The 40,819-nt window shown below is 62.1% G+C and carries 24 protein-coding genes and 2 pseudogenes; 15 read left to right on the top strand and 11 right to left on the bottom strand.

Annotated elements, in window-relative coordinates; all coding sequences use genetic code 11:
- On the top strand, positions 1-2,398 hold a 2,398-nt coding region (locus tag ACM9LZ_RS21685; protein ID WP_416621615.1), incomplete at its 5' end, for a hypothetical protein.
- A gap of 194 nt (positions 2,399-2,592) precedes the next feature.
- Here ACM9LZ_RS21685 and ACM9LZ_RS21680 read toward each other — a convergent pair.
- Positions 2,593-2,712 carry a transposase gene (locus ACM9LZ_RS21680; protein ID WP_416621614.1) on the bottom strand — a complete coding sequence of 40 codons (120 nt, stop codon included), beginning with the start codon at positions 2,710-2,712 and terminating at the stop codon, positions 2,593-2,595.
- Positions 2,713-3,269: 557 nt separating this feature from the next.
- Between ACM9LZ_RS21680 and ACM9LZ_RS21675 the strand changes: the two genes are divergently transcribed.
- The 10 genes from ACM9LZ_RS21675 to ACM9LZ_RS21630 all read left to right on the top strand — a co-directional run bounded on the left by ACM9LZ_RS21675 (position 3,270) and on the right by ACM9LZ_RS21630 (position 16,444).
- The gene (locus tag ACM9LZ_RS21675) at positions 3,270-3,419 is read left to right on the top strand and encodes a hypothetical protein (RefSeq protein ID WP_416621613.1); all 150 of its coding nucleotides are present in this window, start codon (positions 3,270-3,272) and stop codon (positions 3,417-3,419) included.
- 828 nt (positions 3,420-4,247) lie between these two features.
- Positions 4,248-4,820 carry a cupredoxin domain-containing protein gene (locus tag ACM9LZ_RS21670; RefSeq protein WP_416621612.1) on the top strand — a complete coding sequence of 191 codons (573 nt, stop codon included), beginning with the start codon at positions 4,248-4,250 and terminating at the stop codon, positions 4,818-4,820.
- 11 nt (positions 4,821-4,831) lie between these two features.
- Positions 4,832-6,577 carry a copper resistance system multicopper oxidase gene (locus ACM9LZ_RS21665; protein ID WP_416621611.1) on the top strand — a complete coding sequence of 582 codons (1,746 nt, stop codon included), beginning with the start codon at positions 4,832-4,834 and terminating at the stop codon, positions 6,575-6,577.
- An 11-nt stretch (positions 6,578-6,588) separates the two neighbouring features.
- On the top strand, positions 6,589-7,326 hold the full coding sequence (locus tag ACM9LZ_RS21660; RefSeq protein ID WP_416621610.1) for a copper resistance protein B: 738 nt from the start codon (positions 6,589-6,591) through the stop codon (positions 7,324-7,326).
- Between the two features lie 157 nt (positions 7,327-7,483).
- A complete protein-coding gene (locus tag ACM9LZ_RS21655; protein WP_416621609.1) occupies positions 7,484-7,870 on the top strand; it encodes a hypothetical protein in 387 nt (128 codons plus the stop codon).
- A 377-nt stretch (positions 7,871-8,247) separates the two neighbouring features.
- Entirely contained in the window at positions 8,248-10,929 is a 2,682-nt protein-coding gene (locus ACM9LZ_RS21650) for a TonB-dependent receptor (RefSeq protein ID WP_416621608.1), read from the top strand.
- 70 nt (positions 10,930-10,999) lie between these two features.
- Complete coding sequence (locus ACM9LZ_RS21645) at positions 11,000-11,707, top strand: PepSY domain-containing protein (protein ID WP_416621607.1); 708 nt, start codon at positions 11,000-11,002, stop codon at positions 11,705-11,707.
- A gap of 11 nt (positions 11,708-11,718) precedes the next feature.
- On the top strand, positions 11,719-13,566 hold the full coding sequence (gene nqrF, locus ACM9LZ_RS21640; protein WP_416621606.1) for an NADH:ubiquinone reductase (Na(+)-transporting) subunit F: 1,848 nt from the start codon (positions 11,719-11,721) through the stop codon (positions 13,564-13,566).
- A 52-nt stretch (positions 13,567-13,618) separates the two neighbouring features.
- Positions 13,619-14,062: a DUF411 domain-containing protein gene (locus ACM9LZ_RS21635; RefSeq protein WP_416621605.1), complete on the top strand. Its 444-nt coding sequence runs from the start codon at positions 13,619-13,621 to the stop codon at positions 14,060-14,062.
- 21 nt (positions 14,063-14,083) lie between these two features.
- Positions 14,084-16,444 (top strand): heavy metal translocating P-type ATPase, encoded by a 2,361-nt coding sequence (locus ACM9LZ_RS21630; protein ID WP_416621604.1) that lies wholly within the window; start codon positions 14,084-14,086, stop codon positions 16,442-16,444.
- Between the two features lie 188 nt (positions 16,445-16,632).
- Here the strand turns inward: ACM9LZ_RS21630 and ACM9LZ_RS21625 are convergent, their stop codons facing one another.
- Both ACM9LZ_RS21625 and ACM9LZ_RS21620 read right to left on the bottom strand, forming a co-directional pair.
- Positions 16,633-17,100: a chromate resistance protein ChrB domain-containing protein gene (locus ACM9LZ_RS21625; RefSeq protein WP_416621603.1), complete on the bottom strand. Its 468-nt coding sequence runs from the start codon at positions 17,098-17,100 to the stop codon at positions 16,633-16,635.
- Between the two features lie 402 nt (positions 17,101-17,502).
- Positions 17,503-18,111, bottom strand: coding sequence for a recombinase family protein (locus tag ACM9LZ_RS21620; RefSeq protein ID WP_416621602.1), 609 nt, complete (start codon positions 18,109-18,111; stop codon positions 17,503-17,505).
- Positions 18,112-18,206: 95 nt separating this feature from the next.
- On the opposite strand from ACM9LZ_RS21620, the pseudogene ACM9LZ_RS21615 reads away from it, so the two are divergent.
- Positions 18,207-20,327, top strand: a pseudogene (locus tag ACM9LZ_RS21615) (Tn3 family transposase); the annotation flags it as partial.
- Between the two features lie 65 nt (positions 20,328-20,392).
- A protein-coding gene (locus ACM9LZ_RS21610) for an IS3 family transposase (RefSeq protein WP_416621601.1) occupies positions 20,393-21,531 on the top strand; the annotation gives its coding sequence in 2 pieces (ribosomal slippage) (positions 20,393-20,648 and positions 20,648-21,531; 1,140 coding nt in all).
- 295 nt (positions 21,532-21,826) lie between these two features.
- Here the strand turns inward: ACM9LZ_RS21610 and ACM9LZ_RS21600 are convergent.
- The 7 genes and pseudogenes from ACM9LZ_RS21600 to ACM9LZ_RS21570 all read right to left on the bottom strand — a co-directional run.
- Positions 21,827-22,615, bottom strand: a complete 789-nt coding sequence (locus tag ACM9LZ_RS21600) for an HNH endonuclease (RefSeq protein ID WP_416621600.1) — start codon at positions 22,613-22,615, stop codon at positions 21,827-21,829.
- Between the two features lie 21 nt (positions 22,616-22,636).
- Entirely contained in the window at positions 22,637-23,749 is a 1,113-nt protein-coding gene (locus tag ACM9LZ_RS21595) for a CBS domain-containing protein (protein WP_416621599.1), read from the bottom strand.
- Between the two features lie 3 nt (positions 23,750-23,752).
- On the bottom strand, positions 23,753-27,649 hold the full coding sequence (locus ACM9LZ_RS21590; protein ID WP_416621598.1) for an Eco57I restriction-modification methylase domain-containing protein: 3,897 nt from the start codon (positions 27,647-27,649) through the stop codon (positions 23,753-23,755).
- 2 nt (positions 27,650-27,651) lie between these two features.
- A complete protein-coding gene (locus tag ACM9LZ_RS21585) occupies positions 27,652-30,417 on the bottom strand; it encodes a DEAD/DEAH box helicase (RefSeq protein WP_416621597.1) in 2,766 nt (921 codons plus the stop codon).
- 4 nt (positions 30,418-30,421) lie between these two features.
- Positions 30,422-35,596, bottom strand: a complete 5,175-nt coding sequence (locus tag ACM9LZ_RS21580; RefSeq protein WP_416621596.1) for a DEAD/DEAH box helicase — start codon at positions 35,594-35,596, stop codon at positions 30,422-30,424.
- Positions 35,597-35,604: 8 nt separating this feature from the next.
- On the bottom strand, positions 35,605-36,480 hold the full coding sequence (locus ACM9LZ_RS21575) for a WYL domain-containing protein (RefSeq protein ID WP_416621595.1): 876 nt from the start codon (positions 36,478-36,480) through the stop codon (positions 35,605-35,607).
- Positions 36,481-36,670: 190 nt separating this feature from the next.
- Positions 36,671-37,236, bottom strand: a pseudogene (locus ACM9LZ_RS21570) (IS1595 family transposase); the annotation flags it as partial.
- Positions 37,237-37,878: 642 nt separating this feature from the next.
- Here ACM9LZ_RS21570 and ACM9LZ_RS21565 point away from each other — a divergent pair.
- Together ACM9LZ_RS21565 and ACM9LZ_RS21560 are read left to right on the top strand one after the other, a co-directional pair.
- Positions 37,879-39,285 carry an ISNCY family transposase gene (locus tag ACM9LZ_RS21565; RefSeq protein ID WP_416621594.1) on the top strand — a complete coding sequence of 469 codons (1,407 nt, stop codon included), beginning with the start codon at positions 37,879-37,881 and terminating at the stop codon, positions 39,283-39,285.
- Between the two features lie 124 nt (positions 39,286-39,409).
- A complete protein-coding gene (locus ACM9LZ_RS21560) occupies positions 39,410-39,742 on the top strand; it encodes a helix-turn-helix domain-containing protein (protein WP_416621593.1) in 333 nt (110 codons plus the stop codon).
- A gap of 4 nt (positions 39,743-39,746) precedes the next feature.
- Here ACM9LZ_RS21560 and ACM9LZ_RS21555 read toward each other — a convergent pair.
- Positions 39,747-40,819 (bottom strand): Tn3 family transposase (locus ACM9LZ_RS21555; RefSeq protein WP_416621592.1); only part of this gene is annotated, 1,073 nt, incomplete at its 5' end.

Here is a 40,819-nt window from a genome sequence, read left to right as displayed (position 1 = left end):
TAAGGCATTGGCCGAAGCACAGAAGGATCTCGCCGACCTTCAGTTTACGCTCGATCAATTTGTCGAGCAGGCGGTGAATGACTTTAAGAAGAATTTGCCGGAGGCCGTCGCGAATGAGTTGAAGCACATTCAGATTCTGACTTCGACTTCTCTTGGTGCCGACTGGGCGAAGAGTGCCGCCGCCAATATGGCGGCCCAACTCAAGGACACTCCCACTTTGGCGACACTAGTCGTACATGCGGGGGGAGCGCTCGCGGCCCGTGCGGTTGGCCTACCCGATCCAACCTCCTCAGCTTTGCCAAACCTGCATTCCGATCTTGCGGGGTCGCGGGTTGAGAAGGCAGTCCAAATGACGGCCGCTCTTCTGGATGTCGCAATGTGGGCAGCAGACACTGCGGAGCGGCGCTCGGGGGCAGTATCGGTGGCCTACGGCACGGGGTTGGCCGAGGGCGAGGCTGTGCCGGCTGGCAGCCTGCTCGCCGCAATTGATGGCTTGCGCACCCTGTTGCACGATCACGTGCCCGTGGCCGCCGCGCAGGGCCACCTGCGCGAGCTGCGCACACTCCAGACGCGTTGGACGGAAGAGGATACCCGGATCGCCAAGGCCGCGACGGCTGCGGATGCTCTTGAAGGCCTCAAGGCGCTGAAGCAGGTGGTCGATGTTCAGGTGGGCGGCCTGTTGGCCACCCTGAACAAGGAAACCGGTGCGTTTTTGAAGCTGGTCTACCGTGACTCCAACAACGTCGGCCCTGCACTTGTCGCACTCGAACACGATGGTTCCGCTCTCGTTTCGCGGGCCGAGCAGGGCGGTGTGGCGGGCGATGCCGCCCAGATCACCAACAGCTCGCGCCAGAGGGCGCAGCTCTTCTCGTTCGTGCTGGCGCTCACCAAATATGTGTGGGAGCGCGACGGTGGTTTGCAGTTCGTGCTCCTTGACGATCCGCAAAGCCTATTCGATGAGGACAACCAGCGGAATCTGGCAAAGGGCCTTGTGGCGTGCACGCGCCAGGAGTTCAAGCCTTTCGTCCTCACTTTCGACCGTGTCTTTTCCGCCAGGGTGGCGCGCGCCGGAGATCTCCACATCGGCGCGGCGGTGAGCGAGAAGGTTTCCCGATGGGATCTAGTAGCTCGACCGGACGAATACGACATTGTGAGGTTAGACCCCCACCAAGATCAGATTATCCTTCAACGGCAGATGTGGCGAGCCAAGAAATCCACCGATTCCGCCATCCAGAATTTTTGCCGAGAAGCCCGTGTCTTCGTTGAGAGGACATTAGTCGAGTTACTGAACGAAGGGAAAGACCCTGTCCACGACCACCCGACTTTACAGCCCTTGGGCAAGCGGCTGCACGCGTTGACCGGCAACGCAGCGCTGCCGCACTCACGCGAACCGTTCAAGGCAATTCTTTCCCTGCTGCCCGACGGGTCTCCCGACAAGGTCGATCTTGGCGAGGCTCTGAATTGGGCCGTCCATTTCCAGGCCGAGGATCTGCGCCAGAACCATGCGCAGGCGGCGGACGACATGCTCGATGCATTTCTCGAAATTAGAGAGCAATGCCTTTCCATTCTGCATCACTGGCCTGAAGAAGCGCCGGAGAAGAACGCCAACGTCATTCCGTTTCCGAACGCCCGTGCCCCGGCATGTGCCGTCGGGATCATCGGGCACCTTGCCGCCAGCGACGGAGAAGGTGTCGCGGCGGACGAGCCGCCTCCCGACGCCGACCTGCTGAAGATCGATCCTGAGCGGCACACCATGTTTGCGGTGGGTACGGCTGCGGAATGGCTCCCGCCGCCGATCGACCCAGGCACACTGCTGATCGTTGAGCCGCTGATCGGCAAACCGCGTGCCCAAGATCTGGTGTTGGCCTGGGACACGGTGGCGGGCGAAGCCCGGGTCGGCTGGTGCAAGCTGGAAACGGAGGCCGAGCGCATCGTTCTGTCCGGCTACGCCGGTCACTTTCACAAGGTGTATCCGCAGGAAGGTGTGGAACTGCGCCGCGTCGTGTGCGGCCTGTTCGGCGCTTTGCCCCAAGCAAAAAAGCCGTGCGATCCCGTGGATATGGTAGACGTGCTGCCGCTGCTGTCCGGTGCGTTCGAAATCTCCCAGGGCGATAGCGCCGAACCCCTACTGCGTAGAGGTGACAAGGCCCTGGTCGGGCGGAGTGTCCGCCTCGACCAGTTGGACGGCCATCCGGCGACCGCCTTCGCCTTTCGCTTGAGTGATGACACCCAGGTGCTGAAGCGCCTGGATCGCCATTGCTCCATCCCCGACCACCGACAGCTTCTGCCGCTTGGAGACAAGGGCAGCGGCTACGTCGTGGCATCTATGCCAGGAGCGGGAAGTGGTGCTCCGCACATCGTATGCGCCCTTCCGCTGATTGGCTTCTGGCGCAATTGAATATGGTTCATTGTAGTTGCGGGATTCCAGGCCAACGCTTTTTTTTGGGGGGCCGTTGGGGTGCCAAGACGAAAGTGAATATTATGTACCGTTCCGTGGAACATAGAGAGAACTGGTGGGCTGATGCGGCGGAAATCACATCGTTATCCGGCGTGGAAAAGTGACCCGTATAGTAAGCATCCGGCGTATGCCCATTAGGCCTTTGCCCTCCAGTTCCATGGCAGGCTCTCATGGACCCCGAGCCGTCGGGCAACATCTTTGACCACGATACCCGGCCTGAACGGGGTCCCTACATAGAAAGGGCGGAAAACCACGCTAAGCGGACAAATCAGGAACGTTCGTTTGGTCGTGCGGCAGGTGATGACCCGATGGGAGGCATCTCATCGCTTGAACTCCGGAATTGCCTGCGCTCCGGCAATTCATTAGAATTGCGACGATGCTGATCCAACGTCGAGCATATAGGTCCAAGCGCGGACCCCAAGGCAGCGTCCTCCGTTCCCGACGGTTGCTGGCGCTTGTGATGATGTTCGTGCTTGGGCTTTCCGGGTGGAATGCGCCTGTCGCTTCCGCCCAGTTCATGTTGGAAGACAGCATGACCTCCCGGTCGATGATGGCGTCCCATGAGGACGGCTGCGACGATGATTGCTGCGGCCCGATGCCGATGCGGTGTCCGACCCCTTGCGCACTGCTTTGCCTGATACTGCCGGTGCGCACGGTGGCCGTGGTGCTGTCTGAACCTCTCCAGGGGGAATGGGCGAGGACGATGGCGGACCTGCGGACCGGTCGGGAGATTGACGTCGATGATCCCCCTCCCCGTGGGTGAGGCTGCCTGATCATTTGCGACTTCACTGTTTGAAACTGGAGAATGAAGATGAAGCGTTTTGCTCTTCTCGCCGTGGCCACTTTTCTGGTCGGCACGGCCACCGCCTATGCTGCGGCCCCCGACGTCGTTGTGCAGGCAATGGAGACCTGCTGCGATCTGGTCCTGGCCTGCTGCGGTGCCGGTGGCGATTGCTGCTGAACGGTCTTTGATGACCTTTTGAGTAGCCGGGGGGGCGTCCATCTGCAAAGGTGGGCGCCCCTTTCTTCATGGCGTCCCGTGCCACTTCGACATTTCTGAAGTCAGACAGAGGGCTCAGGTGTCCTTGCTATCTCACTCCTGGATATGATAATTTAATCACGTAGTGTCACAGTGTTAGCTGTTGCGAACAGACATGTCCATTCCACGCTACATGGCCGCCGTGCTCATCAGCGCCCTCATGAGTTTGGGGGGCTTGGGTGGCTATGGTGCGCATATGGCAATGGCAGGCCAATCGGATACTTCATCAACGACAGCGATGGCGGTCCATCATGTGGATAGCCAGACGCACGTACAACATGCCCATGAAGACCATACGAGTACGCCAGATGGGCAGGATGCTCAATTCGACGCGTCAGGTTCTGGCGCGTCGAATTGTTGCCTTTTCGCCTGTGGCATGGCGACAGTGCTGCCCGTCCCCGACCTTTGCTTCAGTGGGGTCGGATGGGAAATCCTGCGACTGCGGGCACCTGCTGACAGTATGATGGCTGGACGGTCGGTTTCCCCCTTGCGGCGCCCGCCCCGACTTGGCCTTTGAGCTGTTCCTCGCACCATTGACGGCGCGAAACAGCTTCATCCTGTCCGCATCGGAAAGCGGACATGGCCCAGCCAGACATCCACGATGCTTGCGACCATACGCTGTCCTATCGCGGACGGAGTAACTGTCAGCATCCGTACCGGTATGGCTGGTCTCGCTTATGAAACTCATGGCGACGAATAACGGTGCCGCGTGCGCTTGGCGCGGCGGCACGACCAAAAGGATTGCTGAACATGAACCGCATCTCCGACACGCTGCGCGCGGCGCTGGTCGCCGGCTTCAGCCTGCTGACACTGCCTGGCACGGCTATGGCGCAAATGGACCATGGCGCCCATCAAGGCCATTCTTCGCCCAGCCCCGCTGCCATCGGGCAGCCGGGCAAGGCTACGGTGACGACGCGAACCGTCCCCATCGAACTGGGCGATAACTTCTTCAGCCAAGAGGCGCTCACCGTGAAGGCCGGTGAGACCGTTCGCTTCGTTATCGTCAACAAGGGCGAGTTCCTGCATGAATTCAATATCGGCACGCCCGCCGGTCACGCCGAACATCAGAAGATGATGGCCATGATGGTCGATCACGGCATGCTGACGGCCACCGGCATCAACAAGGACATGGCGCATATGGATCATTCCGCTATGGGAATGAACCATATGGACCATGATGATCCCAATAGCATTCTGGTGGAGCCGGGCAAGACCGGTGAACTGGTCTGGACCTTCGGCGACGCCACCACGTTGGAATTTGCCTGCAACATTCCTGGTCATTACGAAGCCGGCATGGTCGGCAAGATCAGCGTCGCCAAATGACGGAGGCAGGCATGAACAACCAAGCAAGCGGCCTTTCCCGGCGCGATGCGTTGCGTCTGGCCAGTGCCGCAGGATTGGCGGGCGTGGTGAGCATACTCCCAGGTCGCCAGAGCTTCGCAGCCGCTGGTCCGGCATTGGAACTGGCGGTGGAGCGTACCCGGATAACCGTGGATGGGGTTACGACCCGCGCCATCGCCATCGGCGGCTCCATCCCGGCCCCCACTCTGCGCTGGCGCGAGGGGGAGGAGGTGGTGGTGCAAGTAACGAACCGGCTGGACGAACCCACCTCAATCCACTGGCACGGGCTGCTGCTGGAGGGAGTGATGGACGGGTCGCCCGGCTTCAACGGGTTCGAGCCGATCCGCCCAGGCCAGACCTATACCTACCGGTTCCAGCTCCGTCAGGCCGGTACCTACTGGTATCACAGCCATTCAGCGTCCCAGGAACAGGAGGGCATGTATGGCGCCATCATCATTGACCCGGCGGGCAAGGAACCGGTGCGTGCCGACCGCGACTACGTGGTCTTCCTGTCCGACCATACGGCGCAGAAGCCGGAAACGGTGCTGCGCAACCTGAAGGTCAGCGAAGGCTACTACAATAGGGGCAAGCGCACCCTGTCCGACTTCTTCAACGATGCGGAGCGCGACGGACTGAAGGCAACCATCCGCGACCGGCTCGACTGGGGCGACATGCGCATGGATGCCACCGATCTGGCGGACGTGACCGGTTACCAGTTCCTGATCAACGGCAAGGGCCCCCGGGACAATTGGACGGCCCTTTACAAGCCGGGCGAGCGGGTGCGGCTGCGTATCATCAACGGCTCGGCGATGAGCATCTTCGACGTACGCATCCCCGGCCTGTCCATGATTGTCGTGGCCGCCGACGGGCAGAATGTGATGCCCGTGAAGGTGGACGAGTTCCGCTTCGGCGTGGGCGAAACCTATGACGTCATCGTCATGCCGGAGGGGGACAAACCCTTCACCTTCCTGGCGGAGCCGATCGACCGCAGTGGCTATGCCCGCGCGACCATCGCCGTGGCCGAGGGCATGGAGGCGCCAATCCCGGAACTGCGCCCGCGCACCATCCTGACTATGGAGGATATGGGCATGGCCCATGCCGGCATGGGCGAAGGTTCCATGGACCATAGTACCATGAGCCAAGGCTCCGGCGGCATGGACCATGGGGCGATGGGTCACGGGGCCATGCCGGGAATGGATCCTGGCGCGATGAACCATGCCAGCATGGCGGGGATGACCCATGGTGGCATGGCGGCGGCCAGCCAGGGACGACCGCTGGGCTGGGCCGATGCCGCCACGCCCATGGGGATGAAGGCGTTATCTTACGACGATCTGAAATCCCTGACCAAATCCAAGGACCTGCGCCAGCCGACGCATGAAATCGAGGTGCAACTGACCGGCATGATGTCGCGTTACATCTGGACCTTGAACGGGCAGAAGTTCGACCAGGGCGAGCCGATCCGCGTTGCCTATGGTGACCGGATACGTATCCGCTTCGTGAACACGACCATGATGGCGCATCCGATGCATCTGCATGGCATGTTCATGGAGTTGGAGAATGGCCAGACCGACCGCATGCCCAGAAAGCATGTCGTCCTGGTGCCACCGGGCCAATCGACATCCGTGCAACTCACGGCGGACGAGCCCGGCGAATGGCCCTTCCATTGCCACCTGCTCTATCACATGGCGTCCGGCATGATGACACGCTTCATCGTCGCGCCGAAGACCGCAAGTCTTTGAGGGGACGCAGAATGAAAGCGATATACAAGCAGGCGGCGTTGGCCGCCACCCTGGTGCTGGGCGTTGCCGGTGCCGGGGCGGCGGAGGATCATGCGCATGGGACCAACCATGATCATCTGCCCCTGATCGGCACCTTCAAGGTGGATCAGTTGGAGAACCGCTGGCAGGAAGGGCGCAATGTCCTGAAATGGGAGGCACAGGGCTGGTACGGTGGCGATATGGAAAAGATCTGGTTCAATACCGAAGGTGAGAGGCCGACCGGCGAGGGGGTGGAGGAAGCGGAATTCCAGCTTCTCTACAGCCGGATGTGGTCGGAATTCTGGGACCTACAGGCCGGTATCCGGTACGATGTACGCCCTCAGCCGCAGACCCGCTATGGCGTGGTCGGCCTCAACGGCGTGGCGCCCTATTTCTTCGAGGTGAATGCCCAGGCCTTCATCAGCGAGGACGGGGACATCTCCGCCCGGCTGAAGGCCGAATATGAACTGCTGATCACCCAAAAGCTGATCCTGCAGCCCAGCCTGGAGGCCAATGCGTCGGCCCGGCGCGTAAGGGAACTGGACACTGGACGCGGCTTCACCGACATCACGCTGGGCCTGCGCCTGCGCTATGAAATGGTGAAGGAGTTCGCCCCCTATGTCGGCGTCAACTGGGAACGCAAGCTGGGCGGCACTGCCAGCCTGGCCCGTGCCGATGGCGAGGACCCGGGTTCGCTCTCCTTCGTGACGGGTATCCGGTTCTGGTTCTGATACCGGGTTGGCCGGTCCTTTCCCAAAAAGGACCGGCCTGTCACGGAAAAGTCATCCATGCTGTTGACGCTGCATGAGTGGCAGTCTAACATCCTTTTGTACTCATTGGCCTAAGTTCAATCCAGCCTGGGGGCGGGACTTGGCGGACAGAATGGAAATGATGCGGCGCTTGTGCTTGGTCGGGTTTGCCGTCCTGACCATGGCGCTCGTCTTCGTCATTTCCGGTTCGGCCAGCGCCAACGCAGTCCACAACTATCCCACCATCGAAGATCGCCATGATCAGGCGGTGACGTTGCGCGGCCTGGATCATCACCGTCTGGCCATGGCCAGCGACATGCAGGCGGACGGGGAATGCCCCATCGACTGTACCGATGGCGGCGCCTGCTGCGGCGTGATCCATTGCCTGACCGCCCTTGCGGGCCTGCCGTCGGGCGCGGCGATGGTGCTGCCCGCGCCGGAGAACAGCAGCCGCAAGCCGGTGGAAGCAGCCGTAATGGTGGGTATCCGCCATGCGCCCGACCTTCGACCACCGGTCGCCGGCTGAACATTGGACATGTGCGCCTTGTGCGCATCGTCCCGCCCGGATTCCACCCGGGCAATAAACCTCCATCCAAATCCGGCTTTGCTGCGATCATCGCCATGCACAGCCTTTGCATCGGCATGCTGAATAAATCAGCGTGGTGAGCAAAATTGTGCATGAAAACAGCCCGATAAACAGGAAACGTCCCGGATATCTAAAATAAACGGGCCGATATCCGCAGGAATATCCACGTCGCTTCTCCTTTTCGAGTCGCGGCGGGAACCGGATGGATGGGGGATTCACTTTAATTCTCCAAGCGAAGCGACCCGCTCTGCCGTAAGCGTCCGCCGATGCGGATCACGGCATGGGTCCTTCGCTCTCTGGAACAGGGACTTCAGATCATGACAAAAGCAACGGGGAACCTCTTCATTGCCACCGCGCTCGCCACGGGCGTGCTGGCCGCGCCGGCACAGGCGCAGGACAGCCGCGCCTTGGAAGAGATCGTGGTGACGGGCAGCCGCATTGCACGCCAGGACATCACGGGCGTGGGCCCGGCCACCGTCCTGACGGCGGAGGCCATCCGGAACACCGGCGTCACAAGCGTGGAAACGCTGCTCCAGCGCCTGCCGTCCAGCGCCGGCTTCGCGGGCAACCAGACCAACGCCTATTGGGCCAATAACGGCTATGGCACGGCGCAGGTCAATCTGCGTGGCCTGGGCATCAATCGCACCCTGGTGCTGCTGAACGGCCGCCGTGTCGTGGCTGGCGGCACGGGCGCCAATTCCGCGCCCGATCTGAACACCATCCCGGTATCGGTCATTCAGCGCATTGATGTGCTGAAGGATGGCGCATCGGCCATCTATGGCGCCGATGCCGTGGCCGGTGTGGTCAACATCGTTACCCGCACCGATTTCGACGGGGTCGAGGTGTCGGCCAAATATGGCATCACCGACGAGGGGGATGGCGAGGAGAAGAGTGCCGACCTGACCTGGGGCACGTCCGGCGACAAGGGATCGATGGTCGCCACTTTCAGCTATTACAAGTCCGAAGCGGTCAATCTGGCCGACCGCGAGCCCTGCGGTCTGGGCGAAAGCGGCGGGCAACTGGTCTGCGTCGGCAGCTCGTCCACCGTTGGCGGCCGTGCGCTGCTGCCCAACGGCCAGAGCATCAATTTCAACCAGACGCCGGGCGGCAACGGCAATTTCTACGAGCCCTACTCCGGGGCCAAGCATAATTTCAACTCCAACCCGTTCCTGAACGCGGTCAATCCGATCGAGCGTTTTTCCGCTAACATGTTCGGCCACCTGAACCTGTCGGACGAGGTGCGGCTGTTCTCCGAACTGATGTTCACCAACCGGCAATCCGATCAGATCGCCACGCCGGGCACTCTGCGCAATCTGACCGTCGCCGCCAACAACCCGACCAATCCCACGGGCCAGACCCTGACCATCCAGGGCCGCCGCCTGGCCGAACCCGGCCCACGCGAATTCTATCAGGATGTGGATACCTGGCGCACCGTGGTCGGCCTGGACGGGCGTTTCGCCAATGGCTGGCGCTGGGAGGCCGCTTTCAACTGGGGCCGCAACAAGGGCGTGGACGGGTCGACCAATGTCGCCAACCTGGACCGTGTGCGCCAGACCCTCAACACCGCTGTCTGCAGTGCTGCCGCAGGTGCCGCCATTCCCTGTGGCGACTATCTGGGGGCGGGCGACCTGACCCCGCAGGTGCTGGATTACATCCTCTATACCAGCCGCGACAGCGGCGGGAACGAGCAGATCAGCGGCACCTTCGACCTGAGCGGGTCGCTGTTCGAACTGCCGGCCGGCGATGTCGGCTTCGCCACGGGCGTGGCCTGGCGCAAGGACAAGGGCTGGCGCGATCCCGATGCGCTGACCGTGCTGGGCATCGCCAACACCAATCAGCAGGACCCGATCGCCGGCCGGGTGAAGGCCAAGGAGGCCTATCTGGAACTCCAGGTTCCGCTGCTATCCGATCTGCCCTTCGCCCGGCGGCTGGAACTGAACGCGGCGGCGCGCTATTCCGACTATGACCTGTTCGGCAGCGCCGACAATTACAAGGCCGGCCTGGACTGGCAGGTCATCGACGGTGTACGGCTGCGCGCCACCTATGGTACGGCCTTCCGCATTCCCAATGTGCCGGAACTATTCGGCGGCGTGTCGGAAGGCAACCTGACCACCACCGATCCCTGCTCCAACTACGCGGCACTGCCCGCCAGCTCCATCGTAGCGGCCAATTGCCGGGCCAGCGGCGTGCCCGCCGGCTTCCGCCAGTTGGGTAACACCATCCTGACCACGGTGGGCGGCAACAGTGCGCTGAAGCCCGAGACCTCCGACAGCTTTACCGTGGGCACGGTGATCCAGCCGGAATTCGTCGACGGCCTGACCCTGACTGCCGACCTGTTCGATATCCGCATCAAGGATGCCATCCGCTCCATCCCCGGATCGACCAAGCTGTCAGTCTGCTACAATGCGACGGCCCTGAACCATCCGTTCTGCGGGTCGCAGCATTTCACCCGCAACGCGCTGACCGGGGAGATCAATTTCCTGTCAGCCCAGCCGGTGAATACCGGCCGGGAAAAGATGCGCGGCGTCGATTTCGGCCTGCTGTACCAGTTCGAACTGGCCGATCTTGGCGTGGCGCTGGACTGGAACGCCACGTACCTGGACAAGTATACCATCACCCCGTTCCAGGGGGCAGCCCCCATCATCTTCGACGGGCATATCGGCGGTGGCAATGGCGGCTTCCCGCACTGGCGTTCCAACGTGTCCGGCACCGTGTCGGACGAGAAGTGGAACGCCACTTATTCAGTGCAATGGATCGGCAAGGCCACCGACTTTAATGCTGCACCGACTGACATCGGCTATCGCACGCCCAACATCTTCTATCACAACATCCAGGCCAGCTATCAGGTGGTGGACGGGGCCCGTGTTGCCGTGGGTGTCGACAATCTGTTCGACCGCGATGCGCCCTTCATCAAAAGCTGGACGGATGGCAATACCGATACCATGACCTATGACCTGCTGGGGCGTCGGGGCTATGTCCGCCTGACCTACAGTTTCTGATCTTCCACCCGCCGCCCCGTTCCACCCGGGCGGGGCGGCGGGTATCCTTCGCACTGTTCTGGAGGCATGAATGCGCCCCGCTTCCATTGCCCGGAAGACGCATAAATGGCTGGCCCTGCTGATCGGGATTCAGGCCCTGATCTGGGCCCTCAGCGGTCTTTACATGGTCGTCGTTCCCATCGAGATCATCCATGGCGACCATTTCGTCCATCTCCACGGCCCTCAGCAGCCACTGGCTCTGGACAGGGTGCGCGTGGACATCAACCAGGTCCGGCAGGCCTATGGCGATATCCGCTCCGTCCGGCTGAAGTCGCTGCTCAATGACCCGCATTACGTGGTGGAACATGGTGGCGGCGTCACGCTGGTCAATGCCGTAACCGGCACGGAGCGCCCGCCGCTTTCCGGCAGGGAAGCGGAAGATGTGGCCCGCACGCTCTATAAAGGCAAGGCAGCGGTCGGTTCCGTCACCCTGCTGGCGGAGGCGCCATCGGAGATCCGGGGCCGCGCCGCGCCGGTCTGGCAGGTGCGGTTCGAGGGCTGGAACGACCACACGCTTTATCTTTCACCCGTGACTGGCGACCTGCTGGCCCGCCGGCACAATCTCTGGCGCACCTTCGATTTTGTCTGGATGTTCCACATCATGGATTATGCGGAGCGCGAGGATGTGAACAACCCACTGGTCCGGGTGGCCACGATTGCCGCCTCCATTGTCATGATCAGCGGCGTCTGGCTGCTTTTCTACAGTTTCCGCCGCCGCCGCGCGGCCGCCGCGCGTTGAGGGGAGCCGCGATGCTTCAGACATTCCGTTGGTTCCATAAATGGGTCGGGCTGCTGATGGGCGTCCAGTTCGCGCTGTGGGCGTTGAGCGGGGCGACCATGGCCCTGATCGACCACCACGCTGTTAGCGGCGAGCACACGCGGCGCAGCGACATCCCCCCGACATTGCCGGCCGAGGCACCCTCTCTGTCGTTGGCCGAGATTAGGAACAGACTGGCGGGTCCGGTCAACGCCCTGCGTCTTCGACCGCTGGCCGGGAGCTTTGTCTATGAGGTGCATACCGCCCATGGTGTGCGCCTTCTGTCGGCGACCGACGGATCGCGGGTCGAGATCACCGAACAACTGGCACGCGACATCGCCCGGCAGGATTATGCGGGAACCGCTAGCATCGCTGGTGTCGAACGTCTGGCCGGCCCGAACCTGGAAACCCGCAAACATGAGGGGCCGATATGGCGGGTCGCCTTTGCGGACGCCGACAACACAACGCTTTATGTCTCCGCAGAGACGGGGCGGGTCCTGGAGCGGCGCAATGACAGTTGGCGGCTCTGGGATATCGCCTGGATGCTGCATATCATGGATTATACAGAGCGGGAGAGTTTCAACCATCCGCTGATCATCCTGGCGGCGGTGGCGGCCCTGTGGCTGTCGGTCTCCGGTCTGTTCCTGGTCTATGACAGCTTCGGCCGCCATGATTTCAACCTTGCCCGGCATTACCGGCGCCTGCGCGGGCAGGGCGTGGCCGTGACCTTGCGGACGAGTTCAGGCTCCAGCCGCAGACAGGACCTGCCGGAGGGGGCAACCTATTTCGATGCGCTGGCGGGCGTGGGGGTGCTGCTGCCCTCCAATTGCGGGGGTGGGGGCAGTTGCGGTCAGTGCCGGGTGACATTGTCGCGTGAGGTACCGGTTACCGATGCCGACCGTCTGCATATCCCGAAACAGCAATTGGAGCGGGGACATCGCCTGGCCTGCCGCCATGCTGTGACGGCGGATGCTGTTGTCACCGTGCCGGAGGAAGCCCTGCATAGCCGTGGATATGCCGCGAAGGTCGGTAGCGTCCGCTATCTCAGTCCCCTGATCAAGGAGATCCGGCTGCGCCTGCCTGAGGGGACGGCACCCGCCTACCATGCCGGGCAGTTCATCCAGGTGGCTGTGCCGGCCTACGCGACAGGGCCTGACCGGTTCGAGGTGCCCGAAGGATGGCAGGGGGATTGGCAGCGCCTCGGGCTGCCGGATGTTCTGAGCCATCAGGGGGGCATCCGCCGGTCCTATTCCATGGCGACCTTCCCCGGTGAACTGCCGGACGAACTGGTGTTGAATGTCCGCTTCATGCCGTCTCCCGATCCTGCCGCCCTGCCGTGCGGCGCGGGTTCCGCCTTCATGTTCGGCCTGCGTCCTGGCGATGATGTCCAGATATTCGGACCGTTTGGAAGCTTTGCTGCCAGCGACAGCAATCTTGAACTGGTGGTGATCGGCGGCGGCGCCGGAATGGCCCCGCTGCGGGCCATCATCCGCGACGAGCTGTTGCGCAAGAAAACGACGCGCCGCATCTCCTTCTGGTACGGCGCGCGCGCGGCCCGCGATATCCTCTATCGGGAGGAGTTCGAACGGTTGCAGCAGCAACATGGCGGCTTCACCTGGACCGTCGCCCTGTCGGACCCGGACCTGGCCGATGGCTGGAAGGGCCCCAAAGGCATGATCCACGATGTCGTGCGCAACCAGTATCTGTCCCGCCATCGCGATCTCAAATCCTGTGATTTTCTGATCTGCGGGCCACCGGCTATGCTGAAGGCGACCTTGGAAATGCTGCGCAAGGCCGGCGTCTCTCGCGATCAGATTGCCTATGATGATTTCGGGTGCTGAAAGCAGATGGCGATCGCTTGGTAACAGCGGGTTGACAGGAGGGAAGATTGTCATGAAGCGCAGGGATTTTCTTGTGTTCCTTGCCGGCCTGCACCTTACCGGTTTGCCGGCCGCCACCGCCGCACAGCCCCGGATGAAGGTCTGGAAGTCGCCGACCTGCGGCTGCTGCGGTGCCTGGGTGGATCATATGCGGACCGCCGGTTTTGCCGTGGATGTGACGGTGACCGACGCGATGGACGCTGTGAAATCCAGGCTGGGTGTAACACCCTCGCTGGCCTCCTGCCACACCGGCGAGGTGGAGGGATATGTGCTGGAGGGCCATGTCCCCGCCGATGCGATCAAACGGCTGCTGAAGGAACGGCCGCAGGCGATCGGCCTGGCAGTGCCCGGCATGCCGCAGGGTGCGCCCGGCATGGAGACTGGCGCGGTCGAACCCTACGACATTCTGCTTTTCGCGCCGGGAAGGACCATTTTGTTTGAGCGTCGCCAACCTTGATCCGGCTTCAGGAGAACGATCATGACCCAGTCACATGATGCACATCACCACCACCATGGGCCTGCAACAGGTGACGGGCAGCGACAGTCGGCGGGCGCGGTGAAGGACCCCGTCTGCGGCATGACCGTCGATCCGGCGGCTTCCGCCCATCATGCTCAGTATAATGGCCAGGAATATCACTTCTGCAGCGCGGGTTGCCGCACGAAGTTCCTATCGGAGCCCGGTCGGTATGTGGCCGGACATGTGGCGGCGCAGGCAGCGGCACCGGGCACCATCTTCACCTGCCCGATGCATCCGGAAATCCGCCAGGATCATCCCGGTACCTGCCCGATCTGCGGCATGGCGCTGGAACCATTGGTGGCCGGCACCGGCACGGGTCCCAGTCCTGAGCTTCTGGATATGACAAGGCGCTTCTGGATCGGCCTGGGCCTGACTCTGCCGGTTTTCCTTCTGGAGATGGGCGGGCACCTCTTCCCCGGCCTGCATCATCTGCTGCCGCTGCAGGCCTCGATATGGATACAGTTTGCACTGGCGACGCCGGTCGTACTGTGGGCGGGGTGGCCGTTCTTCCAAAGGGGATGGGCCTCTCTGCGCAGGCTCAACCTCAACATGTTCACCCTGATCGCCATGGGAACAGGCGTGGCCTGGGCTTACAGCGTGCTGGCGACGCTCATGCCGTCTGTCTTTCCCGACGCCTTCAGGGATGCAGAGGGGGCGGTCGCCGTCTATTTCGAAGCGGCGTCCGTGATCACCGTGCTGGTGCTTCTGGGACAGGTCCTGGAGCTGCGGGCCCGCGAGCAGACATCTGGCGCCATCAAGGCCCTGCTTGCTCTGGCACCGAAGACGGCAAGGCTGCTGCGGGCCGATGGCGGAGAGGAAGAAGTGCCGCTGGCCGACATCGTGGTGGGCGACCGCCTGCGCGTGCGACCCGGCGAAAAGGTTCCCGTTGACGCCACGGTGCAAGAGGGGCGGTCAGCCGTGGATGAATCTCTGGTGACCGGTGAATCCCTGCCCGTCACCAAGGCCGCGGGCGATGCGGTCATCGGCGGTACGCTGAACCAGAGCGGTGCGCTGATTGTGCGCGCGGACAAGGTGGGGCGCGATACCATGCTGTCGCGGATCGTGCAGATGGTGGCCGACGCGCAGCGTTCCCGCGCCCCGATCCAACGCATAGCCGATCAGATTTCAGGCTGGTTCGTCCCTGTCGTGCTGCTGGTGGCGCTGATTTCCTTTCTGATCTGGGCCGTGTGGGGACCGGAGCCAAGACTTGCCCATGGCCTGATTGCGGCTGTGTCCGTGCTGATCATCGCCTGTCCCTGCGCGCTGGGTCTGGCAACCCCCATGTCGATCATGGTCGGCATCGGACGCGGCGCCGGAATGGGCGTGCTGATCCGCAGCGCCGAGGCGTTGGAGCGAATGGAGAAGATCGATACCTTGATCGTCGACAAGACGGGAACTCTGACGGAAGGCAAGCCGGCCGTCACGGCCATAGTCACGGTTCCCGGACAGACGGAGGACACGTTGCTGCGGTTGGCGGCGGGGGTGGAGCGCGCATCGGAACATCCCCTGGCGCTGGCGATCGTCCAGGCGGCGGAGGCACGTGGCCTGGCGACCCCGGCGGTCATGGATTTCGACAGTCCCACCGGCAAAGGGGCTGTCGGCACGGTGGAGGGGAAACGGATCGCTCTGGGCAATTCCCGTTTCCTCGATGAAATCGGCATCTCCAGTGCCGCGTTGGATGCGGACGCCGATGCCCTGCGCCGCGACGGCGCAACGGCGATCTTCATCGCGGTCGATGGCACCGTGGCCGGCATCTTCGCCATCGCCGACCCTGTCAAGCAGACCACGCCCGAAGCCCTGGCTGCGTTGCGGGCGGCGGGGATCGCCGTCGTCATGCTGACCGGCGACAATCGGACCACCGCCGAGGCTGTGGCGCGCCGGCTGGACATCACGGAGGTGGAGGCCGAAGTGCTGCCCGACGGCAAAAGTGCCGTCGTGGAAAGGCTGAAACGGGCCGGCAAGGTCGTGGCCATGGCGGGTGACGGGGTCAATGATGCGCCAGCCCTGGCGGCAGCCGACGTTGGCATCGCCATGGGGTCGGGGACAGATGTCGCCATTGAAAGCGCCGGTGTCACGCTATTGAAGGGCGACCTGACGGGCATTGTCCGGGCCCGCCGGCTTTCTCAGGCGACCATGGCGAATATCCGGCAAAACCTGTTCCTTGCCTTCATCTACAATATTGCCGGCGTGCCGGTGGCGGCGGGTTTGCTTTATCCATTCTTCGGTGTCCTGTTGTCGCCTGTCATTGCCGCAGCAGCCATGGCTTTGTCATCAGTTAGCGTTGTCGGCAATGCCTTGCGCCTCAATCACAGCACACTGTGAAAACTGAAGGTCGCCGCCAGGATGAGAGGTTGACTGAGAGCGAGGCTTCCCCTCTGGCCAACTGCACCACTTCATGCTGGCTGGACCCACGAGTTGTGCATTGGGGGAAACGTTTGCTTGCCCGATGCTGTTACAATTCGAACCGGTGGGTTCAGTAGCCGGCAGGTCTGTTGGTACAGGATTGATGCTCAACGATGGAAATCGGCCAGTGTGCGACGAACGGCATGTTCGGGTACTTCGATCCAGCCACCGATCAGGTCACCTGCCAGGAAGCTGACGTCCGCCTCTTCGCACAGCGCCTCCATGGCCATGTTGGACTCGCCCTGGAGGCTCCACTCCACGTCCCCCACATCGAAGGGTGGGGCGGCGAACCGCTCGGCGCCCCCGCCGACCTCCTGTACCGAACAGAACAGGAAGACGGCATCCGGATCCACGAAGCGCCGGATCAACCAAGGACAGGCGATGCTATAGACCTTCGGCCGGGATCGGGTCACCCAACGGGTACCTTCCTGACCATGTGTCGCCGAAATGACCGACAGTGGAACCAATAGCCCCCAGGGGTCGCGCCAAGCCTCGAACTCGCCTTCCAGGCTTTCCGCCTGAATGCCAAGACTGCGGCGATAGGCAGCCTTGCCCTGGACGAGCAGGCCATACAATCCCTGATTTGGGGTGTAACGGTATTGGGCATGCCGCCTCACAGGGCTACCGCATTGCCCCTGTGCGGCAGGGGGAGCATGACGGGCACGGCGATGTCAACATTTTGAGCCTAAAACCCGGCTTCGTCAGCTGCGTGGTGTTTTCAGCTGCCTTGGCGGAATCATCGCTTGTATGCGGTTCCGAAACAGCAAGATGCGCCGTTCACGTTTAACTGACTAAGCTGACCGACTGGGAAGACCTGAACCGCAATACTGCTGAACCTCCCAGCGGTCGAGCGGCCATTTGAGCTTCGTCTCAAACAACCAGTTGTGCAGTGCGACTGGGAATGAGCTGGATGCTCAGACTGAAGTCCAGGCTGGAGTACACAAAAAGTTACACAGAGCGGATAGCCCTTAACCGATCTATTCTTTCGTCTCCCTGGCTCGCTTGACAATCTCCGTAACGGTGTTCTTGCTGAGCCCCAGTTCCCGACCGATCAGCCGATAGCTGCGCCCCGCCGCGACCAGAGCTAGCACCTTGGGCGCCAGCCGGTCGGACTTGGGCCGCTGTCCCGGCTTGCGTCCCAACACCTTGCCCCGCGCCCTGGCGGCGGCGAGGCCTGACCGGACCCGTTCGCGTAGCAGGTCGCGCTCGAACTCCGCGATCCCGGCCAGGACGGTCGCCAGCATGCGACCGGTCGCCGTACCCAGATCGAACGCCATACCGCTCATCGCGATCAGCGACACGCGGCGGGCCTCAAGTTCCCGCAGCGTGTGCAGCAGGTCCATGGTGCTGCGGCCCCAGCGCGACAGTTCCGTCACGAGTACGGCATCGATCTGCCGTGCCTGGGCCAGCGCCATCACCTTCTTCCGCTCCGCCCGGTCCAGTTTGGTGCCCGAGCCGGTTTCCTTGTAGACACCGACAACCTCATACCCCGCCCGCAGGGCCAGGGTCAGCAGGTCGCGTTCCTGCCGCTCACAGGACTGATCGGCCGTGGACACGCGGCAGTAAATAGCGACACGCTGTCCCAATTGAACCCTCCCGGCGGCATCGCCCTGTCGGCGGCAGAACGTCTGGGCCTTATCGCGTATCGGACAGACAATACTCCAACTGGGACAGAACCGCCATGCCGCGCCGCAGCGTACTGACCGATGCCCAGGCCGAGGCGCTGCTCGCGCTGCCCACGGCGGAGACCGACCTGATCCGCCATTACACGCTGAGCCCTGCCGACATCGCCGTCGTCGCTCGGCGAAGGCGACCGCACAACCAACTGGGCTTTGCCGTCCAGCTCTGTGCGCTCCGCTATCCAGGCCGGCTGTTGCGACCGGGGGAACTGGTGCCTCCCCAGGTACTGTCTTTCGTTGCCGACCAGCTGGACCTCCCGCCCGACGCGTTGGCGGAATACGCCACAAGGTCTCAGACACGCTACGACCAGCTCGAAGCCCTCTACGCCATCTATGGCTACGCCACCTTCTCGCAACCTATCCGGCGTGAGATCGCCAAATGGCTGCTCCCGGTCGCGCTGGCCACTACCAGCGGCATGGTTCTGGCGGGCCTGCTGATGGAGGAACTGCGACGGCGGACCATCGCAGCCCCTGCCGCCTCCACAATTGAACGTCTGGTGGCCACCGCCCTGTTGCAGGCCGAGCGTCATGTCGAAAGGCAGATCGATGCCGCCCTGACGGTGGAGCAGCGCGAGGGCATCGACGGGTTGCTGGTGGAACGCGCCGATACAGGTATGAGCCTGCTGGCCTGGGCCCGCCAGCCCCCCGGCGCCACGGGACACCGCGCCATGACCCGGCTAACTGAACAATTGTCCGTATTGCGTGCCCTCGGCATCGATCCGGCGATCCGGGAGAGCATCCATGTGGATCGTGTCCATCTTCTAATCCGGGAAGGCGGCCGGCTGTCATCCCAGCATCTGTCAGCCCTGGCACCCCTGCGCCGGCAGTCCATCCTGACGATGACCGTGCTGGAAACCATTACCCGGCTCACCGACGACATCATCGGCATGTTCGACCGTCTCATCGGCGGTCTGTTCCGAAGGGCGGAACGCCGCGCGGCCGAGACGATCCAGGCCAACAGCCGCGCCATGAATGAGAAGGTGCGGTTGCTGGCCAGGGTGGGTGAGGCGTTGATCGATGCGCGCGGCAAGGGCACGGATGCCTTCGCAGCCATCGAGGCGGTCATTCCGTGGGAGAAGTTCAAGGCCGCCGTGGCGGAGGCTGGCGAACTGACCCGCGACGACGGTACCGACTATGCGGCACTGGCCGCCACAAACCACGCCCTGCTGCGGCGGGTGGGGCCGTTGTTCCTGGACAGTTTCAGCTTTCATGGTATCGCCGGCGTCGGTGCTCTGTTGAACGCGTTGGCTCTGATGCGGACCTTCTATGCCGGGTCCCGGCGGAATCTGCCCAAGGGCCTGCCGACCGGCTTCATCCGGCGCACCTGGCGGGCGGCAGTGCTGCGCGGCGACGGGATCAACGCGCCCGCCTATGAACTCTGCCTGTTCGTGGAACTGCGCGACCGGCTGCGCGCCGGGGATGTCTGGGTGGCTGGTAGCCGACAATACAGGGCCGTGGAAGATCAACTCGTGCCCAAGACCCTGTTCTCGACCATGAAGCTGGCCGGGCCGCTGCCTGTCGCCGTGCAGGAGGAGGCCATCGGATATCTGCGCGAGCGGCGGGAGCTACTGGAGGAGCGGTTACGCCATGTGGATGGGCAGGCGGCAAAGCAGTTGCTTCCGGATGTTAAGGTCAACGGGACGGCGTTGAAGATATCGCCATTGCAAGCCGTGACCCCAGAGGCGGCCGACCAACTGGCCGACCGTATTCAGGCCGTGATGCCGCGGGTGCGCATCACCGAACTGCTGACCGAGGTCAACCGCTGGACCGGCATGATCGATTGCTTCACCCATCTACGGACACAGCTTCCAGCGGACGATCCGCGCATCACCCTGACAGCCGTGCTGGCCGACGCCACCAACCTGGGCCTGACGCGCATGGCCGAGGCCTGCGATCTCGCCACCTACCGGCAACTGGCCTGGGCCGCCGGCTGGCATCTCAGCGAGGAGAATTACGGCCGTGCCCTGGCCCGCGTCACCGCCGCACAACACGCGCACCCCCTGTCCGCCTGGTTTGGCGATGCGTCGGTATCCAGCTCAGATGGCCAGCATTTTCCGCTGGGTGGTCAGGGCGAAGTGGCGGGCGCCGTCAATCCGCACAAGGGGACGGGACCGGCCATATCAGAGCTGGTCCCCGGTGAGCGGACAGTTTGCTAAGCTTGGTTCGGCCTTATTGAAGGACGACCGACATGACGGGACAGAGGAAGCGATATTCAGCTGATTTCAAGGCGAAGGTGGCACTGGAGGCGATCCGGGGCGAGTTGACGATGGCGCAGCTTGTGTCGAAGCATGGTGTTCACCAGACGATGATCAACGCTTGGCGTAAGCAGGCGATCGAGGGGATGGCGGCGTCGTTTTCTGGCAAGGCCGAGGCCACGCCGCTGGTTGAGGCGGCCGAGATTGACCGGCTGCATGCCAAGATCGGTCAGTTGGTTGTGGAGCGGGATTTTTTGCGCAAGGCCTCCGGTCGATGAGCGCCGGTCGGAGGCGGGAGATGGTGGATCGGTCACATCCTGGCTTGTCGGTTGTCCGACAATGCGCCCTGCTGTCGATCAGCCGGTCACATTATTACGGGCCGGTACGGGGCGAGAGTGCTGAGAACCTAGCGCTGATGCGGCTGATCGATGCCCAGTTCCTGGAAACGCCCTGGTACGGGAGCCGGCAGATGACCCATCATCTGCGGCGCCAGGGTCATGTCGTCAATCGCAAGCGGGTGCGCCGGCTGATGGGCCGGATGGGGTTGGCAGCCATCTACCAGCGGCCAAAGACCAGCGTTCCCCACCCAGAGCACAAGATCTGGCCCTACTTGCTGCGGGATATGACCATCGACCGGCCGGACCATGTCTGGTGTACGGACATCACCTACATTCCCATGCGACGGGGTTTCCTGTACCTGATCGCCGTGATGGACTGGGCATCGCGCAGGGTGCTGGCCTGGAAGCTATCCAACAGCATGGACATTGATTTCTGCCTGGAGGCCCTGCGGGATGCCATGGCCCGCCACGGCAAGCCGGAAATCTTCAACACCGACCAGGGCGGCCAATTCACCAGCCCGAGGTTCACCGGCATCTTGACCGATGCCGGTATCAAGGTTTCCATGGATGGAAGAGGCCGCTGGATGGACAATGTGTTCATCGAACGGCTCTGGCGGTCACTGAAATACGAATGCGTCTATCTCCACGCTTTCGAGACCGGCAGCGAGGCCAGGGCCGGGATCGGACGCTGGATCGATTACTACAATAACCAACGCCCACATTCCGCGCTCGGGGGACAGACACCCGACGAGGCATACAGGCAAAGGGCGGACAGACTGTGTTTGGCGGCGTGAACTGAACAGGACCAAGCTTAACGCCGAACAAAAACTGTCCGCTCACCGGGGACCAGCTCTAACTTCAATGCCGATTGACAGACTGGCCGATGAGCAGCAAGCCCAAGCTGCTTTACTTGGACAACGCGGCGGAATTCAAGAGCGAAGCGCTGCGGCGTGGCTGCGAGCAGCACGGTATCCGGCTAGACTATCGTCCATTGGGACAACCGACCAGCTATCTATGGCGGTATTGTGGAACGGATCATTGGCACGACGATGCAGATGATTCACGACGAATTGCCGGGAACGACCTTCTCTACCCCTGATCAGCGCAGCGACTACGATTCCGAAGGTAAGAGCCTCTTGTCCGATGCCAGGCAAGGCGGGCGCGGTGTTTGTCGGTGAGCGGGATGGGAGATTGCCAGCGCAGCTCTGCGCGCGCCGTCTCGCTCAGCTTTGGCGAGAATTGCGGATGTCCGTCATCATCGAACGTAACTAGCCCCCGGTCGAAGGCCGCATCCCAGAGGGCCGAAAGCAGCAGACCGTTATGCACGTCCAGCCGATCGGCGTCGCTGGCGCAATCCTTCCAGGCGACGATGTGGCTTGCACGCAAGAGCGCTGGATCGGTGATTCCGGTCAGCGGGCAGCGGCTTTGCCAGTAGGTCATTAGACGGTCACGGAAAATATCTTGGCCAACGCGCTGGATGATCAGCCTCTCCGCCTCGGTGCTCTTGGGCAGGTTCGTAACCGCCTCACGAAATTCCTCGAGAGGGCCATCGGGCAGCGTCACGCCCAACTGGTAGACCCGAGGCATCACGGCATAAAGCGCGGTCAGGTTCGGGAAGGCGTAGCGGACGAGGCCCGGGCCCGGCACGTCGGTCTCGGGCAGGTTCAGATCCTCCACGATACCAAGGTGATCGAGGGCCAGAAACCACGGTCCATCATGCCCGGCCGCCGCCAACCAAACCGTGCCTTTCGCGGTGGTGGACCCGTAGCGCGCCCAGCTGCCCGCTTCGCCTAGGGCGCGGCGATAGCCGTTCTGCCAAGCGACTTTCTGGCATTCCTGCGAGACCACAAAGCTCTGGGGCGACTGGATCATGGTCATGCGTATTTCCCGCTCGCTCTCTTACCCAGCCAGTTGATCAAGCTGCTCGAGAAGACGAGAAAACCTGCGAAGCTGTTCGAAATCACCGTCCTCGATTACGTCGGGGTGGAAATGCATGATTTCGTTTCGAAGCTTCCGAACTTCATCCAGCTCTTTACAGAAGGTTTTCCGGCAGGCGACGAACCCGAGCTTTGCCCAGTTCGCCTCATTCTCGAATATCCTCTGATACTCCCCAAAGGTCAGCTGAGACGCTTTTGTAACTGCGGCCTTGCGATCCGGGTCATTGTCATTACAGGCCGCGCGCAGGGTATCAACATCGAAAACATCCTGAATAAGCCTTCGGATCTGGTTCTCGATTCGACCCAACAAAAGAAAAGGCTCCGACAAACGTTGGAACTGTTCGCTGAGGTCTGTGGCTGTCACGATCCCCGTGATTTTCCGGTCTGCCGCCCGGACAAAAACAAAGTCCCTCTGAATGATGGTTTTCGTGACCTCGAAGAGCGAGTCCGCGTCAGATACCTCTGTCGCCTTTTCCATGGCATCACTGACATTGGTCAACGCATTGCGTTGGCTGAGCCTGCTTCCGATTGATTTCCAGCTAATGGCACCCTTCAGATCGCGCGGGCCGGTCATGACGGCGAGTTGTGAAAAGTCATAAGCCAGCATCAGCGTAACGGCCCGTTCGATCGGATCCTGCGGATTGACCGAAATAACTTCGCGGTTCGCAGCCTCGAGCATGCGCACGAGATGGGTCAGTTCCGCGACATCTGCTGGTTTGGCCGCCTCAACCGCATCGGCTCCCGCCTGGGGAGCAACAACAGGAGCGGCGTCAGCAGCGGGTGCTTGCGCCTCTCGCTTCCTAAAGATCACGGGCGCATCGATCCATGTCGTCGTGAAATGAGGATCGGTTCGCAGCCCGGCGGCCTCCAGTTCTGCTTCAATGCGCTCGACGACACCGCCACGTCTCCGGCGTGCGCCAAACCAGCGAAGCAGCTCTCTTACGCTGCGCGAGGGTTCGCGCCCCGCCGCCACGTCGGCCTTCACCTCTTCAAACTCGGCGGCGACGGCCTCATTTTCGGGATTCGCGGCCTCTTCGATGACCGGCGCTTCTACGACAATCACTTCATCCTGCATCGCTTACATCCCCATCGCCGCAAATTCGCCATTCGCTTCCATCCGGTCCCAGGCGGCGAGGACGAGGCGGCGGGTGCGGTATTCGCCGTGTTGGCGGATTTCCTTTTCCTTGAGGACGCGGAAGGTTTCCGAGGGGTAGTCGGGGCCCTTCACGTCGGCGGGGTCGAGGATGTAGCGCAGCTCGTCGCGGGTCAGGCCGTAGGCGCGGGCGTAGAAGGCGTCGAGATCGGCGCGCAGGTGGGCGCGGCGGTCCTCGTCCCAGGCGAAGGGCGGGCCGTCATGGCCCAGATCGCGGGCAAACGGGGCGAGGCTGTGCGAGGTGTAGGTGAGTTCCAGGACCTTCGGGGTGATGAAGGCGAGCCGGGGTTCGGTGTAGAAGTCCGGCGAATGTACCGGAAGCTGCTCCACAATGAAGAAGTTAAGGTGTGTTCCACCGACTTTATGACGCACGAAATAATCAAACACGACCGAGTGCAAGTTGGCCACAAGACCAACGACCTTCGACATCACCGTTTCGGACGGCATCAATATCGGCAAGTTGTTTCCAACGCCTACAATCGGAAATATTGTTGCGATGAAGGTTCGCTCGTTGGTGGCCGACGTAATGTCGCGGAAGCCAAAAAGCCAGCTTCTTTTCCACGACTTTTGGCGAAGGCGTTCTAAAACTTCACTTTCCAAGACCCAGTAGAACGGTTCGGGTTCAAATTCAGGATCCTGATGTTCTTCTAGGGTCGTTTCGGGCAAGACCCGATAGCCACGATCATCGCCGCGTGATCCGTAGCCCGAGGATCTATGGTCGTAGAACGAAAGCATCTTTGCCTCGTAAAGAGGAACGTAGCGTGTATCGCCCTTGATCCAATCAGGGCCACTACGACTGCATCCAAGGTCAAGCAACTGGGCCGCTGACAGAAATTGGTCACTGTCCGAGGTCATATTGAAGAGGCCTTGGCGAAACTCGACCTGCCAAGGGTTCCCGCGCGGACCTGCAGAATGCTCAAGCAACACAGAAGACACAGCATGAGCTTTGGCCGTAAGCTTGGCGTCAGCTCGTGAACGAAACACGGGCGCAGTTCTTGTATTTGGGTTGAGGCGTCCAATATCTTCGGGCGACAGAGTAAAGTTTCGCTCTGGGTCAGCCATTTGTGTCGGACTAGTCAAGAAGAAGGCGAATCGGGCGACTGGCTCGTTTTTTCCAATAGTGAGGATGCTATACTTCATACGGCTATCAATGGCGGCAAATAGACCGGCCCGGTTCTCGAAATCAACAAGTTGTGCCAAACGCTTTCTTTCTACCAAGGCAGCAAAGAACGGCGCGGTGCTTGAGTCTGTCGCAATCCCAGTTGGCACGATCACTCCAGCATGGTCGCGCGTGAGATTTGAAAACAGTTCGGCAAAGAGGGAGTAGGTGTTTACTTTGCCGTGTGCAGTAAGGTCAAAGCGCCCTGATTCTCGTGCAAATTCGTTTCCTGCGTCAAACATGCGCTTTGCTATGGCAAATTCTCGGAATGCCTCGGGATCGCTCTTCTGTAGTTCATCGATTGCCTTCTTGCGTGCTGCTCCGGCCAAGTCAGCGATCTCGGGCTTGATTGCCGCAAAGTATTCCTTGTCAGAAAGCTGCATCACCTCCCACGGCGGGTTGCCCAATACCACGTCGAACCCGCCGCGCTGCATCACATCGGGGAACTCCAGCGGCCAGTGAAAGGCGCGGGCGCGGCGGGCGGTCTTGGGCGCGTCCATCATCGCCTGCCGGATCTTGCCCTGATTGAGGGCCAGCCACAGCTCCTCGGTCGTCGGCACGGTGCGGGCCGAGGCCCCGGCCGGTGCGCCGCCCACCTTGGGCAGCAGGAAGGCCGCGACATAAAGGTTCGCCGCCGCCGTCGCCCTTACAAAAGCCTGCCCCTTGCGCAGTTCCTTGAACCGCGCGGCCTTGGCTCCGATCTGCTCCACCGTATCCTCGGGCAGGTCGCGGAAGCCCGAGAAATCCAGCGCCAGCGGTTTCATCTCGGGCATGGCAACTTGGCCCGTGCCGAAATCGAACCCGCCCTGACCCGAAGTCGCGGCGCGGTTGGCTTGCAGGTAGTATCTCGCCGTATCCTTGTCGTCGCCCGTCAGCGGCTTGTAGGCGGCATCGGGGATGCCGTCCTGCAGCACCTTCAGGTCGAACACGCCCAGCAACGCATCACCGCAGCGGATTTGCGCGTCGAAGAAGCCAAGGGGAAGGCCTGGGTCCACCGTCTCGATCCAGAGCGCGACCTTGGTCAGCTCCACCGCCATGGGGTTACGGTCCACCCCGTGCAGGCAGGACCGCGCGACATCGCGTAGGGCATGGCGGAAATCGGCGAGCGAGGGCGTGCCATCGGCGCGGATGCGGGCCAGACGCGTGGCGATGCGGCGGGCGGCGGCCAGCAAGAAGTGGCCCGAGCCGCAGGCGGGGTCGATGACCGAGAGTTTCAGCAGCGCTTTGGCGGGATTGTCCGCCTCAGCCTCCGTCTTGTCCAGCACGGGGTCGAGCGCGGTGTCGAGCAGCGCCTGAACCAGGCTGTCGGGCGTGTAGTAGGAGCCGGTGGTCTTGCGCTGATTGCCCTTCTGCTCGGCGGCTTCCGAGGCGAAGAGCAGCGTCTTGCCGTCATCACCCAACTGCGGCTGCAGTTCGAGCAGGGATTCGTAGACAGAGCCAAGTTCCTCGGTCTCCATCGCGCGCCAGTTGACGGGGACCATGCCGGTTTTCTGGTCGAGCCAGGAGAGGCGGTACAGCGCCTCCATGAAGGCACGGTTGCGCAGGCGGGCGGTTTCGAGGTGGGGCAGCTTGTCGCCTTCGAAAAGGCCGCCGAGGGCCGGGAGCGCCAGCGCGTCTTGCCCGTTGGCCAGCGCGTGGAAGACGATCTTGATGCCTTCGTAGCGGTCGTGGTGCTTGTCCCACGAGGCGGCGCGGTAGCATTGGGCGCGCAGCTGGCCAAGGCTGTAGCCTTCGGCATAGAGCTTGCGGGCGTCGGGCTTGGCCTTGTCGGGGTGCAGGAGGTTGCGATCTTCGGCCACCATCAGGAAGATCAGGCGGTAGACGAGGCGGAGGAGTTCGTTGAACCAGTCGGTCAGGTTGACCTCGCCCGATTTCAGCTTATCGCGCAGATCGGGGTTGGCCTCGAGGAAGCCGGAGCCGAGAACCTTGAGCGCGATCTGGACCTGGACGGCCAGCCGGTCGCGGGCGACCTCGCCTTCCTTCGACCCCGCGTCGCGCCAGCGTTCCAGCGCGCAATCGGTGGCCGGGGCACCTGCAACGCCAAAGCGGGTGCGGTGGATCAGCAGCCAAAGGACGGCGAAGGAGGCGGCATCCTCGTTGGTGAAGATCTGGGAGAGGTCGGCCTCGATATAGGCCGGGCGGGTCAGCGAGGCGTTGTCGCGCATCAGGCGGATCAGGGTGCCGTTTGTGACAAGGCCCCAGAGGGTTTCGTCATGTTCGTTCAGGTAGTCCTGAAGCGCGAAGGCGGGCGAGCGTGTGCGATCGGTCGAAAGGGTCGCGCTGCGCCGGTCGAGCTTTTCGTCCGATGAAGGCACGACCACGATCGGTACCCTGCCACCCGCGATGAAGGACAGAGTGCCTTCGGCGGGAGCGAGGTCGTCGAAGCCGAAGGTTTCCTGCAGGAACGCTTTGATGAAGCGTCGCGTGGTATCCGCCGAGGGATTTGCGATCCTGGCGAATGAGTCGAAATGCGACTGGCCGACGCGGAAGGCGGTCGAGATTTCCTCGCGGATCGTCAGGCCCTTGCGAATGCGGTAATCGGCCTCGGTCTGCTCGGACGCCTCGCGGCGGTCGACGCTGGCGACCATGGCGGGTGCAATAAGATTGCCTTCGAGGCTGAGCGACGGCCAGGCGGACATGTCGACGACGGGTTTGCGCGCCATGATCATACCTCGCTCGGCATCAGGACGAAGAGACCGATGACGTCAGGCGGCAGAACAGCCTCCACCGTGACGCGCGAGGCCGATCCCGCGGCAACGCGCAGGCGGGCATGATCCTGCATGAGTTCCTCGGCGCGCGATCTGACGAACTCGGCCAAGGGCCCGTCGAGCAGGCTGGGCAGGTCCTCCTTCGCCTTGGCGATGAAACGGTCGCGTGCCGACGGAGCGAGGTCAGCGTCCGCTGGCGTGTTCAAAAGTTCGCGGGCAGCTTCGCCGGCTGCGACAATCCGACCACTTTGTATCGCGACAAGGGCGGCCTCCTCGGCAAGGAGCAGGCGCTCCTTTCGTGCATGGACGGTCAGCTTGAACCGGATCCGAAGGAGTGCCAGCCGGGTCATCTGCTGGACGGCTGAGGTGGGCCAGGCGCCAACCCGGCCGATCCCGAGACCGGACAGCGCCTCCGGATCCAGCGAAGACTCTACCAGCGCCTCTGCAAGGGTCGCGGTCAAGGGATGTGTCCTGGTGAGCAGCGCAGTCCCCGATGGCGCGGGTTCAGTCATGGCAAGCCGGATCGAGCCGGTCAGGTTGCGTTGGGCCAGACGTGCTTTCAGGCCCGCCTCCAACGCTTGGGCATGAGCGATCAGAAGCGTCTTGCGCTGTTCCAGCGGCACGCCGAAGCGCGACATTGCCCGTTCGATGAAGACCTTGGTATCCTCTGGCGATCCCAGTAGGGTGCGGACCTTTTCCCATTCCGGGGCAACTTCCTGCGGCTTCATCGCATTCTGGGCGAAGCGCGCGCGGGATTTCTTTTCGTTCTCAGAGGCGTCGCGCCACCGCGCCTCCATCGCCCGGGTACCGTCCTCAAGGCGCAGATCGAAGGCCAACTGCTTGGATCTTCCCTGCCGCAGCATGACGGCCGCCATCAGGGCGTCGGTGACCGGCCCACGCTCGTCCGGCAAAGGAACGGTGATACCAGTCGCCTTGCGAATTTCCTCGGCCTTGCGCAGCACGACATCCAGCACGGCGCCGTCGATGGCGCTGTCCGGTGAGAACATCATGATTGATCGGACGAGTTCGGCTGGCTGGCCGAAGCGGTCAACCCGCCCCTCGCGCTGCTGATGCCGAGTGGGGTTCCACGAGAGATCGTAGTGAATGACGGTGTCGAACAACTGCTGGAGGTTGATCCCCTCGGACAAGCAGTCGGTGGCCACCAGGATACGCTGGACGTCCTTCTCGTCGTCAGCCGCGGCCATTTCGGCCACGCGGTCACGGCGCTCGTCGGGCGTCAGAACGCCTGTCACTGCTTCGACGACCAGCTTGGGAAAGGCCCTCCGCAGGCCATCCCGAACATGCTCGGCCGTGGCTAGGAAGCGGCAGAACACAACGGGATTCGCGCCCTTCTTGATCAGTGGCGTCAGTGCATCGATGAGGGCCGCAAGCTTCGGATCCGGCTTGTGGATCAACTCTTCGGCGCGGGCGACCAAAGCCTGCAGGGCCGGATCCGTGTCAAAACCGGTCCCGGGTTCGATATCCACCGCGTCCTCGTCGTCGGAGTCCTCATCGTAGATCTGCGGCTCAAGCCGGTCGCTCTCATTAGACATCCGGTTGCGCAGCGCACTGAGGGCTGCAGCTGGCGATGAACCGACACAGCGCATAAGGGCGAGTGTGCCCCAGAAGGCGAGACGCCTTTCCCGAAGCCCGGATCCTGCGCGCGAGACGATGCCGAAGCAGTAATCGAGCACCGCGTCTTGGAAATCGAGATGCGCCTGCGACAATCGGTAAGGGGACTCGGTTGTTTCATGCTTGGGAAAAGCACGGTTCTCGTCCCAGTCGCCGGAAACGAGATCGATCCTTTGGCGCTGCACGAAATGGCGTACCAGACGTTCACGGTAGCGGGCGTCGTCGAAGTTCATCGTGGCGAAGGACGGGTCGATCAGCGAAAGAAGGCGGCCGAACGCATCTTCGTCGCCCGAGTGGGGCGTTGCCGTGAGAAAGATCATCCGGCGCTCTGGATCGCGGGCAAGGCCAGCGAGAAGTTCAAAGCGCTGTTGCTTGCCCTTGTGCGTTCCGACAGAGGCATGGGCTTCGTCCACGATCACGAAATCGGGGCAGGCACGTGCGAACCCTTCACGGCGCTTTTCCGCCTTGATGTAGTCAAGGCTGACAACGGTATAGGGGTAGGCATCGAACAGCGTCTGGGCCAGCGGAAGACCGCGTTCAAGCCGCGCGGCACTGCCTGATGTCACGGCGACCGCGTCGATCCCAAACCGCTGCTTCAGTTCCCCGACCCACTGCTCGACGAGGTGCGGTGGGCAAAGCACCGAGAAACCATCGACTTCGCCGCGGTCCATCAGTTCGCGAAGGATCAGGCCCGCCTCGATCGTCTTCCCGATTCCGACATCATCGGCGATCAGCAGTCGGGGCACCTGCAGGCGAAGCGCCATCAGCAAGGGGACGAGCTGATAGGTTCTGGGCTCGAAAGCCAGTTGCGCGGCCGAACGGAAAGGGCCCGCTCCCCGTCGAAGGGTCAGCCGCATCGCGTCCGCAAGAAGCGCTGCCTTCGCCTGGACAGTCGGCACTGCATCGGCGGGCAAGTCGAAACGTGCCGCGGCAACAGGCTGGGTCTCGAGCGAGGGGTCAAGGATGACCGTGTCACTCTCGCTGCCGGAAAGAGGGCGTAGCGCCAGAATGCCCTCGCGCGGGGACGGCAATGCCACCCATTCCCGCCCACGGGCGCGCACCAGGTCTCCGGGAGCAAAATTCACGGTCATCAGGTCAATCCTTGAACATCGAAATCAACGCGTCGGGCACGCCGTCAGCGCAAGTCTCAGGCAATTCGAAAAGCGTCCACCCCTTGGCGTCAGCGATCTCTTGCGCGGCCGCGGACAGGGTGCCGATGCAAGCAGCGACGAAATGGGAGCGCCAAGCGAAATTCATTTCCTGATCAGCGAAGCTGACGGAAGCGCCATCCGGCGCCGGGATGCCCGCAGTCTTGAAGGCTACATCCCACCCATCGATACCGCCAGCAGGTCGGGATGATCCGGCAGCCAGCACAATCTCACCCCGAGCCAGATCGATCAGCATCTGCTTCGCCTCGACGCTGGCGCGGTCGATCAGCTCGTGGTCTGGCTGGTTGAAGTAGGACAACAGGCAGCGATAGCAGCCGCGGACGCAGGCCCCACTGTCCCGGTCGACCAGAAGCGACGCATCCCCCGCCGCGATGGCGTCATCGACCTTGTCGAAATGCATGAGGGAAAGAGCTTCCCGTGCGACCTTGCCCAAGGCGTGTGCGTCTTCAACGAGGCGATTCAGGACACCGGCACCGCCCTCGGTCGCTTCATAAGCGAGGATCGAGCGCCGGTTGTCCCGGGCGGGCAATGGTTCGCCAAGGATCTCGCCCTCTTCAAGCTGATAGGTGACCGCGATCCCGCGCAGCAGTGCATGTTGCACGGTCGCGATGGTTTCAGGGGCGTAGGCATCTGGATCGAGGAAGCGGAGCAGCAGCGCGTTCTTGCGATCGCGCACGATCGGCACGATGCGGACCGGCCGCACGACATCGGGCGGCACATCGACATCCGGTTCCTCGTCTTCCGACTTTGCCCAGTAGCCGCTGCGCGGGTCGATGTTGAAGCCGAAGACGGTTTGGTTCTTGCGCCGTTTCAGGCCCTTGTTGATGCGGCTGATCTCGGCACTGTTGGCATACTGGAGGGCGAGAATTGATGTTTCGCTGCAACGGAAAACAGCCTCTGTCACCTGGAGCCGCCCATCCTTTCGGGGCCAGGAGAACACGGTCTGGATATCGAAGCCCTGGCGAACGCGTTCTTCGTCATTCGCGGTGATCCGGTCCGCAGGGGCCGCCTCGACGTTGTCGATCCGGAGCGTCCGCTGCACTGGAACCTCGCCCGCCATCGGAGAGTTGCAGGCATGACAGCGTTCGACCTCACCTTCGTGGCAGGCGCCGCAGTTGGAGCAGATGAAGATGTCCTTGGTGGCCAGTTCCGAGCCGTCCCCGGTGCGGACCTCAGGCGGCAGCTTGGCTTTCATCACCCTGTAAGCCCGGCCCTCGTGGTAGATCAGGCTGCGCGGCCCGAATTCGGAAATCGCCAGGAACCGTGCGCGTTGCAGGAAGGAACCGGCTTTGCCCTCACCCGGGACGAAGGCGTAGAGCGGCAGCCGTGGGAAGTTGTATCCCGGCAGGAAGCCTTCGGTCGCAAGGTATCTGTAGGAATAGAAATCGGATCCGTTGGTGGCCTTCCCCTGTTCGAGAATGGCGATCTGGTCGCTTGCCTGCATCTGGGCGGTCTTGATCTTGCGCCGGTCCGCACCGGAGAGGCCCGTGATCTCGGAACGGCTGTTCGCCTCCATCAACTGGGCCCGCGCCGAATTGTAGAGCTCGCGCCAGCGATCAAACGCGCGGTCGAATTCCTGCGGCGCGCGCATCGCCACCTCGAGGATGAAAACATCCTCGTCGCCCATCCAGGCCGGTTTCTTGCCGTCCACTGAAGCAAGGATCTGGTCCAGCACCCGCTTCATCGGCACGCGCGCTGCTGTCACCAAGTTTGGCCGATTGATGACCTCCGTCACCTCCTGTTTCAGCGGGTATCTCGCCTCCTTCAGGTCAAGGATTTCGGGGATATCCGGCGACAGCGCCAGCTTGGCCTCTGCCAGCCAAACGGCGTGAAGGTGCGAGCGGACCAGTTCTTCATTGGTGATGTCGAGCGCAGGCGGCCGGACAACCCCGGCGACCATGTCGTTGCGACGTTCGAAGAAATACTGATCGTGCGGGGATTGCGCCGCACAATAGGTCACGATGACCGCCGCCTGTCCGGATCGACCAGCCCGACCGGCACGCTGTGCGTAGTTGGCAGGCGTCGGCGGCACGTTGCGCAGATAGACGGCATTCAGCGCCGAAATATCGACACCGAGTTCCATCGTTGGCGAGCAGAAGAGCGCAGGCAGGAACTGATCGGACTCTCCGGAGGCCTTAATATCGGCTTGGTTTTCCCTGAGCTTCGCGCGATCGTCATTCTCGAAGCGGAACCGCCATTCCCGCCACTCGCGTTGTCTCTGCGAAACCTGAGCGGTGTGTTCACGTCCTTCCAGGCCCCAATAGTTACTGCGGCCCCGTTTAAGGTCGCTTGCAATGGCGTTGTAGAGATCGTGAAAATACCGGTTCCCCTGCGCCTGTCCGGTGCGGACAGCTTCTCCGGGGACCAGACGTACTGCTGAAGGAGACAACCGCCACCCGAGGAGATCAGCTTCGATCTCGACAAGCGAGACCAGACCTTCGCGTGCCATCAGTTCCAGAAGCCCTGTCATGACGGCAAGGTACTCGTCCTTGTTAAGCTTCGTTCCGATCATGCTCCTGCGATTGATCGACCGGCCGATCCGGGAGTTGTGGCCGGCACGGATGATAGTCTGCTCTTCTCGCAGCCCAACACGATCCTTTCCGGGCGCCTGCAAGAACAGGGTAGACCGGCTTCGGGGCGTTTCCTTTTGGTCGATGGCCCAAGGCGCCCGCAACAGGTTCCGCGACTTTTGTCCGACCGTGTCGAGAACGGTCAGATCAAGGGCCTCGGTGCTGACAGCGAGACCTTCCAGCAGCGCGCCAAGCATCTCCTTGAGCAGCTTCTTGCACGATTGCGTGTCCAGGTCCCCCAGAGCGGGATGCACCGCCATCAGGGCTTCCCGGTCTTGCGAGATGTCGTCGAGACCGATGAATTCGACGTCAACCAGTTTGAGGACCGAAAGGCTGGGATTGGTGTAGCGCCATCCCCGCCTCAAGTCCGTCCAGACCCGGTGGGCAAGAACGTTGGCAAGGGAGCGTTGGGCATCTTCGCGCACGACGGCACCGGCTTCGGGATCCAGCATCCAATGGATGCGGGCGTCCTTGTTCGAGGCCATGAAGCCGAGGGCTTTCACCACTCGCAGGCCGAACTCATCTTCTGCAATGCCGTCCGAGCCTGCGTCGATGACAGCACGCAGGATGGCTCCGCGCAGCAAGCTTACGAAGAGGTAGTCGTTGAAATGTCCAGCCTGCAGGGCGGCGTCTTGGCGGTTGTCCGTGAAACCGAGCAGCTTTCGCTTCTCAGCGGGAACGCCGCTCGAAACGCCGTTCATCCATTCAAGGGCAGTTGATACGAGGTGCGTGGTTGCCGAGCTTCGGCCTTCACCCGAAAGACCCGCAAGCTTGCTGCGCTCCCGCATGCTCGGGTGGGGTTGATCCAGGCAGCAGGGACAGAACCCGAACTTGCCCGGAATGAACCAGAAACTGACGCCGTCCGTGCTGTAGCGCCCATCGGGTCGGACCGTGACCTGTTCAGGCAGTCGGCCCTTCCTGTTGGCGCGCAGGCGTTCGATGCCGCCCCGCTCTTCGCGCCAATCTTCCGGGTAGGTGTCCACGTCGCCGGTGAAGGTGTAATCTGTGTCAGTTCCACCAACGGGCGTCAGATAGCCAGCGATATCCCCATCCGGGTCTGGGATCGGTGTGTCATCGATGTTTCTGGGCAGGAAATGAAGCCCATCAGCATCCTCGCATTTGGTTACGACATGGACTTCGTGGCCGCACTCCCGGCAGAACCGCGTCGGATAGAGACGATGGCCAGGGGCGTCGGGATCCTCCAACTGGCCCTCGAACAGGACCCGCCTCGGGCGATCGGTCAGCGTCGTGAATATCTCTCCGGCACCGGAAATGAAGCGATGCAGCTTGAATGCGAGGAAGGCACCTGACCCTTCGCCACTGCGCTCAGTTTCTGGCAGGCTCACATGTGTCAGGAATTGCTCGAAACCTCTCCTGCAAGTTTCCTTGTCGAGGCCACTGTCCTGCGCAAGCTGTTCTACAGCATCGTCGAACGGGACGGGCTTCTTGCGCTTCAGTTCCTGCCCGTCATCAAGGCCGATCGCCAGCTCGGCCCAGACAGCTAGCGGATGTCGCCGCAGTTCCTCATCCGTCAGTGTTTCCGGCAGGTCGCGGCCAAGCGCTGTCGCGAGTTGCGGCCGAACATCTTCCAAATTCAGGCGGTCATCCGTGGCGCGCTGAAGGGACTCGTCGATGACGGCATCAGGGCCGATAGACGCCCCGAAGAGGCGCGAGGCGACATCGGCGACTGCTTTCGCGCGACAGGCCTCTGATCCCTCGCTTGCCATGGTGGCCGATGTGCCGATGCAGATCGGTGCCTTCGCCGGTGCACAGCGGTTCCGCAGGCGGCGCACGAGGATCGCTACATCGGCGCCCTGACGACCGCGGTAGGTGTGCAATTCGTCGAGCACGATGAACTCGAGCCCGCTGGCATTGTCGATGACTTTGGTATCGAGGACGTCCTGCCGCGTCAGGAGCAGTTCGGCCATCATGAAGTTCGTGAGCAGGATATCGGGCGGATTGTCAGCGATCCGCTGACGCTCTTCCTGGCTCTCCTGACCCGTGTAGCGCCGGACCACAGGCTTCAGCTCTTCCGGCAACCCAGATTGGGAAATGAACTTCTCGATTTCTTTGATCTGGCTGTTTGCCAAGGCGTTCATCGGGTAGACGATGATGGCGCGCGTCTTGCGCGGTTGTCCTGCCTTGCGCGAACGGACGATGGCATCGACCACAGGGACAAAGAAGCACAGGGATTTCCCTGAGCCAGTGCCCGTCGTCACAACAAAGCTTTGGCCCGCCCGCACCTTGGCGATGGACTGCGCCTGGTGCCGGTGAAACCTGATGGGGCTGGCGCCGATCCGGAAAATCCGGGCCGTTGCCTCGTCCAGGTCCCCCGACACGACAAGGTCATCCACAGTCGGGCCTGACAGGAACCTGGGGTTCAGCGAGAGAAGGGCGTCGGGCCAGAAGCGGCCGCCGTCATATTGGCGCGTGACTTCGGCGGCGATGTCCGGTGCCCGGATGGTGCTGAACGACCGCGAGAAGCGCGCATAGGAGTCGATGAGATGGTGGTCGAATTCAAAAGCTTTCATGGAAAATCCTACTGCTCCTCTGCCTGACCCTGGCGACCGAGGATCACGTCACGGTTCAAAAGCACGATCTGCTGGTCATGAGGCTTCCGGGCGGCGGGATCGGTATCGAGCCCAAGTCGCTGAAGCGCATAGTAGAGCAACGCCCGGCGAACCTTGATCTCAGCCTTGCCGCCGCGCATGCCATAGTCGAGGGCGATCACCTTGGCTTGCGTATCGGACAAGGCAGGGTGAGGGCCGATCTCCAGCGCTGCATAGGTGTGCCAGTCCTGATCGTTCTCGGGCAGAACGTCTGACCCGCGCGAACCGCGGATATCGAGGATCCGCGACAGCATGAAATCCTTGAACACCTCGTCATTTAGGCAGAACGCGCGGGCGTGCCAGCGAAATCCGTCGAACGCGATGGCATGCGGAGTGATCCAGCGCCATCGGGGCTCCGGGTTGGACAGGTGCTGATACCGCACCTCAATTGCGTCGGATCGGCGGATCGCGTCGACCACGGACCGAAGGGTTGCAGGATCAATACCGCGCGCCGGAGTGGGTGCGGAATCGTAGTCGGGCAGACCTGCGATCCAGCAATCGTCCTGATCAAGGATGCCGTCGGTGACCGACCGCAGTTGGGCTAGGTATCGACCAGCATCGAGCTTGTCGAACACTGACTTGAATCCCGGCTGGCGCACATAGGTTCGCAGACTGCGATCGTAGTCCATATTGTGAGGAGCGAGGCCGATGTAGCGGCTCAGGTCAGATGACGCCTGGTTCACCGACAGCCCGAACTGCTCCATCACATCGCTGCGGTTCACATGCCCCTCCCAGAACAGGCGGAACTCGATGAACTCGAGCCTTTGCTCGACCCCCCAACGAAGCTCCGACCTGTCGTTGGTCACAACGCTCTCCAGTCATCGGTCGATGCGCACGGAAATTATGCGCGCCCAATTTCTGGGCTTTCTTTGACCGTAATCTTGCGATGCTTGGGGATCAATCGAAAAGGGAAGGGTTGGCGTGCAATTATCCCAAGGATTGTCGCAGGTTCTGCGCAACGGCTTCGGCCGCCATCCGCACCGGTTCCTATCCGGCGGGGCGCTGAACAACGACCATGGCCGGGGTCTTGGTCGTACGCGGCTGTCCTTTGCGGCCCCGACCGGCAGAGGCTTGTCGGGATCGGACCGGGGAGCGCCACCGAAATACATTTCGTCGATTTCGATGCCACCACCCAGCATATGGTCGCGGGCCACGAGCAGGCGCAGCACATGCCCCATCCGCCATGCCGTCGGCTGGCTCACCCCGATGATTTCGGCCAACCGGATCGAGGACACGCCCTTGTCGGATTGCAGAATAAACCACAGGGCCAGCAGCCAAGTGCGCAGCGGCAGCTTGGTCGCATGCAGCGGGGTCCGCGTCGTCACCGTGAATTGCTGCCGGCAATCCTGGTCAGAGCATTGGTATAGCCCAGGCCGAGCCCGATGACCCGTATCCCGGCCGGCCAGACTGATCGACCGATGGCAGCCGCAAGCCGGGCAAAGCCGTCCCCGCGGCCACACCATCGCCTCCAGCAGCCGGCGGCAGCGATCATCATCCGAAAACGCAGCCACTGCATCGGCAAGCGTTCGGATGCGAGAAAGAACATCAAGCTCAGCGGACATGGAAAACCCCCTGGGTCACCCAACCAGAATCTCACTGAAATCAATCGAAAACAATATCTAAGCTGTATTTTGTTGATAATGGCGGCGTGGTTTCTTGCCCCTTCTATGTCGTTATCCCAAATAATCATTATACTGGCTCTCAACGCCAGAATGCTAAAATCGATAAAGTGGATGATACGCTAGATAGATATTCTGATATAATTCTTGCCCAGAGCCATGCCGGTAATCTGACTCATATCAGGAGGCTTCATCCGTCGCCTTGACGGTACAAACAGAAATATCCGTGGCCACCACACGAATTGCCTACAAGCCCAGCCTGACGGCTGGGTCCGGGGGTCGGTTCATAACTTCGTGCGGCGACGACCGGTCCCGGCGCGCTTGCGTCGCTGAGGCGCCGCGCGCCGGACCTCGGTCGCGCATGCCAACCATCGTGGACACTACGGATATCAATGTTCACGACGTGCCTGGATGTGCCAGAAACCCAACGTCGTTTACGTCCCTTACACAGCCAAAACCGCTCCGTGTATTTCCATAATTTTGCTTATCAATGCTTTTTGTGTAGGCGCAAAGTTAAAATGTCAGTCCTGAGCAAGATAGAAATGTCAGTCTCTGGATCGGTTTTGGCCGGTTTTGGGGGCTTTTATGGGCTGGCTGATGATGAGCGATCGGGATGTGCGGCGTGTTGAGGTATTGGCAGAGATCGAGAGTGGTCAGCTTGGGGTTTCGGACGCCTCTGGGATACTGGGCCTGAGTGAGCGTCAGGTTTGGCGTCTTCTGGATCGCTACCGGTGTGATGGCGGTGGCGGGATTGTCCACCGAGGCCGCGGCCGACCGTCGAACCGCCAGATTTCAAAGGGGGTTCGCGAGCTGGCGCTGGAGCTGGTTTGTCTGCATTACCATGATTTTGGGCCAACATTGGCGGCGGAGAAGCTTGCTGAACGGCATGGTCTTACCGTGTCGCGGGAGACGCTGCGGCACTGGATGGCGGAGGCCGGTCTCTGGCGGACAAGGGCACAGCGGCGTCAATTTCACCGCCCTCGCCTTCGGCGGCAATGCCTGGGTGAGTTGGTACAGATTGATGGGAGCGAGCATCGCTGGTTTGAGGACCGCGGGCCGCCCTGCACCTTGCTGGTGTTTGTGGATGACGCGACGGGCCGGCTGATGGCGCTGCGGTTTGTGGTCTCGGAGAGTACCTTCAGCTATTTCGAGATTCTGGCGGCCTATTTACGCGACCATGGGCGGCCATTGGCTTTTTATTCGGACAAGCACACCGTTTTCCGGGTGGCCCGCAAGGATGCCAAGGGTGGCCAGGGGATGACGCAGTTTGGCCGGGCGCTGGCGGAACTGGGGATTGAGATTCTGTGCGCGAACTCCAGCCAGGCCAAGGGCCGGGTCGAGCGGGCGAACCGGACTTTGCAGGACCGGCTGGTCAAGGAACTGCGCCTGGCGGGGATAGACAGCCTGGAGGCTGGCAATGCGTTTCTGCCGAGCTTCATGGCTCAATTCAACGAACGGTTCGCGGTGGCCCCTGCCAGCGCCGACGACATGCACCGGCCATTGACGATGCCGGAGGGGCGGTTACAGGACATCCTGTGTGTCCGCGAGCGTCGATATGTCGGGCGGCAACTGACATTGTCGTATGAACGCCAGCGGGTGATGCTGGTAGAGAATGAGGTTACGCGGGGCTTGGTAGGGCAATACGTGGACAGCTACGCCTTTGCCGATGGCCGGCTGGAGTTCCGCTGGCAGGGTCGTGCCCTGCCCTACACGATTTTTGACAAGAACCATCGGGTGACGCAGGCCGAGGTCGTGGAGAACAAGCGGTTGTCGGAGGTCCTGGCATATGTGAAGCAGATGCAGGACGCGATGCCGGCGCCGACGGTCAAGAGCATCAGCGAACGCAACCACTACGAAAAGCGCGGAGGCAAGCGGCGCGGTCGGCCGGGAGCGGCGGACAAACATGCTGCGGCCAGGGCAAAACCGGCAAATGTTGGGGTGGGCCGGTCCACTGCGCCTACGGCTCCGTTACCCGGCCCACCCCAACACTGACATTTCTACTTTGCTCAGAACACTGACATTTCAATTCTGTTGAAACATTATATGTAGGCGCGGTGGATTCTATTTTGAAGTGCGACTCTTATTTATAATCAGATGGTTAGCAATGGAGGCTGCCATGGGAGAGCACTATTCGCACCTGAGCTTGGCGGAACGGCGCGTGATTGACGAGATGTTGCAGGCATCGATGCCTGTCTGCGAGATCGCGGCTCGGCTTGGCCGGCATCGCGGGACAATCCATCGTGAGATCAACCGGAATTTTTATCACACAAGTTTCCGGGACCGGTTCGGCAACGATTACCGGGGCTATTACTGCATGACTGCGAACGCGCGGGCCAAGCGGCGGCGACGCTCTGGCCGGGTGAAGTTGCTGCGGCATCCGGCCCTTTTGGCGCATGTGGGGGTGCCGACACGAAAGTGCATTTTATGTACCGCTCGTGAGAACGAATAATGAACTATGCTGCGAGAATGGAGATAGGCCGTCGCAACGGGCGCAATCCGTTTTCCGGTAGCGGATCAGCCCCCCAAACATAGTCACCTGTGAGGCCGATATGCTCCCAGCCCAGGGGAGCAACATGACGGATCAGGTCCGACTTCATGTCGGTACCGTTGGCTGCCAGATGATCAAGGGCTGCCTGCAAATACCGGGTGTTCCAGAGGATGATGGCGGCGACCAACAGGTTCAGGCCCGACGCCCTGTAGGACTGGTTCTCGAAGCTGCGGTCGCGCATCTCGCCCAGCCTGTTGAAGAAGATGGCCCTGGCCAGGGCGTTGCGGGCCTCGCCCTTGTTCAGGCCGGCATTGGCACGCTGACGCAGGGCCGGGTCGCGCAGCCAGTCGAGCGTGAAGATCGTGCGCTCCACGCGCCCCAACTCGCGCAGCGCCAGGGCCAGACCGTTCTGTCTGGGATAGGCTGCCAGGCGGCGCAGCATGGCGGACGCGGTGACGGTGCCCGACCGGATGGAGGCCGCCAGGCGCAGCAGTTCGGACCAATGCACGGCCAGGTGCTCCAGATCGATCTCTCCGCCCACCAGGGGCTTTAGACTGGACGGGGCATCGTCGCCGGGAAACAGGTAGAGTCGCCGGTCCTTCAGGTCGCGGATGCGCGGCGCGAAGCGAAAGCCCAGCAGGTGGCAGAGCCCGAAGACATGGTCGGTGACGCCTCCCGTATCGGTGTAATGCTCCTCGATGGCGAGACCCGTCTGATGGTAGAGCAGACCGTCCAGCACATGCGGGGCCTCGCTGGCGGAGGCGGCGATGACCTTGGTGTGGAAGGGGCCGTACTGGTCGGAGACATGGGTATAGAAGCTGACGCCAGGCTCGTTGCCATGCCGGGCATTGACGTCGCCGGTGCCGGCGCCCCGACCGCCGGCCTTGTAGAACTGCCCGTCGGAGGATGAGGTGGTGCCATCACCCCAGGCGGAGGCCAGCGGCAGGGCGCGATGCGCGTCGATGATCCGGGTCAGGGCCGCCGTGTAGGTTTCCTCCCGCACATGCCAGTCATGGACCCAAGCCAGCTGGCGGATGG

It is taken from the genome of Niveispirillum fermenti (assembly GCF_048066175.1).
GTDB lineage: Bacteria > Pseudomonadota > Alphaproteobacteria > Azospirillales > Azospirillaceae > Niveispirillum > Niveispirillum fermenti.
This window is presented reverse-complemented; position numbering and strand designations above follow the sequence as displayed.

Bases quoted from the DNA above. Each gene is read 5' to 3' on its own strand.
- ACM9LZ_RS21675 (WP_416621613.1), top strand. From the start codon at position 3,270: ATGAAGCGTTTTGCTCTTCTCGCCGTGGCCACTTTTCTGGTCGGCACG.
- ACM9LZ_RS21670 (WP_416621612.1), top strand. From the start codon at position 4,248: ATGAACCGCATCTCCGACACGCTGCGCGCGGCGCTGGTCGCCGGCTTC.
- ACM9LZ_RS21665 (WP_416621611.1), top strand. From the start codon at position 4,832: ATGAACAACCAAGCAAGCGGCCTTTCCCGGCGCGATGCGTTGCGTCTG.
- ACM9LZ_RS21660 (WP_416621610.1), top strand. From the start codon at position 6,589: ATGAAAGCGATATACAAGCAGGCGGCGTTGGCCGCCACCCTGGTGCTG.
- ACM9LZ_RS21655 (WP_416621609.1), top strand. From the start codon at position 7,484: ATGATGCGGCGCTTGTGCTTGGTCGGGTTTGCCGTCCTGACCATGGCG.
- ACM9LZ_RS21650 (WP_416621608.1), top strand. From the start codon at position 8,248: ATGACAAAAGCAACGGGGAACCTCTTCATTGCCACCGCGCTCGCCACG.
- ACM9LZ_RS21645 (WP_416621607.1), top strand. From the start codon at position 11,000: ATGCGCCCCGCTTCCATTGCCCGGAAGACGCATAAATGGCTGGCCCTG.
- nqrF (WP_416621606.1), top strand. From the start codon at position 11,719: ATGCTTCAGACATTCCGTTGGTTCCATAAATGGGTCGGGCTGCTGATG.
- ACM9LZ_RS21635 (WP_416621605.1), top strand. From the start codon at position 13,619: ATGAAGCGCAGGGATTTTCTTGTGTTCCTTGCCGGCCTGCACCTTACC.
- ACM9LZ_RS21630 (WP_416621604.1), top strand. From the start codon at position 14,084: ATGACCCAGTCACATGATGCACATCACCACCACCATGGGCCTGCAACA.
- ACM9LZ_RS21600 (WP_416621600.1), bottom strand. From the start codon at position 22,615: ATGACCATGATCCAGTCGCCCCAGAGCTTTGTGGTCTCGCAGGAATGC.
- ACM9LZ_RS21595 (WP_416621599.1), bottom strand. From the start codon at position 23,749: ATGCAGGATGAAGTGATTGTCGTAGAAGCGCCGGTCATCGAAGAGGCC.
- ACM9LZ_RS21590 (WP_416621598.1), bottom strand. From the start codon at position 27,649: ATGGCGCGCAAACCCGTCGTCGACATGTCCGCCTGGCCGTCGCTCAGC.
- ACM9LZ_RS21585 (WP_416621597.1), bottom strand. From the start codon at position 30,417: ATGACCGTGAATTTTGCTCCCGGAGACCTGGTGCGCGCCCGTGGGCGG.
- ACM9LZ_RS21580 (WP_416621596.1), bottom strand. From the start codon at position 35,596: ATGAAAGCTTTTGAATTCGACCACCATCTCATCGACTCCTATGCGCGC.
- ACM9LZ_RS21565 (WP_416621594.1), top strand. From the start codon at position 37,879: ATGGGCTGGCTGATGATGAGCGATCGGGATGTGCGGCGTGTTGAGGTA.
- ACM9LZ_RS21560 (WP_416621593.1), top strand. From the start codon at position 39,410: ATGGGAGAGCACTATTCGCACCTGAGCTTGGCGGAACGGCGCGTGATT.